General features: G+C 67.1%; 64 protein-coding genes and 4 pseudogenes (2 of these 68 cut by a window edge). 25 read left to right on the top strand and 43 right to left on the bottom strand.

Features of this window, described 5'->3' with window-relative positions:
• Positions 1-226: the end of a bifunctional lysylphosphatidylglycerol flippase/synthetase MprF gene (locus H0B43_RS01950; protein WP_185729533.1), read on the top strand. The gene continues 2,351 nt to the left of window position 1, outside the view; 226 of the gene's 2,577 nt are visible here — the last part of the coding sequence; its start codon lies beyond the left edge, outside the window; the stop codon is at positions 224-226.
• Between the two features lie 4 nt (positions 227-230).
• Here the strand turns inward: H0B43_RS01950 and H0B43_RS01945 are convergent, their stop codons facing one another.
• From H0B43_RS01945 to H0B43_RS01935, 3 genes are read right to left on the bottom strand one after another with little or no spacing between them, the layout of a single operon-like run.
• Positions 231-1,064 (bottom strand): ABC transporter ATP-binding protein, encoded by an 834-nt coding sequence (locus H0B43_RS01945; RefSeq protein ID WP_185729534.1) that lies wholly within the window; start codon positions 1,062-1,064, stop codon positions 231-233.
• Positions 1,061-2,167 (bottom strand): iron chelate uptake ABC transporter family permease subunit, encoded by a 1,107-nt coding sequence (locus tag H0B43_RS01940; protein WP_185729535.1) that lies wholly within the window; start codon positions 2,165-2,167, stop codon positions 1,061-1,063. Before H0B43_RS01940 ends, H0B43_RS01945 begins: the two co-directional genes overlap by 4 nt.
• A complete protein-coding gene (locus H0B43_RS01935) occupies positions 2,164-3,633 on the bottom strand; it encodes an iron ABC transporter permease (protein ID WP_185729536.1) in 1,470 nt (489 codons plus the stop codon). Before H0B43_RS01935 ends, H0B43_RS01940 begins: the two co-directional genes overlap by 4 nt.
• A 182-nt stretch (positions 3,634-3,815) precedes the next feature.
• On the opposite strand from H0B43_RS01935, the gene H0B43_RS01930 reads away from it, so the two are divergent.
• Together H0B43_RS01930 and H0B43_RS01925 are read left to right on the top strand one after the other, a co-directional pair.
• The gene (locus H0B43_RS01930) at positions 3,816-4,589 is read left to right on the top strand and encodes a hypothetical protein (RefSeq protein WP_185729537.1); all 774 of its coding nucleotides are present in this window, start codon (positions 3,816-3,818) and stop codon (positions 4,587-4,589) included.
• A gap of 245 nt (positions 4,590-4,834) precedes the next feature.
• Positions 4,835-5,296 carry a PaaI family thioesterase gene (locus H0B43_RS01925; RefSeq protein ID WP_185729538.1) on the top strand — a complete coding sequence of 154 codons (462 nt, stop codon included), beginning with the start codon at positions 4,835-4,837 and terminating at the stop codon, positions 5,294-5,296.
• A gap of 69 nt (positions 5,297-5,365) precedes the next feature.
• On the opposite strand, the gene H0B43_RS01920 is transcribed toward H0B43_RS01925, so the two are convergent.
• From H0B43_RS01920 to H0B43_RS01900, 5 genes are all read right to left on the bottom strand, one after another.
• Positions 5,366-6,760, bottom strand: a complete 1,395-nt coding sequence (locus H0B43_RS01920) for an NAD(P)/FAD-dependent oxidoreductase (protein ID WP_185729539.1) — start codon at positions 6,758-6,760, stop codon at positions 5,366-5,368.
• 184 nt (positions 6,761-6,944) lie between these two features.
• Positions 6,945-7,118 (bottom strand): adenylate cyclase, encoded by a 174-nt coding sequence (locus H0B43_RS01915; protein ID WP_185729540.1) that lies wholly within the window; start codon positions 7,116-7,118, stop codon positions 6,945-6,947.
• Between the two features lie 103 nt (positions 7,119-7,221).
• Entirely contained in the window at positions 7,222-8,046 is an 825-nt protein-coding gene (locus H0B43_RS01910; protein WP_185729541.1) for an MBL fold metallo-hydrolase, read from the bottom strand.
• A gap of 17 nt (positions 8,047-8,063) precedes the next feature.
• Positions 8,064-8,387, bottom strand: a complete 324-nt coding sequence (locus H0B43_RS01905) for an AzlD domain-containing protein (RefSeq protein ID WP_185729542.1) — start codon at positions 8,385-8,387, stop codon at positions 8,064-8,066.
• Positions 8,384-9,058, bottom strand: a complete 675-nt coding sequence (locus H0B43_RS01900; protein WP_185729543.1) for an AzlC family ABC transporter permease — start codon at positions 9,056-9,058, stop codon at positions 8,384-8,386. The genes H0B43_RS01905 and H0B43_RS01900 overlap by 4 nt, the downstream gene beginning before the upstream one ends.
• Before the next feature lie 85 nt (positions 9,059-9,143).
• Between H0B43_RS01900 and H0B43_RS01895 the strand changes: the two genes are divergently transcribed.
• From H0B43_RS01895 to H0B43_RS01885, 3 genes are all read left to right on the top strand, one after another.
• Positions 9,144-9,698, top strand: a complete 555-nt coding sequence (locus H0B43_RS01895) for a helix-turn-helix domain-containing protein (RefSeq protein ID WP_185729544.1) — start codon at positions 9,144-9,146, stop codon at positions 9,696-9,698.
• A 125-nt stretch (positions 9,699-9,823) separates the two neighbouring features.
• On the top strand, positions 9,824-10,183 hold the full coding sequence (locus H0B43_RS01890; RefSeq protein WP_185729545.1) for a YciI family protein: 360 nt from the start codon (positions 9,824-9,826) through the stop codon (positions 10,181-10,183).
• A gap of 1 nt (position 10,184) precedes the next feature.
• On the top strand, positions 10,185-11,396 hold the full coding sequence (locus H0B43_RS01885) for an RNA polymerase sigma factor (RefSeq protein ID WP_185729546.1): 1,212 nt from the start codon (positions 10,185-10,187) through the stop codon (positions 11,394-11,396).
• Between the two features lie 12 nt (positions 11,397-11,408).
• Here H0B43_RS01885 and H0B43_RS01880 read toward each other — a convergent pair whose 3' ends face one another.
• From H0B43_RS01880 to H0B43_RS01855, 6 genes are all read right to left on the bottom strand, one after another.
• Positions 11,409-11,897, bottom strand: coding sequence for a hypothetical protein (locus tag H0B43_RS01880; protein WP_185729547.1), 489 nt, complete (start codon positions 11,895-11,897; stop codon positions 11,409-11,411).
• Positions 11,898-11,982: 85 nt separating this feature from the next.
• The gene (locus tag H0B43_RS01875) at positions 11,983-13,044 is read right to left on the bottom strand and encodes a low specificity L-threonine aldolase (RefSeq protein ID WP_185729548.1); all 1,062 of its coding nucleotides are present in this window, start codon (positions 13,042-13,044) and stop codon (positions 11,983-11,985) included.
• Positions 13,045-13,053: 9 nt separating this feature from the next.
• Positions 13,054-13,623, bottom strand: a complete 570-nt coding sequence (locus H0B43_RS01870; RefSeq protein ID WP_213015030.1) for an XRE family transcriptional regulator — start codon at positions 13,621-13,623, stop codon at positions 13,054-13,056.
• 276 nt (positions 13,624-13,899) lie between these two features.
• The gene (locus H0B43_RS01865; RefSeq protein WP_185729549.1) at positions 13,900-14,598 is read right to left on the bottom strand and encodes a DNA alkylation repair protein; all 699 of its coding nucleotides are present in this window, start codon (positions 14,596-14,598) and stop codon (positions 13,900-13,902) included.
• A 66-nt stretch (positions 14,599-14,664) separates the two neighbouring features.
• Entirely contained in the window at positions 14,665-15,834 is a 1,170-nt protein-coding gene (locus H0B43_RS01860; RefSeq protein ID WP_185729550.1) for a serine hydrolase, read from the bottom strand.
• Between the two features lie 120 nt (positions 15,835-15,954).
• Positions 15,955-16,116, bottom strand: a complete 162-nt coding sequence (locus H0B43_RS01855; protein ID WP_213015029.1) for a hypothetical protein — start codon at positions 16,114-16,116, stop codon at positions 15,955-15,957.
• Positions 16,117-16,169: 53 nt separating this feature from the next.
• On the opposite strand from H0B43_RS01855, the gene H0B43_RS01850 reads away from it, so the two are divergent.
• The 5 genes from H0B43_RS01850 to H0B43_RS01830 all read left to right on the top strand — a co-directional run bounded on the left by H0B43_RS01850 (position 16,170) and on the right by H0B43_RS01830 (position 20,343).
• A complete protein-coding gene (locus H0B43_RS01850) occupies positions 16,170-16,505 on the top strand; it encodes a YciI family protein (protein WP_185729551.1) in 336 nt (111 codons plus the stop codon).
• The gene (locus tag H0B43_RS01845; RefSeq protein WP_185729552.1) at positions 16,502-17,716 is read left to right on the top strand and encodes an RNA polymerase sigma factor; all 1,215 of its coding nucleotides are present in this window, start codon (positions 16,502-16,504) and stop codon (positions 17,714-17,716) included. The genes H0B43_RS01850 and H0B43_RS01845 overlap by 4 nt, the downstream gene beginning before the upstream one ends.
• A gap of 93 nt (positions 17,717-17,809) precedes the next feature.
• Positions 17,810-18,556 (top strand): DUF899 family protein, encoded by a 747-nt coding sequence (locus H0B43_RS01840; protein WP_185729553.1) that lies wholly within the window; start codon positions 17,810-17,812, stop codon positions 18,554-18,556.
• Positions 18,557-18,634: 78 nt separating this feature from the next.
• Entirely contained in the window at positions 18,635-19,300 is a 666-nt protein-coding gene (locus H0B43_RS01835; protein ID WP_185729554.1) for a HEAT repeat domain-containing protein, read from the top strand.
• A gap of 14 nt (positions 19,301-19,314) precedes the next feature.
• A complete protein-coding gene (locus H0B43_RS01830) occupies positions 19,315-20,343 on the top strand; it encodes a HEAT repeat domain-containing protein (RefSeq protein WP_185729555.1) in 1,029 nt (342 codons plus the stop codon).
• Between the two features lie 33 nt (positions 20,344-20,376).
• On the opposite strand, the gene H0B43_RS01825 is transcribed toward H0B43_RS01830, so the two are convergent.
• The 6 genes from H0B43_RS01825 to H0B43_RS01805 form a co-directional block, all read right to left on the bottom strand.
• A complete protein-coding gene (locus tag H0B43_RS01825; protein ID WP_185730144.1) occupies positions 20,377-21,282 on the bottom strand; it encodes an amidohydrolase in 906 nt (301 codons plus the stop codon).
• A gap of 45 nt (positions 21,283-21,327) precedes the next feature.
• Complete coding sequence (locus H0B43_RS01820; protein WP_397517525.1) at positions 21,328-22,764, bottom strand: purine-cytosine permease family protein; 1,437 nt, start codon at positions 22,762-22,764, stop codon at positions 21,328-21,330.
• A 217-nt stretch (positions 22,765-22,981) separates the two neighbouring features.
• Entirely contained in the window at positions 22,982-23,938 is a 957-nt protein-coding gene (speB, locus tag H0B43_RS01815; RefSeq protein WP_185729557.1) for an agmatinase, read from the bottom strand.
• A 176-nt stretch (positions 23,939-24,114) separates the two neighbouring features.
• Positions 24,115-24,303: a hypothetical protein gene (locus H0B43_RS41285; protein ID WP_252190864.1), complete on the bottom strand. Its 189-nt coding sequence runs from the start codon at positions 24,301-24,303 to the stop codon at positions 24,115-24,117.
• The gene (locus H0B43_RS42435) at positions 24,300-24,941 is read right to left on the bottom strand and encodes a Fic family protein (RefSeq protein WP_282555449.1); all 642 of its coding nucleotides are present in this window, start codon (positions 24,939-24,941) and stop codon (positions 24,300-24,302) included. Before H0B43_RS42435 ends, H0B43_RS41285 begins: the two co-directional genes overlap by 4 nt.
• Before the next feature lie 457 nt (positions 24,942-25,398).
• Complete coding sequence (locus tag H0B43_RS01805; protein WP_141475301.1) at positions 25,399-25,635, bottom strand: hypothetical protein; 237 nt, start codon at positions 25,633-25,635, stop codon at positions 25,399-25,401.
• Positions 25,636-25,790: 155 nt separating this feature from the next.
• On the opposite strand from H0B43_RS01805, the gene H0B43_RS42430 reads away from it, so the two are divergent.
• The 3 genes from H0B43_RS42430 to H0B43_RS01790 all read left to right on the top strand — a co-directional run bounded on the left by H0B43_RS42430 (position 25,791) and on the right by H0B43_RS01790 (position 27,368).
• Positions 25,791-25,919 (top strand): hypothetical protein, encoded by a 129-nt coding sequence (locus H0B43_RS42430; RefSeq protein ID WP_282555450.1) that lies wholly within the window; start codon positions 25,791-25,793, stop codon positions 25,917-25,919.
• A 115-nt stretch (positions 25,920-26,034) separates the two neighbouring features.
• Positions 26,035-26,892: an SGNH/GDSL hydrolase family protein gene (locus H0B43_RS01795; RefSeq protein ID WP_185729558.1), complete on the top strand. Its 858-nt coding sequence runs from the start codon at positions 26,035-26,037 to the stop codon at positions 26,890-26,892.
• A 158-nt stretch (positions 26,893-27,050) separates the two neighbouring features.
• Positions 27,051-27,368, top strand: coding sequence for a hypothetical protein (locus tag H0B43_RS01790; RefSeq protein WP_185729559.1), 318 nt, complete (start codon positions 27,051-27,053; stop codon positions 27,366-27,368).
• Between the two features lie 578 nt (positions 27,369-27,946).
• Here the strand turns inward: H0B43_RS01790 and H0B43_RS01785 are convergent.
• Complete coding sequence (locus tag H0B43_RS01785; RefSeq protein WP_185729560.1) at positions 27,947-28,153, bottom strand: hypothetical protein; 207 nt, start codon at positions 28,151-28,153, stop codon at positions 27,947-27,949.
• A gap of 348 nt (positions 28,154-28,501) precedes the next feature.
• On the opposite strand from H0B43_RS01785, the gene H0B43_RS41275 reads away from it, so the two are divergent.
• The 5 genes and pseudogenes from H0B43_RS41275 to H0B43_RS41260 all read left to right on the top strand — a co-directional run bounded on the left by H0B43_RS41275 (position 28,502) and on the right by H0B43_RS41260 (position 30,222).
• On the top strand, positions 28,502-28,801 hold the full coding sequence (locus tag H0B43_RS41275) for a hypothetical protein (protein WP_252190863.1): 300 nt from the start codon (positions 28,502-28,504) through the stop codon (positions 28,799-28,801).
• The gene (locus H0B43_RS41270; RefSeq protein ID WP_252189875.1) at positions 28,777-29,088 is read left to right on the top strand and encodes a hypothetical protein; all 312 of its coding nucleotides are present in this window, start codon (positions 28,777-28,779) and stop codon (positions 29,086-29,088) included. Before H0B43_RS41275 ends, H0B43_RS41270 begins: the two co-directional genes overlap by 25 nt.
• A 48-nt stretch (positions 29,089-29,136) precedes the next feature.
• Complete coding sequence (locus H0B43_RS01775) at positions 29,137-29,586, top strand: hypothetical protein (protein WP_185729561.1); 450 nt, start codon at positions 29,137-29,139, stop codon at positions 29,584-29,586.
• Positions 29,502-29,821: pseudogene (locus tag H0B43_RS43060) on the top strand (histone-like nucleoid-structuring protein Lsr2). The gene H0B43_RS01775 and the pseudogene H0B43_RS43060 overlap by 85 nt, the downstream one beginning before the upstream one ends.
• A gap of 239 nt (positions 29,822-30,060) precedes the next feature.
• On the top strand, positions 30,061-30,222 hold the full coding sequence (locus H0B43_RS41260) for an SOS response-associated peptidase family protein (RefSeq protein WP_312037637.1): 162 nt from the start codon (positions 30,061-30,063) through the stop codon (positions 30,220-30,222).
• Positions 30,223-31,044: 822 nt separating this feature from the next.
• Here the strand turns inward: H0B43_RS41260 and H0B43_RS01765 are convergent.
• A pseudogene (locus tag H0B43_RS01765) lies at positions 31,045-31,412 on the bottom strand (transposase); the annotation flags it as partial.
• A gap of 93 nt (positions 31,413-31,505) precedes the next feature.
• Positions 31,506-31,748 (bottom strand): hypothetical protein, encoded by a 243-nt coding sequence (locus H0B43_RS41255; RefSeq protein ID WP_252189876.1) that lies wholly within the window; start codon positions 31,746-31,748, stop codon positions 31,506-31,508.
• 196 nt (positions 31,749-31,944) lie between these two features.
• Here H0B43_RS41255 and H0B43_RS41250 point away from each other — a divergent pair, with 196 nt between their 5' ends.
• On the top strand, positions 31,945-32,352 hold the full coding sequence (locus tag H0B43_RS41250) for a hypothetical protein (RefSeq protein ID WP_312037611.1): 408 nt from the start codon (positions 31,945-31,947) through the stop codon (positions 32,350-32,352).
• Between the two features lie 62 nt (positions 32,353-32,414).
• On the opposite strand, the gene H0B43_RS01755 is transcribed toward H0B43_RS41250, so the two are convergent.
• From H0B43_RS01755 to H0B43_RS01735, 5 genes are all read right to left on the bottom strand, one after another.
• Complete coding sequence (locus tag H0B43_RS01755) at positions 32,415-33,752, bottom strand: CdaR family transcriptional regulator (RefSeq protein WP_185729562.1); 1,338 nt, start codon at positions 33,750-33,752, stop codon at positions 32,415-32,417.
• A 222-nt stretch (positions 33,753-33,974) separates the two neighbouring features.
• Positions 33,975-34,838 carry a dioxygenase gene (locus H0B43_RS01750; protein WP_185729563.1) on the bottom strand — a complete coding sequence of 288 codons (864 nt, stop codon included), beginning with the start codon at positions 34,836-34,838 and terminating at the stop codon, positions 33,975-33,977.
• Between the two features lie 21 nt (positions 34,839-34,859).
• On the bottom strand, positions 34,860-35,696 hold the full coding sequence (locus H0B43_RS01745; protein WP_185729564.1) for a citryl-CoA lyase: 837 nt from the start codon (positions 35,694-35,696) through the stop codon (positions 34,860-34,862).
• On the bottom strand, positions 35,693-36,889 hold the full coding sequence (locus tag H0B43_RS01740; protein ID WP_185729565.1) for a CaiB/BaiF CoA-transferase family protein: 1,197 nt from the start codon (positions 36,887-36,889) through the stop codon (positions 35,693-35,695). The genes H0B43_RS01745 and H0B43_RS01740 overlap by 4 nt, the downstream gene beginning before the upstream one ends.
• 50 nt (positions 36,890-36,939) lie before the next feature.
• Positions 36,940-38,154, bottom strand: coding sequence for an acyl-CoA dehydrogenase family protein (locus H0B43_RS01735; RefSeq protein ID WP_185729566.1), 1,215 nt, complete (start codon positions 38,152-38,154; stop codon positions 36,940-36,942).
• A gap of 250 nt (positions 38,155-38,404) precedes the next feature.
• On the opposite strand from H0B43_RS01735, the gene H0B43_RS01730 reads away from it, so the two are divergent.
• Genes H0B43_RS01730 through H0B43_RS01720 form a run of 3 tightly spaced genes read left to right on the top strand, consistent with a single transcriptional unit; the run spans position 38,405 to position 41,034 of the window.
• The gene (locus tag H0B43_RS01730; protein ID WP_185729567.1) at positions 38,405-38,950 is read left to right on the top strand and encodes a flavin reductase family protein; all 546 of its coding nucleotides are present in this window, start codon (positions 38,405-38,407) and stop codon (positions 38,948-38,950) included.
• Positions 38,947-39,372 carry a nuclear transport factor 2 family protein gene (locus tag H0B43_RS01725; RefSeq protein WP_185729568.1) on the top strand — a complete coding sequence of 142 codons (426 nt, stop codon included), beginning with the start codon at positions 38,947-38,949 and terminating at the stop codon, positions 39,370-39,372. The genes H0B43_RS01730 and H0B43_RS01725 overlap by 4 nt, the downstream gene beginning before the upstream one ends.
• A 15-nt stretch (positions 39,373-39,387) precedes the next feature.
• Positions 39,388-41,034: a CocE/NonD family hydrolase gene (locus H0B43_RS01720; RefSeq protein WP_185729569.1), complete on the top strand. Its 1,647-nt coding sequence runs from the start codon at positions 39,388-39,390 to the stop codon at positions 41,032-41,034.
• An 871-nt stretch (positions 41,035-41,905) separates the two neighbouring features.
• Here H0B43_RS01720 and H0B43_RS01715 read toward each other — a convergent pair.
• The 7 genes and pseudogenes from H0B43_RS01715 to H0B43_RS01685 all read right to left on the bottom strand — a co-directional run.
• A pseudogene (locus H0B43_RS01715) lies at positions 41,906-42,085 on the bottom strand (toxin-antitoxin system HicB family antitoxin); the annotation flags it as partial.
• A gap of 384 nt (positions 42,086-42,469) precedes the next feature.
• On the bottom strand, positions 42,470-43,084 hold the full coding sequence (locus tag H0B43_RS01710) for a hypothetical protein (protein WP_185729570.1): 615 nt from the start codon (positions 43,082-43,084) through the stop codon (positions 42,470-42,472).
• 149 nt (positions 43,085-43,233) lie between these two features.
• A complete protein-coding gene (locus tag H0B43_RS01705; protein WP_185729571.1) occupies positions 43,234-43,818 on the bottom strand; it encodes a hypothetical protein in 585 nt (194 codons plus the stop codon).
• A 61-nt stretch (positions 43,819-43,879) separates the two neighbouring features.
• Complete coding sequence (locus H0B43_RS01700; RefSeq protein WP_185729572.1) at positions 43,880-44,974, bottom strand: hypothetical protein; 1,095 nt, start codon at positions 44,972-44,974, stop codon at positions 43,880-43,882.
• 376 nt (positions 44,975-45,350) lie between these two features.
• Entirely contained in the window at positions 45,351-45,707 is a 357-nt protein-coding gene (locus H0B43_RS01695; protein WP_185729573.1) for a nuclear transport factor 2 family protein, read from the bottom strand.
• Between the two features lie 41 nt (positions 45,708-45,748).
• Positions 45,749-46,126, bottom strand: coding sequence for a cupin domain-containing protein (locus tag H0B43_RS01690; RefSeq protein WP_185729574.1), 378 nt, complete (start codon positions 46,124-46,126; stop codon positions 45,749-45,751).
• A 117-nt stretch (positions 46,127-46,243) separates the two neighbouring features.
• Positions 46,244-47,485: a LuxR family transcriptional regulator gene (locus tag H0B43_RS01685; protein ID WP_185729575.1), complete on the bottom strand. Its 1,242-nt coding sequence runs from the start codon at positions 47,483-47,485 to the stop codon at positions 46,244-46,246.
• Between the two features lie 29 nt (positions 47,486-47,514).
• Here H0B43_RS01685 and H0B43_RS01680 point away from each other — a divergent pair, with 29 nt between their 5' ends.
• A complete protein-coding gene (locus tag H0B43_RS01680; protein WP_185729576.1) occupies positions 47,515-47,883 on the top strand; it encodes a hypothetical protein in 369 nt (122 codons plus the stop codon).
• Here H0B43_RS01680 and H0B43_RS01675 read toward each other — a convergent pair.
• Complete coding sequence (locus H0B43_RS01675) at positions 47,862-48,089, bottom strand: hypothetical protein (protein WP_185729577.1); 228 nt, start codon at positions 48,087-48,089, stop codon at positions 47,862-47,864. The two genes, H0B43_RS01680 and H0B43_RS01675, sit on opposite strands and share 22 nt — an antisense overlap.
• A 473-nt stretch (positions 48,090-48,562) precedes the next feature.
• A complete protein-coding gene (locus H0B43_RS01670) occupies positions 48,563-49,144 on the bottom strand; it encodes a dihydrofolate reductase family protein (RefSeq protein ID WP_185729578.1) in 582 nt (193 codons plus the stop codon).
• 335 nt (positions 49,145-49,479) lie between these two features.
• Between H0B43_RS01670 and H0B43_RS01665 the strand changes: the two are divergent.
• Positions 49,480-50,792, top strand: a pseudogene (locus H0B43_RS01665) (cutinase family protein); the annotation flags it as partial.
• Positions 50,793-50,990: 198 nt separating this feature from the next.
• On the opposite strand, the gene H0B43_RS01660 reads toward H0B43_RS01665, so the two are convergent.
• The 6 genes from H0B43_RS01660 to H0B43_RS01635 all read right to left on the bottom strand — a co-directional run.
• The gene (locus tag H0B43_RS01660) at positions 50,991-51,158 is read right to left on the bottom strand and encodes a hypothetical protein (RefSeq protein WP_185729579.1); all 168 of its coding nucleotides are present in this window, start codon (positions 51,156-51,158) and stop codon (positions 50,991-50,993) included.
• 384 nt (positions 51,159-51,542) lie between these two features.
• Positions 51,543-52,487 (bottom strand): phospholipase D family protein, encoded by a 945-nt coding sequence (locus H0B43_RS01655; protein ID WP_185729580.1) that lies wholly within the window; start codon positions 52,485-52,487, stop codon positions 51,543-51,545.
• A gap of 362 nt (positions 52,488-52,849) precedes the next feature.
• A complete protein-coding gene (locus H0B43_RS01650; RefSeq protein WP_185729581.1) occupies positions 52,850-53,266 on the bottom strand; it encodes an ATP-binding protein in 417 nt (138 codons plus the stop codon).
• Positions 53,256-53,594: an STAS domain-containing protein gene (locus tag H0B43_RS01645; RefSeq protein ID WP_185729582.1), complete on the bottom strand. Its 339-nt coding sequence runs from the start codon at positions 53,592-53,594 to the stop codon at positions 53,256-53,258. The genes H0B43_RS01650 and H0B43_RS01645 overlap by 11 nt, the downstream gene beginning before the upstream one ends.
• Positions 53,591-55,543 (bottom strand): glycosyltransferase, encoded by a 1,953-nt coding sequence (locus H0B43_RS01640; protein WP_185729583.1) that lies wholly within the window; start codon positions 55,541-55,543, stop codon positions 53,591-53,593. Before H0B43_RS01640 ends, H0B43_RS01645 begins: the two co-directional genes overlap by 4 nt.
• 11 nt (positions 55,544-55,554) lie before the next feature.
• Positions 55,555-55,576, bottom strand: partial view of a PP2C family protein-serine/threonine phosphatase gene (locus H0B43_RS01635; protein ID WP_185729584.1) — the 3' portion only. It continues 1,202 nt past the right edge of the window; only the last 22 of its 1,224 coding nucleotides appear in the window; its start codon lies off the right edge, out of view; it ends in the stop codon at positions 55,555-55,557.

Genomic DNA, 55,576 nt, shown 5'->3' with positions numbered 1-55,576 from the left:
TGTGCTCGATCTGCTGGGCCGGACCCTGGAGCCGGTGTACGGGTTCCGGTCGCTGCTGGCGTTCAAGTCGAAGTTCCAGCCCCGGTACGTGGCGATGCACATGACGTTCGCCGACCCGGCCGCCCTGCCGAGCATCGGCAACGCCGTCGGCCGGGCGTACCTGCCGACGGTGTCGCTGGGGCAGAGCTTCCGGCTGGTGCGGACCATGATCGGCGGCCGCCGCTGATTCGCTATTTCGTCGCGGGCCCGCCCACGGCGCCGTACACGTGGCGGGTGCCGATCGGCACCACCAGCGGGCGATCGGACACCGGATCGGCGATGACCGCGGCCTCGAGCCCGAACACCTCGAGGAGGAGTTCGGCGGAGATGATCTCCTTCGGTGCCCCGGCCGCGACGATGGTGCCGTCCCGCATCACGATCAGCTGATCGCTGTAGCGGATCGCGAGGTTCAGGTCGTGCAGCACCATCACCACGGTGCGGCCCAGCTCCTCGTGCATCCGGTCCACCAAGTCGAGGACCTCGATCGAGTGCGCCAGGTCCAGGTAGGTGGTGGGCTCGTCGAGCAGCAGGATGTCGGTGCCCTGCGCGAGGGCCATCGAGATCCAGGCACGCTGACGCTGACCACCCGACAGCTGGTCGACGGGGCGGTCGGCGAGGTCGGACACCCCGGTGAGAGCGAGCGCCTCGGCGACCTCGCCTTCGTCGTCCGACGACCACTGCCGGATCCACGACTGGTGCGGGTGCCGTCCGCGGGCGACCAGGTCGGCCACCGTGAGCCCCTCGGGTGCCACGGGCGCCTGGGGCAGCATGCCCAGCGTGCGGGCCACGTCCTTGGTGCGCATCGAGCCGATCGCCTTGCCGTCCAGCAGCACCGAGCCGTGCCGCGGTTTCAGCAGACGCCCCAGTGCGCGCAGCAGGGTCGACTTGCCACAGCCGTTCGGGCCGATCACGGTGGTGATCACGCCGGTCTTCACCTCGAGGTCGAGGTTGTCGACGATGACCCGGTCGCCGTACCCGAGACTCAGGTTGTCGGCGATCAGCCGAGCGTCAGTCTGCACGGTCATGCCGAAACCTTCCGATTGTTGCGCACCAGCAGATACAGCAGGAATGGGCCGCCGAGCGCCGAGGTGACGATGCCGACGGGCAGTTCGACGGGCAGGATCGTGCGGGCGACGACGTCGCTGCCCTCCACCAGCACGGCGCCGGTCAGTGCGGACGCGATGAGCGGGGGACCGGCGGAGCGGACCAGGCGCAGCGCCACCTGCGGTGCGGCGAGCGCGACGAAGCCGACCGGTCCGGCGGCCGCGGTCGCGATGCCGGCGAGGGCGACGGCCATGAGCAGCAGCCGTGCCTGCGACCACTGCAGCCGCACACCCAGCGACACCGCGTTGTCGTCGCCGAGCCGCAGTGCGCCCATCGTGAACGAGGAGATCACCGCGTAGCCGCCGACGAGGACGACGGCGATCGTCACGGGCCACACCTGGCTCCAGGCGGCGCCGTTGAGTGAGCCGTTGAGCCACACCTGCGCGCGGGAGGCGTCGTTGATGTCGGCGGAGATGAGCAGCCAGCCGGTGACCGCGATCAGCATGGCGTTGACGCCGATGCCGATCAGGATCAGCCGGTATCCCTCCACCCCGCCGCGCCACGCGAGGAGGTAGATCACCAGCGCGGTGAGGAGCCCGCCGAACAGGGCGGCCAGGGGAATGCCCAGGGTGGCGAGGACCCCGACGAAGCTGCCGCCACCGCCGAGGACGATCAGCGCGACCGCGGCGGCGCTGGCACCCGAGGTGATGCCGAGGATGTCGGGGCTCGCCAGCGCGTTGCGGGCGATCGACTGGGTGATGGCGCCGGCCAGTCCGAGGGCCATGCCGATGAACACCCCGGTCAGCGACCGGGGCAGGCGCAGATCCAGGACGATGAAGTTCTGCGCCTTCGTGCCGCCGCCGAAAAGCACCCGCGTGACCTCGGGGATGGACAGCGGGTAGTCGCCCCGCCCGATGTTGAGGCACAGCACGAGGAACAGTGCCGCCAGCAGCGCCACGTTGACGGCGATGCCGAGCGGGCGCAGGACCAGGGAGATCGGCCCGAGCCGGAAAGCGGGGCGCGAGGGCACACGGGCCGGCGGCTTCGTCCGGGCGTCGGGGCGCACGTCGTCTCGAGTGCTCACAGGCTCGCCAACTTTCTGCGCCGGACCAGCGCGATGAAGAACGGTGCCCCGAACACGGCCAGCACGATTCCCACCTGCAGTTCACCGGGCCGGACGACGACGCGCCCGATCACGTCGGCGGTCACCAGCATGACGCCGCCGAGGAGCCCGGCGTAGGGGACCAGCCAGCGGTAGTCGGGGCCGGTGATCGCCCGCGCGACGTGCGGAACGACGAGGCCGATGAAGGCGATCGGACCGCAGGCCGCGGTGGCGGCGCCGGTGAGCAGGGTGATGGCGACGATGCCGAGGGCGCGGCTCGCGGCGATGTTGGTGCCGAGGGACCGCGCTACGTCCTCGCCGAGGCTGAGGACGTTCAGCCCGGGCGTGCTGACCAGGGCGAGGATCAGCCCGATGATCAGGAACGGCAGCACCTGCCACAGCACGTCGAAGCCGCGTCCGGCGACGGAGCCGACCACCCAGAACCGGTAGGAGTCGAGGCTCGACTGATCGACGATGATGATGGCGTTGGTCATCGCCTGCAGAAAGAAGGCGACGGCAGCCCCGGCCAGGGCCAGACTGAGCGGACTCGCGGCGCCGTTCCCGATCGAGGACAGCCCGAACACGATCACGCTCGCGGCGAACGACCCGGCGAACGCGAACCACAGGTACTCGCTGGGCGCGCTGAACCCGAACAGGTACATCGACAGCACCACGAGGAACGCGGCGCCGGCGTTGAGGCCGAGCAGTCCGGCGTCGGCGAGCGGGTTGCGGGTGTGCCCCTGGATGAGGGCGCCGGCGACACCGAGCGCCATCCCGACGACGAGGCCGAGCGCGGTGCGCGGACCGCGGAGTGTGCGGACGATGATGTCGGTCTGGGAGCCGGCCGGCTCGAACAGTGCGTGGAAGATCTCCGCGAAGGACAGTGGCCGGGCCCCGACCGCGACGCTGGCGAGCAGCACCAGGGCGAGCAGGATCACGAGGACACCCAGCCCGACGAGCCGGCGACGGCGGATCGCCGCGACGCTCACGTCCTTCTCGCGGACGGCGAATCCCTCGTCGTTGGCGGTGTTCTCGCGCACGACCTCGGTTCCGGACCGTCGGAACACCCGCCGCAGTGACCGTGCCGGTCCGATCGCGTCGTGCGTGTGGGTGTCGCGGGTGACCAGACCCACCCAGCCCTTGCCCGAACTCTGCCCGGTGTCGCCCTCGCGGAATCCGCGGTTCCACAGGGCGAGGCCCGCCGCGATCGCGACGGCGGCGCCGCCGAACACGACCCGGTCGGCCTGCCCGCCGCCGTTGTCGTCGCGGAGGGAGTCGACGATGTACCACCCGAGAACGAGTGGGATGGCCACGATCCCGAGGTCGAGCAGTCCCGCGAGTGCCCGCAGAAACCGCGGGGCGGGACCGCGCGGGACGTCGCGCTTTCCGTAGGGCTCGTCGGTCGGCAGGTGCGGGATGTCGCTGCCGAACTGTCTCGTCGTCGTCACTGGCGGGGAAAGCTCCTGACGTGTGCACGGGCACCGGATCTGCACTGATTCAACTACTTAGGTTACGGAACCCTATCTCTGATGCCACATCCGGCGGGGGATCCCCACCGCCGCAGTTGGGCGGGGTGCGTCACATCACATGATGCCAAGTCTTGATATTTGGTTAGGCTCACCTATGTTTGGTGGTGTTCCATCCCGACCGATTGGAGTGCACGGTGACCTCGACCCTGTCCGCCCCCGCGACCGCACTGGACGTGTCCTGCACACGACTTCGCGCACTGAACGCCGAATATCCGCGCATGTACGCGGTCGCGACGATGGCGGACGAGGGCAAACGCCGGTGGTGGTCGCTCGCCGACGATCTCGACGGCGACCGGGTGTCCCGGATGTGGGCGCGTTCGCTCGAGGACGTCCCCGATCCCGACGTCGCCGCGATGCAGGTGGCGACCGCGCTCATCCACGCGGTGGTCGGACGCGTCACCGCACTCGTCGTGCTGGAGGGACGCGCCTGGGATCCCGGGCTCGAGAATCTGTGGATCCACATGGACAGCGACGAGGGAATCGACTGGGCGGGCGTCGCCGACGACGCCATGCGGGTCCTGCCGGACGACCCCTACGCCGGCGCGCCCCGGACGGTCACCGTGCCGTGCGAGCGGGCCCTGTTGCTGTGGACGGTGCACCGCAGTCTCACCTCCCTGCACGCGGTGTTCGACGCGATCGCCCGGCTGACGCCGATCGACGCGACCCGCTTCTGGGGGCTCGTAGGGGAGGCCGTGCTGGGGGCCGCGACGTACGTGCCGATCCTCGCCGGCGGCGGGGAGGCCGCCGCGCAGCGCCGTGGTCAGGGGATCCTGGACGCCTTCGTGGCCGCCGGGGTGCCGGTCCGGTCGAAGGGCCGGGTGACACGCCCCCACTGCGGTCGGTTCGGGCAGGCACGGAAGCACTTGCTTAATTAGGAAAGCCTTGCCTATACTTCTAGCAGGCGGGTCGAGCAGGACCCACCGAGAACCGAACTACCGGACCGAGCCGGAGTCCTGAGGGCTGCAGAGACTCCGAGGTCCATCCCACGGCGGGCCTCACGCTGCACAGCGTGAGGCCCGCCGATCATTTTGCCCACCTGCCGTTCCCGCTGCCCGCCGGGTCGTGTAGGCAGGAGATCGGGTGCGCGGCGAGAGCGCACAGTGATCCGATGGAGAGTGTGATGGTGGGTTCCAGGGAACAGCAGGCATCGAACGGTGACGGTCACGTCGACACCGCCGGATTGGCCGAACAACTGGGCAAGGGATTCGACGCCCTCATCGGACTGGAATACACCGAACTGACTCCCGACCGCGTCCGGGCGCACTGGACGGTCACCCCCGACCTGCAGCAGCCCGCCGGAATCCAGCACGGCGGCGTGTACTGCTCCGTCATCGAATCGGTGGCCAGTACGGCGGGGACGGTGTGGCTCGGCGGGCGCGGGCACGTGGTCGGGGTCAACAACAACACCGACTTCCTCCGCGCCACCCGGGAGGGAACACTCACCGCCGAGGCCAGCCCCGTCCACCGCGGCCGCACCCAGCAACTGTGGGAGGTCCGGATCACCGACGAACAGGATCGCCTCGTGTCCAAGGGGCAGGTCCGGCTGGCGAACATCACCGACACCGGCCGCCTCGGGAACTGACGCGACGACGACGGAGGGGACGGACCACCGGTCCGTCCCCTCCGTCGCAAGGTCATGCGCGTCGCCGCGTCAGCCGGCGGCTTTCCGCTGCGCACTGCCGGACGGCTTCTCGGCGATCGCTTTCTCCCGCTCCTGCCGCTCCAACTGTTCCATCGCATTGCGGGCGAACACCCACTGCTCGGTCGACGCCATCTGCGCGCGTCCCCGGCCGAGGAAGGTGACCGTCCACGACAGCAGAGTCGACAGGCGGCTGCGGAACCCGACCAGGTACATGAGGTGGATCGCCAGCCAGGCCACCCACCCGATGAATCCGCTGATCTCGAGCTTGCCGACCTTCGCCACCGCGCTGAACCGCGAGATGGTGGCCATGCTGCCCTTGTCGAAATACTTGAACGGCGGCCGGTCCTCCGGCTTCCCGCCGCTCAGGCCGGCCTTGATCTGCTTGGCCGCGTACTTGCCGCCCTGCATCGCGACCTGCGCCAGACCCGGCAGCTTGTCGAGCGACATCATGTCGCCGATGACGAAGACGTCGGGGTGGCCGGGCACGGAGAGGTCCGGCCGGACCATCACCCGACCGGCCCGGTCGATCTCCGCGTCGGACTGGTCGGCGATCTGCTTGCCCAGCGGGCTGGCCTGCACACCGGCCGACCACACCTTGCATTGCGACTCGATCCGCCGGTGGGTGCCGTCCTTGTCCTTGACGACGAGCCCGTCCACGTCGACGTCGGTGACCATCGCCCCGAGCTGGATCTCGACTCCGAGTTTCTCCAGCTGCTCACGCGCCTTGCGGCTCAGCTTTCCGCCGTATACGGGCAGGACGTCGTCGGCGCCGTCGAGCAGGATCACCCGGGCCTCCCGCGGATCGATGTTGCGGAACGCCCCCGACAGGGTGCGGCGCGACAGTTCCGCGATCTGGCCGGCGAGTTCCACACCGGTCGGTCCCGCGCCGACGACCACGAACGTCAGGAGCCGGGCCCGCTCGGCGGGGTCGGCCGACAGCTCGGCCTGCTCGAATGCGCCGAGGATCCGGCCGCGGAGTTCGAGTGCGTCGTCGATCGTCTTCATGCCCGGCGCGAACTCGGAGAAGTGATCGTTGCCGAAGTACGACTGGCCGGCGCCGGCGGCGACGATCAGGCTGTCGTAGGGGGTGACCGTGGTCCGGTCCAGGAACCGGGAGGTGATCGTCTTCGCCTCGAGATCGATCTTCTCGACATCGCCGAGCAGCACCTGCGTGTTCTTCTGCTTCCGCAGCACCAGCCGGGTGGCGGGGGCGATGTCGCCGACTGAGAGGATGCCGGTCGCCACCTGGTACAGCAACGGCTGGAACAGATGGTGAGTGGTGCGCGCGATCATGGTGATGTCGACATCGGCGTTCTTCAGCGCCTGTGTGCCGAACAACCCACCGAAGCCGGATCCAATGACCACGACGCGATGGCGGCGTGACTCAACCGACTGGATACTCATTCCGTGCTCCTCGAAAAATAGGCGACTCCTGTCACGGTAGTCGCCTTGTTCCCGACCGTCTCGGTAAGCGTGGCTTCGCCACGTCCGCACAGCAGAATCGATCCAGAAACCGAGGGGTGCCCGCGACGCATGGAAGGCGGGTGGCTCCGCCGTGGGAACCACCCGCCTTCCGGTGCGTACGCGGCTATCTCGCCCTGCCGATCCGCTTTCTTCCCGGGGGAGTGCCAGTGGTGTCCGGCGGAAGGTAGTCCGACTTGATCGAGAACACGAACAGAGCCGACACCCCCACCACGACCACAAGAATGGTGAGGACTACGACCACGTAGCCGAAACCGACACCGATTGCTGTCAAGTCCATCCGACCTACCTCCTCAGTCGCTGCCCACGCTACTAGTGCGGAGGGTAGCCCTGTCACCGCGTCGGCGGGGAGAAACGATCGTCGCCGGCCTGTCACCGTGACGTCAGGTGAGGTGGTCGAACTCTCCGGTCACCCACGCGCAGTGCCGGCCGGCGGAGTAGGCGAGCGCTTCGCGGCCGTCGCTGTCGATCACGTTGTCGAAGTTGCCGATGATCCGGTCGAACTCGAGGTGGGACAACTGATCCGCGATGCGCCGCACCACCGCCGCGGACAGCGGCAACCGGTTCGGGTACGACCGCAGGAAGGACACGGTGCGGCGGTCCGGATTGGGGAACACGCCGTCCCCGGTCAGGAGGACGCCGCGGCCGTCGGCGCCGGCCCGCCAGTGCGCGACCGCGCTGCCGGGAAAGTGTCCGCCGATCTGGTGGAGGGTGAGTCCCGGCGCCACCTCGTGGGTGCCCGACCAGAACTCGACCGGCCCGTCCGCCCGCGCCAGCCAGGAGCGGTCCGCCTCGGCCACCAGGATGGGCACGTCGCCGAGCGCCCTCGACCACTGCGTCTGGACGCCGAACATGTGCGGGTGACTGCCGGCGACGGCGATCACCGGGCCGTGCGCGGCGACGGCCTCGACGGCCGCGGCGTCGACGAAACCGATCGGATCCCACAACAGCGACCCGGCGGGGGTGCGGACGACGAGCGACTGCTGACCGATCGCGGTCTTCGGCTCCACGTACAGGCCGAACAGTCCCGGCTCGACCTCGTGCTCGACCGCCCGGTGCCCCGCACCGGCCAGTGCCTCCACGGTGGTCCACTCCTGACCGCCCAACGGAATGTACTGGCGTTCGTCCGCGCAGATCGCGCATTCGTCGGGGAGTGGAGTGTTCGGGTCCTGTTCGACGCCGCACGTGGCACAGAGATGAAATAGCACCCCCCGATCATGCATGCTCACGGCACGCCCAGGAGCCGCAATCCGGAAGCCGTGGCGGCCGCCGACAGGACGATGACGACGAAAGGCGCCTTCCGCCAGGCGAGTAGGCCCGCGACGACGACGCCGGTGGGACGCGCCACTCCGGCGAATTCGTGCCCCTCCGTGAGCGCCGTCGTGCCAACCACCGCGGTGAGCAGGACCACCGCCGCGGTCGCCATGGTCCGTTCCATCCAGGGTCTCGTGGCGAGCCGGGTCCGCAGCATCGGACCGGCGAACCGGAAGGCGAACGTGCCCGCGGCGAGCGTCCCGACCGATCCGAGCAGGACGAGATTCCCACTCACCGCAGTATCTTCCGGCGAGCACCCGCGAGCAGCCCCACCAACGCCGCGAGCACCGGGAGGCCGGCAGGCAGGAGGGGAGCGGCCGCCAGGGCGACAGCGCCGCCGATCAGCGCGGGCACCCGCACGTCCCGATCGCGCAGCGCAGGCAGCACCAGCGCCAGCAGCACCGCCGGGAACATGGCGTCGAGCCCGAGGGCGGTGGGGTCGCCGAGCCCATTGCCCGCCGCCGCGCCGACCAGGGCGCCGAGTGGCCAGCACACCGCAATCCCCACCCCGCACGCCCAGTACGCGGCGCGGCGGCGGGCCGGGTCCGTCTGACCGAGCGCGAACACGACCGATTCGTCGTTCATCAGGTGGCTGCCCGCGACCCGGCGCAGCCCCCGACCCAGCGCGTCGCCGACCGCCAGACCGAACGGCAGGTGGCGCGCGTTCACCAGCAACCCGGCGATCGCCGCCGCGATCGGGCTTCCCCCTGCCGCGACGATGCCGACGAACAGGAACTCGGCCGATCCGGCCAGCACCAGCACCGACAGCGCCACGGGCAGCCACGGGTCCAGCCCGGAGCCGACCGCGATCGCGCCGTAGGCCATGCCGACGAGGCCGTCGGCCAGGCATACCAGCGCGATGTTCCGGAGGGCCGGCCTTCCGAGTGTTCGCTGTATCGAACGCATGACTTCTATACTGAACAGAACACACCCATTCGTCAAGGCGAACATGGTGACCGAAATAATGAACACGGCTTCGGGAAGGGTAATCATGGCGGCGACATCCCCCCTGGGATACATCGGACCCTCGCTGCGCCGCGAACGCGAACGGTCGGGCATGTCCCTGACCGAGGTCGCCCGCCGCGCCGGTGTCGCGAAATCCACTCTGTCCCAACTCGAGTCGGGCGGCGGCAACCCGAGCGTCGAAACTCTGTGGGCCCTGTGCGTCGCGCTGGACGTGCCGATATCGCAACTGCTGGACCCGCCGCGCCCGCGCGTCCAGGTCATCCGGGCGGACGAGGGACCGGAACTGGTGTCCGACCGGGCCGACTACCGCGCCACCCTGGTCGCGTCCTGCCCTCCGTCCGCCCGCCGGGACCTGTATCGCCTCGCCGTGGAACCGGGCCCCGGCCGGGAATCCGAACCGCACATGCCCGGTGTCGTCGAACACGTGATCCTGAGCGCCGGGCGCGCGCTCGTCGGCGTGGCCGACGATCCCGTCGAACTCGGGCCCGGCGACTACATCGCCTACCCCGGCGACGTGGCGCACGTGTTCGAGGCGCTGGAGCCGGGGACCCGCGCGGTGCTGGTGTCCGAGCACAACTGACGAGGTTCGGGAAATTTCTGCGTGCGGAGTGTCGATTCGGAAGGGTGGCGTTCGTATAGGAGGTGAGAGTCGGCCACAGCACGTCCCGGAAGAGCCGACGAACTCGATCCGAGGAGGAACCCGAGATGACCCAGTACCTGTTGAGCGTGTACCAGCCCGACGGCCCCGCCCCCGAACCCGACGTCCTCGCGAAGATCGGCGACGACCTCGCCGCCCTCGATCAGGAAATGGTGTCCTCCGGGGCGTGGGTGTTCAGCGGGGGGCTGTGCGCCCCCACCACCTCGACCGTTCTGCGGGTGCGGGGCGGTGACGTGCTCGTCACCGACGGCCCCTACACGGAGGGGAAGGAGCATCTCGGCGGATTCACCATCGTCGAGGCCCCCGACCTGGACGCGGCGCTGGAGTGGGGCCGCAAACTCACCCGGGCGACGACCCTGCCGATCGAGGTCCGCCCGTTCCATCATCACGCCGGAGGCGGCAGCTGACGTGACCGCGTCCGCCGACGTCGAACGCGTGTTCCGGGAGGAACACGGCCGGGCGGTGTCCGTCCTGGTCGGCGTGTTCGGCGACATCGACATCGCCGAAGAGGCCGTCCAGGACGCGTTCGCCGAGGCGGTGCAGCGCTGGCCGTCGTCCGGTCTGCCACCGAGCCCGGCCGGATGGATCATCACCACCGCCCGCCGGCGTGCGATCGATCGGCTCCGCCGCGACGCGTCCCAGCAGGACCGCCACGCGCAGGCCACCCTGCTGCATGCCGACGAAGAACCCGTGGAGGAGGGAGTCGTGCCCGACGACCGGCTACGCCTGATCTTCACGTGCTGCCACCCGTCGCTGGCGCCCGCCGCCCAGGTCGCCCTGACCCTCCGGCTGCTCGGCGGGCTCGGCACGGCGGAGATCGCGCGGGCGTTTCTCGTACCCGAGCCGACCATGGCGCAGCGCCTCGTCCGGGCCAAGGGCAAGATCCGAGACGCCCGCATCCCGTACCGGGTGCCGGACGAGGCCGAACTCCCGGACCGTCTCCGCGCCGTCCTGGCCGTCGTCTACCTCATTTTCAACGAGGGGTACACGGCCAGTTCGGGGGATGGGCTGACGCGGGCGGACCTGGGCGCCGAGGCCATCCGCCTCGGCCGGCTCCTGACCGCGCTGATGCCCGACGAACCCGAGGTCACGGGACTGCTGGCGTTGATGGTGCTGGTCGACTCGCGACGGGCCGCCCGCACCGACGGCGACGGGCGGCTCGTCCTCCTCGCCGATCAGGACCGCGGCCGGTGGGACCGCGATCTCGTCGCCGAGGGGCAGTCGCTGGTGCGGGAGTGCCTGCGACGGAACCGTCCCGGGCAGTATCAGATTCAGGCGGCGATCAATGCCGTCCACAGCGACGCCCCCACCGCGGCCGACACCGATTGGGCGCAGATCCTGCAACTCTACGACCAGTTGTTGTCGGTCGCGCCGACTCCGGTGGTCGCGTTGCACCGTGCGGTCGCGGTCGCAGAGGTCCGGGGACCCGCGGAGGGGCTGGCGCTCGTCGAACAGCTCGACCTCGACCGATACCACCCCTACCACGCGGTCCGGGCCGATCTGCTGCGCCGCCTCGGACGCCCTGGCGACGCGGCCCGTGCGTATGACGCGGCGATCGAACGCACCGACAACACCGCCGAGCGCGAATTCCTCCGAGAGCAGCGCGATGCGCTCGGGTGACCGGGCGGCCGATCAGAGGCCGAGACCCACACCGAGGCCGGGCGGCAGGCACACCGATCCGAAACAGGTCTCGGTGCGCACCGACACGGGAAGTGGTTGCGCGGTAGCGGTTTTCGCGTAGGCGGTCTCGGGCAGCGGGGACGAGCCCCACACCTCGTCGCCGGGTCCGGCGTTCTCGCCGCAGATCCAATGGATCAGGTAGTCGCCATCGGGCACCGCCTCGAACACGAACTCACGCGGTCCCGGGGCGATCACCACGTTGGAGGCGTGGAACACCGCGACGGACTCCGGGTCGACGATGTCGTCCGCCGCGTGCAGCCCGCCCAATCCGCACACGATGTCCTCTGAGGTGGCGTTGGTGATCGTCGCCGTCACAGTGCTGCCTGCCGCCGCCGCGGTCAGCGCCACATCGGCCGGGTCCGCGGCCGCGGGCGCGGCGAGGAGGAGGACGAGAGGGCCTGCGGCGATCAGCCCGCCCACGACCCGTCGCATGCGTGCCATCGTCGCCGAACCTCCGCTCTATGGGCTCTCCCCGAACTCGGAGTGGTGATACCCGCCGTGGGTGCGGATAAACGGCGCGGAACGGTCAGCTGTGCTGGCGTGTCACCTCTGTCACCGAGGCCAGGAGTGTGTCGATGTCCGATGCGTCGTGCGCGAAGGACGTCACGAACCGCACGACTCCTGCGCCCCAGCGGTCGTCGTAGAAGGCGTACCCCCGCGCTTTGAGCTCGACCGAAAGGTACTCGGGGAAGTGGCAGAACAGAATGTTGGCACCGCCCCTGCTCAGAATCGTCACGCCGGGCAGGGCGGCGAGGCCGTCGCGCAGCCGTGACGCCATGGCGTTCGCGTGACGCGCATTGTCCAGCCAGAGGTCGTCGTCGAGGTAGGCGCCCAGTTGCGCTGCCTGGAAGCGCATCTTGGACGTGAGCTGACCCGCGCGCTTGTGTCGGTAGCGCAATTCGGTGGCGAGCCGCCTGTCGAACGAGATCACGGCGTCGGCGGTCATCGCGCCGTTCTTCGTGGCGCCGAACGACAGAACGTCCACTCCGGCCTTCCAGCTCATCGCGGCCGGCGTCGCCCCGATCGCCGTCAGGGCGTTGGCGAACCGAGCACCGTCCATGTGAACCCGCAGACCCGCCTCGTGGGCGATCGAGGACAGTTCCGCGAGTTCGTCCAGGCTGTAGACGCTACCGGCCTCGGTTGCCTGCGTGAGGCTGACGACGGAGGGCTGCACGCTGTGGACGTCGCCCCTCCGCCGCCCCACCGCTGCGCGGAGCAGGTCCGGATCGATCTTGGAATCCGGGCCGTCCACCAGGATCGATCTCGCACCGTTGGTGAAGAATTCCGGCGCCCCGGCCTCGTCATTATTGATGTGCGAATCGGGGTGCGACAGGACGGCGCCCCACGGCGGCGTCAGGGCGGCCAACGCGAGTCCGTTGGCCGCCGACCCGGTACCGACTGGGAAGACATCGACGTGATGGTCGAAGACGTCGGCGAACTTCGCCCGCACCGACGCCGACAGCTCGTCGTTGCCGTACGGCGCGGCCATGCCCTCGGCCGCTGCCGTCATCGCGGCCAGGACCTGAGGGGACGCGCCCGCCGCGTTGTCGCTGAGGTAGCCCCGCAAGGGGGTGGCGGTCGTAATCATGAAGCCCTTTCAATTCGGAACTGGGACAATGAATGTCACCGTCAGGTCGACGGATTCGTCCGACGTGACATACACGTGCGGTGCGTCGCCGGCAAAGGCCAGGAGGTCGCCCGGCCCCAGCGTCGTGGGGTTGTCCACCGGTCCCGCGCGGAGGTGGCCGGACGAGACATAGAGCTGCTCGACGGTGCCGTCTGCGTGGGGCAGACCTGTACTGGAATGGTTCGCCGGCAGGCGCATCCGCCAAATTTCGACCGAATGCCCGCCGCTGATCCTGCGGAGCAGTTCCCGTTTCACCTCGCCCGACTCGACATCGGTCCCGGGCAGGTGGATCGGACCCGGATCCCGTTCGCCGGTGATGAGGTCGGTGAGCGGAATTCTCAGCGCCACCGCAAGCGAATCCAGGGTGGTGATCGTCGGGTTTCCGGTGCCCGATTCGAGCCCCGACAGGGTCGCTTTGCTGATCCCTGCACGGCGCGCGAGCTCCGCGGCGGTCATTCCCCGCTGGGTTCGGCGCATCACGAGCTGCTCGCCGATGGCAGCGCACCTGTCGTTCACCGACTGCCCCTCGGCTAAAGGCACACTCCACACCTCGATCCGAATAGCGGCGTTCGATAGATTGAACTATTCGTTCAGAATAGGGAACCGTGGGTGTGCGGGCAAGCGGGCGGTGGGGCCGGCGGGACATTCGCCGCGCACCGAGTCGAGGGTTCTGTTTAACCGCCGACGGGTGGGGTAACGCGGGGGGAGGCGCTCGAGTGATTCCGGAGCACCGAGAGCGCTCAGGTTGTGCTGGTTCAGACCTGAGAGCCAGCGCAGCCGGCGCTCTGCGTCAGGGTGACGCGGATCGTGACCTGTTTATTTGCCGTCCTGTTTGTCGTGCTGTCGGCGCACCATCTCGGTGATCCAGATGGGCGCGAACGGTGAAGTGCAATTCGGGGGTGTCGGGTAGTCCTCGAGCACCCCCAGCCGCTCACCGATGTCGATCGCGCGGGCGCGGTGCTCGGCGCGTTCGATTCCGATCTGGGCCAGGCAGTGGTTCATCGCCCACTGCAGGCGATCCGGGGCGTCCTTCATCTCTGCCTCGATGATGTCGAGCAGCCCCGCGAGGTCCAGACCATCGGGTTTCTTCGCCACGCGCTCGGTGGTCAGCGCCCAACCGGCGCTCGCCACCACGGGATCCGGATCGGCGGACCATGCCACGCGCAGCTCTTCGGCGTGCGGGTTCTTCTTCACGACGTAGTTGACGAGCCAGTCGTGCACCTTCGGGGTGCGCGCCTGGCGCAGCATCGTGTCCAACTCGTCACGCTCGAACGCCTTCGGCCGGCATATCAGGATCGCCAGAAGCTTCGCCGCGGTGTCGTCGGTCTCCCACAGCTCGCGGGCGAGGTCCTGCTGAGTCTTCAACCGCTTGGCGAGCGCACGCAGCTTGCTGAGGTTCACCCCGTGGTCGTCACCGTGCTTCTCGTTCACCGCGCGCGACTTCGGGTCTTCGAGTTCGCCCAGCTCACCCATCACGTCAGCGACCGTCGTTCCGGTCGGCGTCGTCTCGGCCACGTCGGCTCCTGCCTCTCGGTCCGACTCAGCGTACGCCGGCTCCAGAGGATGACGTTCCAGGACTGATCAGACTTTCGGGGGACGGTCGGGAACGAGCAGTGTGCCGATGTCGGTGCCGATGGGGACGGCGTTGTTGGTGTCGGCGTTGGCTTTCGGGCCCAGTGTGCAGTAGACGACGATTGTCGTGTCGGTCTTCGTGTCGTAGAAGGCGACGCCGTTGTAGCCACCGAATGCCGGGTTCATGTAGAGCCAGTCGTCGATGTGGACGACCCCGTACGCGAAGTACTTCTGCGGCGTCAGTGGTCCCAGACCGGCCGTCTTCGGCGCCATCATCTCGGTGAACTGCTCGGCCGAGAGCAGCTTGCCTGCGGCGAGGGCACGCACCCACACGGCGACGTCGGAGAGGGTGGAGTTCATGTTGCCGCTGTTGAGGAATGCGGTGGGGTTCCAGAACGTGGAGTCCTCGAAGACGCCACGTTCATTGGTGTAGCCGTGCAGTGTCGGCTGTGTCATCTGGGGCGTGAGCACGACGTCGGTGCTGTTCATGTCGAGCGGATCAAGGATGCGCTGCTCGATGAGGTCGCCGAGGGGCTGGCCGGTGGCCTTCTCCAGAACCACGCCGAGCAGGCACAGGTCGCTGTGGGCGTAGGCCCAACTGGTGCCGGGCTCGAACAGCGGCGGCCTCGAGTTGGCCAGGTCGAAGATCTGCTGCGCGGTGAAACCCGCCATCGGGTTGGCGTAGAACTGTTTCAGGAATTCGGGGTTGGTGACGTAGTCCGAGATGCCCGTGGTGCCGTTCGCAAGCATCCGCGGGGTGATCTTGTCGGCGCGGGGGAAGTCGGGGACCCATTCGGCGATCGGCTTGTCCAGGGGGACGACGCCGTCCTTGTCGAGTTGCAGCAGCACCGTCGACAGCATCGGTTCCATCGGCTGGCCCACCCGCAGCTGCATATCGGGCGTTGCGGAAACTCCGATCGGGGATCCGCCGAGTGCGCCCACGGCGATCTGCTCGTCGCCGCGCCACGCACCGAAGACGGCGGAGGTGAGGTCGAGCGCGGTCATCTTCTCGCGGACGATCTCTTCGATTTTCGCGGCGTCGGGGGATTGCGGGGTGGGCGACGCGGTTCCGCCGCTGCTGCTGTCCTCCGATCCGCAGGACAGGGTGGCGAATCCGATGGCGACGGCGAGCGCCGCAGAGGTGGCGCGGTGCACCCACCGACGAGAGGGCTTACTCATGACGGACGATCCCTTCGGCGAGCGGGAATCTTGCGGGAGCAGCGATACGAGAATCTACCGTCGGAGCCGCCGCGTGGGAGGCGAATGGCGACCGCCGGAGTCCTCGCGTCCTGCCCCGGTTCATCTCCCGACGTCACAGTCTGGAGGGCAGCTGCCGCCGAAGGCGCGGTGGGCCTTCTCGCGGACCAGCAGTGCATCCCGGGCGGTCTGCCAGGTGGTGAGGTCGACGATCGGCGGGCGAGCGGGCAGCGCGGTGGTCGGGTCGTTCGGCGTGGTCATCATGGCGTCCTCCGGTCCGGCGCCGTGATGACACCGGTTCGGGCAAAATCGTGTCCATGAAGTATGTGCTGTTGATCTGCGACGACGAGTCGGTATCGCCGACGAACGAGGAGCTCGCAGCCGATCCGGTGCACCAGGCGTGGTGGGCGGACGTGCAACGGCGTGGCGGTCTACTCGTCGGCCGGCGGTTGCGGCCGGTGGTGGATGCCACGACGGTCCGGGTCCGCGACGGTGAGACGCTGGTCTCGGATGGGCCGTTCGCCGAGACCAAGGACTTCGTCGGCGGTTTCGTGATGGTCGAGTGCGCGAATCTGGACGAGGCAATCGAGATCGCTGCCGGGCATCCCTACGCGCGGTGGGGCGGCGTCGAGGTCCGTCCCGTCTGGGAATGACGGCGTCCGGCGACCGAGTGCGTGCGGCGGTCGATGCGGCGTTCCGGGACGAGTGGGGTCAGGTGGTGGCGACCCTGATCGGGTCGACCGGGGATTGGGATCTGGCCGAGGACTGTGCGCAGGAAGCATTCGCTGCCGCGGTAACGAGCTGGGCGCGTGACGGAGTTCCGAGCCGGCCCGGTGCCTGGCTCACCACGACGGCGCGGAACCGCGCGATCGATCGGCTGCGCCGCGATGCCACGGGTGCGGGCAAGATGCGTCAGCTCGCGGTGCTGTCCCGCGAGCCGGACGAGCCACCGGAGGAAATCCCCGACGAGCGGTTGCGGCTGATCTTCACCTGCTGCCATCCGGCGCTGCCGTTTCCGGCCCGGGTGGCGCTCACGCTGCGGACGTTGGCCGGTTTGAGCACCGGCGAGATCGCTCGGGCCTTCCTGACCGCCGAGGCCACGATGGCGCAGCGACTGGTCCGCGCCAAACGCAAGATCCGGGAGGCCGGTATCCCGTATCGGGTACCGCCCGTCGAGCTGCTGTCCCCGCGACTGGCCGCCGTCCTGGCGGTGCTCTACCTGATCTTCAACCAGGGCTACGACGAGGAGGACGGCCGGGCCCTGACGTTCGAGGCCATCCGGCTTGCCCGGCTCCTGGTCCGGCTGATGCCCTCCGAACCCGAACCTCGCGGTCTACTGGCGCTGATGCTGCTGCACGAATCCCGTCGGGCGACACGCAAAGACGGCGGAGTATTGGTCACGCTGGAGGACCAGGACCGATCTCGGTGGGACCGGGCGCTCATCGCCGAGGGAGTGGCGACGCTCGACCAGGCGCTGGCTCTGGGACACACCGGCGGCTACCAGGTTCAGGCCGCGATCGCCGCCTGCCATGCCACCGCCGCCGACACGGCGAGCACCGACTGGCCGCAGATCGCGGCCCTGTACACCGAGTTGGCGCGGCTGGCGCCGTCACCGGTCGTGGATCTCAACCGCGCCGTGGCGGTCGCGATGGCCGACGGCATTCCGGCCGGCCTGGCCCTGGTCGACGAGATCACCGCATCCGGCCGACTCGACCGCTACTACCTGCTGCCCGCGACCCGGGCCGACCTGCTCCGCCGGGACGGCCGCGCCGCCGAGGCCGAGGCCGCGTACGAGCAAGCCCTGCAGCTGGCGCCGACCGAGGCCGAGCGCCGCTACCTGACCAGCCGCCTGCGCGAGCTCTGAAGAATCGGAGAATCTTCTTCGCGGTCGTTGTCGATCCCCGGAGGTGTCGTTCGTCGGTGAGGTGACAGGCAACCTGGATGAAAGGAAAATCTCGTGAACACCGACACGACCCCACCGGCACCGTCCGTCGTCGACCGCGCCGCCTACCAGGCCGAACTGGACGTGCTGCGGGTCCGGGAGAAGGCGCACACCCACGAAGGCGACGCGATCGCCGCGGCCCGCCGACGGCTGCCGATGGTCGAGGTGGACCCCACCGTCACCGTCGTCGGCCCGCACGGGCCGGTCCCGCTGCCGGACGTGTTCGAGGGCCGCAACCAGCTGATCGCGTATTTCCACATGTGGCACGCCGACCACCCCGCGGCCGAACAATGCGAGGGCTGCACGTTCTTCAACGGCCAGGTGCGCGAGCTGTCGTACCTGCACTCCCGCGACGTCACGTACGCCACGCTGTGCCAGGGCCCGTACGACGGGAGCCTGCGCTACCGCGACTTCATGGGCTGGGACGTGCCCTGGTACTCCGCGCAGAACGCCGCGGATGCCCTGCTCGGTGATCGCCCACGATCCCCGGCACCTCTCGTCTGCTATCTGCGACAGCAGGACAGGGTGTTCGAAACGTTCTGGACCAGCGGCCGCGGCCTGGAACCGATGGCGCCGACGTACGGGCTACTCGACATGACCGTGTACGGCCGTCAGGAAACGTGGGAAGACTCGCCGAGCGGTTGGCCGCGGCATTGGGAGCGCCGCACACGGGACATCATGCGCACCGACGGACGGCCCACCGCGCAGTGGTCCCGCCTGACCGCCGGGCGCTCCGACGACCTCGACCCCGCCGAGCGCTGACATCACCGACGGCCACCGTCCGCCGAGCGAGGCTTGACCCTGACACAGTGAGAAGGATTCGAATGGTCGGCGAAGGAGGTGGTTGTCGTGAACACAACCAACCACGGTGGGCCGAATGCTCACCTCGTCGACGTTCTGGCGGCGGCCGACCCGTCGAGTCGGCTACGGGCCGCGCTATCCGCGGGCACACGCGCCGATCCCCATCTCACGGACGCTCTCGTCGATCGGTGTGCCGTCGAACCGGACTTCTTCGTCCGCGACATGCTGACGTGGGCGTTGTGCCGGCTGCCGGCCGAGATCACGGTGCCGAGACTGGTCCGGGAACTCGGGTCCGACACGGCGCAGGCCCGCAGTCAGTCGCTGCACATCCTGTCCAAGATCGGGGATCGGCAGGCGTGGCCCGGGGTGTCGGCACTGCTCCACGACGAGCACGACGACGTCGCCCGCAGCGCGTGGCGGGCGGCCGTAGCGCTCGTGCCGCCCGGTGAGGAGGCTGCGCTCGCATCCGATTTGGCAGCCCAACTCGGACGAGGCGACCGGCACGTGCAGCTCAGTCTGAGTCGTGCGCTGGTGGAACTCGGCGACGTCGTCCTACCGGTCCTCGACGCCGCCGGCACGAGTCTCGACCCTCGCGTTCGTGTGCACTCGGAGGCGACGACGCAGCTGTACCACGACCCGGACAGCAGCTTCGCCGTCTCGCTCGAGATGGCCACACGCGTCGCGGTCGCCGGACCCGACACATAGCAGGAGGAGATGGGATGTTGATCGGTGAGGTCTCGCGGCGTTGCGGTGTCAGCACGCGGATGTTGCGCCACTACGACACGTTGGGGCTGGTCGAGCCCACGGGCCGCACCTCCGGCGGTTACCGCGAGTACTCCGCCGACGACATCCGGCGGCTCTTCCACGTCGAGAGCCTGCGGACTCTGGGACTGTCGTTGTCCGAGACCAAGCGCGCACTGGACGACCCCGATTTCGCACCGGCCGATCTGGTGGGAGACCTCATCCGACACACGCGCCGGCGGATCGCTGCCGAGGAGGAACTGCTCGGCAGACTCGAACGCGTCGACGCGGCCTCGCCGGCCGAATGGGAGGACGTCCTGGGCATCGTCACCCTGTTGTATGCGCTGGAGTCGGAGTCCGCGGCGCGTCGTCAACAAGCGGTCCTGGCTCAGAGCGGGACGACGTCGCTGCCCGTCGAAGCGCTGGTGAAAGCCATCCTGTCGGAGGACGACGCCAATGTGGCCGGAGCGCTGCAGTGGTCGTTGACGCGCGTCGCCGGCCGGGGGCTCGCGGATCTGGCCGTCGGTCTCGACGCCGACGAGATCGCCGTCCGGCGGCGGGCGGCGACCGCGATCGCGGAAATCCATACCCCGGAGGCAACGGAGCATCTGGGTCGAGCACTCGAGGATCCGGACGTCACGATCCGCGGGTTGGCCGCTCTCGCTCTCGGCTCGCGCGGACACCTCGATTCGATGCCCGCCCTCGTCGAGATGGTGGTCGAGGGACGGCGCGATGTCGAGGCTGCGGAGATGCTGGGCCGGCTGACGACCGTTTCGCCCTCGGCCGACGACGTCGCCTCGGCCCTGCAGGACCGGCTCGACAACACCGAGGACGTGCCCACGCGGTTGCGGATCACGCAGGCCCTGGCCGAGATTCCCGGAACCGCGGCGCGGCGGGCACTCGAACGGCTGACCCAGGACGGTGACCGGACGATCGCGTCCACTGCGGCAGCGATCGTGAACCTGCAGGACCGAACGAAGTCGGCGCCGAGAGGGGAGCGACGGTAGACGAAAGGCGTCCCGAGGGGTGTAGGCGTGCGATCAACTTGCGGCGGGCAGGCGGTACACCCGCCGGGCGGTGTCACCGAAGAACAGCACTCGGTCTGTCGGCGACAGATCACCGAGGGCCGCCTGGATGGTGGACACCATGGTTCGGCCGTCCCACAGCAGATGGTCGATCGGGTAATGGGAAGCGAACATGCACCGCCCGGCGCCGAAGATCCCGACCGCCGCCCGAATCCATCGGCCGACGGCATCGAGGGATGTTCCGAAGATGAGGGCGATTCCCTGCAGCTTGAGGACGACGTTCGGAAACCGGCTCACCGCACGGAGGCGTTCTTCCCAGCGGGCGAAGCCCTCGGCAGTGAGGTCGATCGGCCAACCCGCGGCCTCCAACACGAACGTGGTGTCGGGAAACGAGGCAATGAGATCGTGAGCGGCGGGTAACTGCTCGTCGTAGACGAGCAGATCCCATACGAGCCCCGCATCGGCGACCTGCTCGAACCCGCGCAGCCAATCGGGGTCCGACAGGTAGTCGCCGCGCGCACCCAGACGCTTGGTGGGGTCGGCCGCCCAGTACAGGGGCTGGCGAACCGCCCGGACCGTCGGCAGATCCCGATAACGCGCGAGAACATCGGACAGATCACCCGAATCGAGTTGCGCGGCCGCGATGAAGGCGTCCGGAACTCCGGAACGGTCGGCGCAGTGCTGCACCCACATGGCCTCCGCGACACCGTCTGCGGCACCGAACTCACACGCGACCGACGCGGTGACGGGGATGCCGTCGACCTCCGCCCGGTAGTCGCGCGGCAGGTACCGGTGCGCAGCGTCATAGTAATTCGGCAGCAGGGCGGTCAGTGCGGGCGGGCGGTTGTCGATCCACGGGTACGTAAGATCCCGAACGTTGATGAAATGATGATGAGCATCGACAATGTCCACCTCGCACAGCCTATTTCAGTTTTCCACCGGCGGCCCGAAAGTCGTCGTTCCACTTCATGCTTGTCGGGCCGGTACGTGGGTCAGAATCCCGTCCACGCCTGCCGACTCCACGACGGTGTGCTGGTCATCCGGCGCGGACTCGTCGCCGGGCAGGATCAGGCGATCGGGGACCATCGATCGATCCCGTCGTGCCCACACGTAATAGATGGCGCCGGGGACGATCAGGCCGACGATCCACGAGATGTCCGTGTGCCCGAGGACGGCCACCATCGGCCCCGAGTAGAAGGACGTGTAGAGGAACGGTAGCTGAGCAATCAGGCCGACTGCGTAGGTTGTGAGAGCCACGGTGTTCCAGCGCCCGTACCGTCCGTCCGGGTCGGTCAGCGCTGGTACGTCGTAGTCCTCTTTCGTCACGCAATAGAAGTCGACGAGGTTGATGGCACTCCACGGAGTGAAGAAGGCCAAGAGGAACAAGAGGAACGTCGAGAACGACGTGAGGAAGTTGTCACTCGCAAGGAGCGCAATCACCGTTGCGCACAGCATGATGACGGCGACACAGGCAACTCGCGCTCTCTGCGGTATCTCCCGGTGACCGAGAAATCCGGTCACCGTGGTAACCAGGGACATGAAGCCGCCATACGCATTCAGCACGTTGACCGTGAGTTTTCCCAGTGCGATCACGCAGTACAGCACGGTGGCAATTACACCTGCGCCGCCGAGGCTCACGATGAAGCCGACCTCGTTGTCCACGAACGCGGGTCCCGCGAGCGCAGCAGCGAAGACGCCGAACGTCATCGACCACTGTGACGCGATGACCGAACCGGAGAAGGTGGCACCGAAGGTTTTCCACGCCGCCGTCTCGGCGGGCAGATACCGAGAATAGTCGGCGACGTAGGGCCCGTAGGCAATTTGCCAGGATGCGGACAGCGACATCGCGAGAAGGAAACCGGCCAACGAGAACGAGGAGTGGCTGAAAAGCATGCCCAGGTCTGCGCCGGCCAGAAGCCGGTACGTCAGATAGGCAAACGCGAGAAATCCGATGATGCTGCTGAGGCGCCCCATCACGTGGATCAGGCGATACCCGATGATCGCAATGACTGCGGTGGCCGCGCCGAATATGACGATGCCCAGCCAGTGCGACGAGTGAATGATCCCCGCGACCGCCTGACCGGCGAGCACGGAGCCTCCCGCAGCAAAACCGGTGTACATGACAACGACCAGGACAAGCGGGATCATCGCCCCGTAGACACCGAACTGCGCCCGACTCGAGATCATCTGGGGAAGTCCGAGCCGCGGGCCCTGCACCGAGTGCAGCGCCATCACAACGCCCCCGAGAACCTGCCCCAGCAGGAGCCCGATGATCGACCACACGACGTCACCTCCGAGCACGACAGCCAGGGCCCCGGTGACCACCGCCGTAACCTGCAGGTTCGACCCGAACCACAGCGTGAACTGATTCAACGGCCGGCCGTATCGTTCGGTCGTCGGCACGAAGCCGATGGAACGGTGCTCGACGCCGAACTTCTTGGGAGGGCGTTCGGTTGCCGGCGGTTGGTCTGGTGTAGGGGTCTTCTTCACGGGTGTCTCCGTACTGTGAGGTCGAGTAAGAGAGCGGTGGTCTGCTGCACACGAGCGAGGTCGCCTGGTGCAGTGACGCTGAGAGTTTGAATATGCGGAGCCGGAACCTGGGACCGGGTCGGGGCTTACCTCAACGCGGCGTGCAGGCCATGACCGAGAGCAGCTCATAAGCCACGGAGGAAGCGGCGAGCGCGGTGATCTCGGCGTGGTCGTACGCCGGCGACACCTCGACGATGTCCGCAGAGACCAGGCGGGCCTGCGAGAAACTCCGGATCATTTCCAGCAGTTCACGACTCGTCAGACCACCGGGCTCCGGTGTTCCCGTTCCCGGGGCGTGCGCGGGATCCAACACGTCGATGTCGACGGACACGTACACGGGACGAGAACCGACCCGTTCCAGCACTCGATCGATAATGCGGTCGAGTGGAGTGCGCGTGAACTCTCGCGCATGAATCGGAATGAAGCCGAGTTCTCGGTCCATACTCAGGTCGACGGCGCTGTAGATCGGACCGCGGGTACCGATGTGGACGCTGGCTTGCCTGTCGATCAAGCCCTCTTCGGATGCGCGCCGGAACGGTGTCCCATGGGTGTAGGCCTCGCCGAAATAGGTGTCCCAGGTATCGAGGTGTGCGTCGAAGTGGACGACAGCCACCGGGCCGTATTGTTTGGCGATCGAACGAAGGACCGGCAGGGCGACCGTGTGGTCGCCGCCGAGAACGACCAGACGAGTGCCCACGCTGAGATGCGAATCGGCGGCCCGCTCGATCTGCCCCAGCGCCTCCCCGATTGCGAAGGGGTTACACCCGACATCACCACAGTCGGCCACCTGCATGGACCTGAAGGGGTCGACGCCCAGCTCCGGGTTGTACGGCCGGAGCACACGCGACGCCTGCCGGATGTGACCCGGGCCGAATCGCGCGCCGGGCCGGTAGGTGACGCCTGCGTCGAATGGGACTCCCAGGATGCCCACGCCGACATGGGAAACCTCATCAGCGCGAGGCAGGCGGGCGAACGTCGAATACCCGGCGTACCGGGGAAGGTCTTGGCCCGAGATGGGGCCGACGGGTTCGATGCGTGGACTTGTCATCGGTAGACTCCTGCCGAGTGAACGGGCAGGAATCCGATTCCTACAGCCCTACATTGGGGGAGCTGCTGCTCCTCCTCCAGAGAACGTGACGGTAATCACTATGAAGCACTGCGCCGGTTCCGCGACAGTTCCAGTTCCGGAGCGTTCGTAGGTACCAGATCGGCGTCGAGCTCGGCTCACCGTCGTGTCGCAGCGTGGTCCATCCTGCGCCTGCCGGCGGCGTTTGTCGCGGCGGCGAACTCGTCCAGCACACGGACGACGTCCGTGGCCTGCCAGATCCGGTTCCGTCGTCCGTCGGTGATCTGGGTGAGTATCCCCGCGTCCACCAACTTGTCGCTCGCGATCTGCGCGGTGGCGCCGGTCACCCCGAGGGCGGACGCGACGAGTCGGCCGTCCACCACCGGTTGGCGGAGCAGGAAGTCGACGAGCCGGTGCACCGCCGCGCCATCATGCGGGTGCGCCAGTCAGCGCGAATCGACTCGAGGTCCTGAACGAGGATGCGGCCGTTGGCTACCGCACCGAACGATGCTTCCGCGATGGAACGCACGATCGGCTCGACGTTCCCCGACCGGTACTCGCCGAGCGCCTCGAAATACTGTGCGGTGTCGTGCAGCAGTCCCGCGGACACCGGAACGGCAACGCTGCGCGTGAGTTGACCACCGCGCAGCATCGCCTGAATCAAGGCACGTCCGACGCGCCCGTTGCCGTCGGGGAACGGGTGGATGGTCTCGAATTGCGCATGAGCCACCGCGATCTGCGCGATCACCGGCACGTCGACCCGGTTCGCGAAAACGATCAAGTCGTCGATCAGTGCCGGAACCCGGCCATGGTGTGGGGGCACGAATTGCGCGGTGTGCGGCCCGAGATTTCCCCCGCCGATCCAGACGTGCTGCTGCCGCCACACACCGGCAATGTTCGGATCGTCACGCTCGAGCAGCGCACGGTGCATCCGCAGGATCGCCTCGGCGTCGATGGCGTCGGACAACTCCAACGCGGTCTGCATGCCCGGACGTTTCCGACGATCAATCGGGCATTGCGGGAGGCGTGCTCGCCGAGTTCGGCCAGCGCGATCTGCCGCGCCCCCGCTGGTGAAATTCTCGATCTCCGAACTCGACGCGCTCTCGATGCGCAGCAGGATCGAGGCGAAGGGAGCGGTGAGGTGACCGATCTCGACGTCGAAACGGGTGGGCTCGGTCGCCGCTTCTTCGGTCAGCGCCTGCAATTCGCTGCTGAGCGTGACGGTGTGGTCCGCGACGCACGGTAGGGGCCGACCGTGAGGCGTTTCTCGCGCCGAGATCCGAAATCGCCCGCGGTGCTGGTCCACGGGCGCTGCTCGTAGGCGACGGCAGGCCACAGCTATCCGCGTCAGCCGATGTCACGCAGGGTCCATACCATCGATTAGTAACTTATCCAATGGTATGGACCCTGCGTGCCCGCGGTCAGCCGGACGAAATGGCAGGTCAGTCCTCGGGAAGAGCGGCAAAAGCCTTCTTCGTCTTCAGATACCATCCCATGCCCGACACGGGACGCTTCCACCTGCCCTGCATGCTCTCCAAGGCGCTCCGGTGCGTTTCATCTCCCTGCGCGACCATCTCTTTCAGATGGCTGTCCTGCGCCTTGATCACCTCGTCCGCCTTGTCCCCGTGGAACGGGGCATCGCACGGCCCACCCATCTGCTTGCACGTCATCGTCTTCATCTTCGTCACGTCCTTCCGGTGGGATGTTCGGCGGCTCAACCTGGCAACTGGAACGCATCGCACCAGTTCAAGATCATGGTTGTCACTCTAACGACGGTTCGGCGACCGGCGCTTCTCGATTCCTGATCGATCGATACGCCCCCGAGGCAGGGTTGGTGGAGTTGACCGCGTGCGTCGCGGTGGCGAATCTCATGACGCGCATCAACACCGCGTTCGGCATCGAGTCGCTGGGCTCCGCCGCGGCGTGCGGCCTGAAGCCGCTCACCGCGCCCACAACACCCTGATCGACGACCGTCCGACCTGCAATGATCCGTTGTCGCGGATCCGGTGCGGGGGGAGTGGCCCCGCAATATGATGAGCAATGACGAAAAATGACCCGGCCCGGCACCGGACATTGTCGTGAACGCGATTCCGCGAGCGGTGCTGTTCGGGCTCGTGGTGGCCCTGACGCTTCTGTGGTCCCCGCATGCCGTGGTGCAAGCCGCGCCCGGTTCGGCCATCCGGTACGTCGCCCTGGGGGATTCGCGCGCCACCGGTTCGCTCAGCGACCCGCTCTCACTCCGCGACGGTTGCTTCCGTACCTCGGACAGCTACCCGCAGATCGTCGCCGACACCCTGCATGCGGTGACGTTCGCCAACCAGACGTGCGCCGGGGCGAAGACTGAAAATATTACGGACACTCCACAATTCACCTTGACAGGACCGCAGCCACCGCAGATCGATGCGCTCCGGCCGGACACGACACTCGTCACGGTCAGCATCGGCGGAAACGACATCGCGTGGTCGTCGCTGGTCGAGCCGTGCTACACGCTCGCGCCGGGACTCGACGCGCACTGCCGATCCGACGCCACCACAGCGAGGCGAGTGGACATCGCACTCGCCGCGCTCGGCCCGAAAGTGTCGGTCGCCCTGGCCGCGATCACCGCGAAGGCTCCCGCCGCGGCGGTGCTCCTGGTGGGGCACGGCGGCATCTTCGGTGACCACGGTTGCTGGCCGTACGCTCCCATGAGCGACGCCGACGCCGCCTGGGTCGTGCGGTTCTTCCTGAGGATGAACGCGGTTCTCGCCGATGCGGCGCGCACGAACGGGGCATACTTCGTCGACGTGGCCGGCGCCGCGCGGGGACACGACGCATGCGCGGGATCCGATCGACGGTGGTTCGAAGGTCTCGTTCCGCAATCGTCAGCGATGCCACTACACCCCAACCATTCCGGGCTGACGGCGATGGCGGCACTCGTCGTCGCCGCGTACGGGTAGGGGGACGAGCGCACCCGCTCCGACGCCGACTGGTGGACACGGTCCCCCTCCGATCGGGGGATATTGTCCGGTCGCATTCCGGACGATGATCGTGGCGAGAACGGAAATACGGAAATGGCGGGGGAGCCGGCCACACAGGAATCCCAGGGTGATATCAGATGAACAGACTCGCATTGCGGACCACCATCGCAGCGGTCGCGGCCGCACCACTTGTCGCACTCGGTGCCGGCGTCGCGGCGGCGGCGCCGACGCTTCACGGAGACCCGGATACTCCCGGCACCCAGTTGAACATCCATTCGAATAGCCCGCACAGTTTCACCTGCGGCGCCATCGGTGTCACGGGCGTGGGAATCGGATCGGCACCCGCAAACGGCAGCGGTCCGGTCAACGGCGCCTTCTTCGGCGACGGCCCGGCCCAGGGTGGCTGCGTCGGCGACGACGGGTCGATCTATTTTCCCGCGGGGCACGCTCACTGACGTGAGGACCGATCGATCGTCGACACGACGGAACTCGAACATGCATTCGATTGACGTACCCGGTGGGCCCGGCTGGTGAATGCCGGACATGGTGTCGAGCGGCCGCGACGGCGATCCGCACCGTGCGGTGTCACCGACCGGAGTGTGATGCGGTCGAGCGTCGAGGCGCGGGTGGCAAGCGGCGCGTCACGACGGCACCGGCGTACCCAGCCGATCGGGCGGCGGGGCCCGGGCGCAACGGGTCCGGGGTGCCCCTGCGGCGATAAATGCCTTGTTTGCCCGCAATCGACATTGTGAAGGTTGCGCGGGCCTAAGCAGCGATCGTTTCTGGCGTGCCTGTCTGGTCGTGCATACCCGGGCTTTGTTGTCGATGTTCGGAGTCGGATCGTCGAACGGCCGGTGGTCCGACTTCGATGCTGTTTCCTGGCTGCCGCCGAGCGAGGGCTGCCGCTCGCGTACGTCTCCCGGCGATGCGTCGTGGTCGTGATGCGATTGCCCGGGGGGTCGGTGTTCGTCGCTGTGTCGTTGATGATCGACTCCGGGATGATGTCGTGCTCGGGTGTCGGCGAGGACGCCGTTCACGCGTCTGTGTCGGGAGTGACCGTCGAACTGCCGGCGCGGTGGGGATCGAGTACCGGTTGCAGGGCCGCGTCACCGGTGAGCTGCCATTCGGCGAGACCGGGCGTGTGGTGGTCGGCAGGTCGGTCGAAGGAACTCGTGTACCAGGTAACGGCGGCAGCGACGTCGACGGCAGTGGCGACTGCGCTGACGCGGCGGGGTTTCATGGATGGTCATTCACCCGGTGGATCTGAGTAGTGGTCTCGACCATCGATTCAACGCCCGGTCGTTCGTGCCTGGTGCGCGGACAGCGAGATCGATGTGACGCTTCCCGTGGGTGCCGGGATGTTCGCGTGAAAGGGCGGTGATGCGCGATAGTGGCTGGGGTTCGGGCTCGGGCCGCGACATGAAGGAGGACTGTGCGGTGTCACTGTCGCTGGCCGCGGTGTCGGACCTGGCTGGGGAGGAGGGCCGGAGCGCCGTCGAGCTGCTTGTCGCCGCGGGTGCGGCTCCGGAGCGTGGGTGGCAGCGATGTCGGCGCGTGCCTGGTCTGGTTCGCGCAACTGATCATACCGGTGGATATCGACGACGCCGGCACTGTTGTCGTCGGCTCACTCGACTTCACGGTGATCGGCCTCGGCACCGCGGATCCGATCGTCCTGTGCCTGGACCGAGTCGGGGGCGATCACGAGATGCGGGCCGGGTTGTTCGACGGCAATCACCTCACCGAGCAGTACGGGACGCTGACCGTCCTCACCGAGGGGGTCCTGATCCGAACGTCGCGTTCGTCACCGAACCGCTGCGGGGCCACGATCGGGGGGTGTGGCTGGTGGCCGAGACGTTTCATCGGATGCTGCCCACCGGGATCGTGCTGATGTGGCCCTACCGGGTGCTCGCCTCCGGCTCCGCCATCGACGCGGGTCCTGACGCGGATTCTGCTCGGATTGCAGCGCTCGACGGTGCCCTCGGCGGGCTGTCGGACCACTGGGGGCGGTGTGGGCTGACACCGGTCGAGTCGGCGCCGTGGGCGCTGGGCATGTCGACCGCCCTCGAGGCGTGTGCGGTGGCACGGTCCCGACTCGATGCGGTCCGCGCCGCGGCGGTGTCGTTGTCGATCGATCAGCTTCGGCACGCTTCCCCGCCTCGGGCGCCGGACGAGTAACCGCACCGGCTCCATATCATCTGCTGCCTGACACTGAGGAGAATGCCGATGCGCAGCTTCATTCATCTGGTCCTGTTCGCGTGCGCCATCGCGGTCGCGATCGGTGCCTTCCTTCCCGTCGTCGGCGGCATTGCGCCGAGCGACGTCGCGGTGATCGATCTCCGCGACGGCTTCCCCACCGGAATCACCGTCGAGCAGATCGAAAATCAGGCCGTGACCTTCTACCAGTCGATGACGGCACTACTGCTGGGGGCTGCGGCCCTGCTGCTGGTCGCCGCGTTGGTGGGTTCCCGTGCGGCCGAGTGGCTGGCCGTGAGCGTAGGGATCGGCACGATTGCGGTGTTCGGGTGGCGGCTCAATGACAGTGTCGGCGACTACCTCCGAGACAACTACGACACCATGCTCACCGATCGCTGGGGGCTGTACCTCGCCGGCGGTGGCCTGATCGTCGCGCTTCTGGCGTTACTGGTGCCGACGGGACGACTGACGGCGGAGTGATTCGGGTGTCCGACTCGGTTCACAGGGACTGCACCTGGACCGACTACATCACCCACTCCACCCGAGTCGGCGGCCGCACACACCGCTCAGACCGGCCTGCCACTGCCGCTACTGAGAAGCGGTCGCGGGGCGAATTTAAGAAGATCCGCGCCTGGGCGACCGAGCGGGCTACGAGCTGTCCTCCCACGGCCGGATCCCCGCCGAGATCGAGCAGGGGTTCCACGACGCGCACTGACGCCGGCCTCGCCCTCCTCGTCGGTCGGTCGATCGGTCGTGGCACGGTATCGGTATGTGCGGTCGCTACGCATCGACGAAGAGTCGGAGCACGGTGTTCGAGACCGTCGGGATCGACCCCTGAACGGGCCGACCCGGAGATGGCGCCGGACTACAACGTGGCACCCACGAAGACCTCACCGGTCGTGATCGCCCGCGTACCGAAAGAGACCGACGAGGAGCGCCGGCGACAATTGCGCAATCTCGAAATGGGGCATTGTCCCGTTCTGGTCTAAGGACCCGAAGATCGGCTCACGCATGATCACCGCCCGCGCCGAGGTCGTGCATGAAAAACGTGTGTATCGGAAGTGGCACCCGAGCAGGCGCTCGCGAATACGCCGGTATCGATGGCCCAGATCATGAACACAGTGGGCATCGCGATCACGGGAATGCAGCTTGAGGCGCCCGAAATGTGTTGGACGCCCGAAGCAGCAGATTTCGGAGGAGGGAGAACCGGGGTAGTCGGCAGATTTGGGTGGGCATGGGGCGGTACAGATACCGGGGGCGGCCTTGCGACGCAGTCAGGTTGGTCCCGTAATTTGAACCGCCGCGCGTCCGGGCGGCCTTCTGGTCTATGCGACGGCGGTCAACACCGGTGTCGTTGTAAACTTCGGTGATGGCGATGCGATCCTCTGCCGAGGAGCGCTGTTGCCATTCACTCCGTACACCGACGTAGTCGATGCCAGTCCACTTGCGCCACCGAGTGGTATGCCGTCGCCGACTTGCGATCACTACATAGAAATGACATCGATTGGCCAGCCGAACGGCGATAGGTTCAACGTCTCGGCGACTTCGACGTAGATTGTGAACTGGACAGTTGTATATCCGGGAGCTTCAGCTGGGGGAGTTGTTCCCGTTCCGCTTACATCCACCCTACCAGCAGAGAATTGGTGAGTTGCAGGTCTTGGTCACCCCGAATTAACTCCGTCTCACCGGAGGGTGCTCAAATCGGTTGAGGAGCAAAGTCGTAGGTCAGTCGTGTGTGTGCAGAACGTGGTGAGGGCTGTGACCACGCGACGGGCAACCATAGTGGGGTCTTCCGAATCAGTGCACGAAACGATGGTCCCGGGGACGTGGGGGAGGGGGCGACGGTTGGGTGTCGTCTCGCGTATTCGAACGACCTTCCATCCTGCACTTTGCAGAGCTTCCGTCTTGCGTCGGTCGACATCAGATTGGGTCTGATGCCGTCGTCTCGATCCACCCGACGATCGCCAACCGTAGTCCTCACGGCTGCTCCAGCGGCGACGGTCGAGGACATTGCGTTGAAGCAACGCGAAGAACGATTCCATCGCCGCATTGTCACCACATGCCCCCACCCTTCCCATGGGGACTTGTAAACCATTGCGGGACAAGAATTCTACGAACATTCCTGAGCGAAATTGGCTGCCGCGATCGGAATACACGACGGTGCCGTCCGGGTTGCGGAGCGCGATAGCATTTCGCAGCGCCGAACACGCCAGGTCCACGGTCATCCGGTCCGCGATCGAGTAGCCGACGATCCGTGTGGAGAGGCAGTCCTTGATCGCGCAGAGGTAGAGCTTGCCCTCATCGGTCCCAGTGCTCGGTGGGGGCACCTCCCTGCACGGAGTGCTTGGGGGAATGTCGGTCCCCCGCCTCCGCGCCCGGCGCCTGGGTGTCGTGAGGCGTTAGCGTGTCGGCACGGACAGGGGGAGTTCATGTTTGCTTGGTTTCGTCGGCCCGGCCGACCCGTGCGATCGCACCCGTCCACCGAGCACGAGGAGCGGTTGATCGACGAGGCGCTGGTGGCGGCGCTGACCGGTGATCAACACCGAGAAGATTTGCTGCAGAGAACACAGCCGGGGGTCGTCGTCCTCGATCACGGCACCCCCTCGTTCGGTCTGCTCCAGCGCAGAATGGGGATCGTCCATGCGATGAAACCGCTGCAACGGCGAATCCCTGTGACGTTCTTACGTTTCGGCGTCCTGACGCGCGACGATCGGGATCTCACGAAGGTGTCGTATCTGGCCCGTCGGGCGGAGCTGGCAAGCTGGATTCGATCCTCCAGGACGTGGGCGGCCTGCCGATCACCGTCCCGCCGTTTGGGAGAATCAGAGTGGCAAGAGCATGCTGAATGCCGCGAAAAGCGCTGGGATGGAGGGCGTTTTGGCGAAGCGGTCGACATCGATCTACCTTCCCGGCCAGCGAAGCAGGGCCTGGATCAAGCATGCTCTGCGTACGACATCGAGCCTGCTGGTGATCGGGTTCGTCGGCTCGAGCCGGTCGGTCGCCGCGCTGATTCTCGGCGCGTACGACGCCGAGGGGCGGTTGGTTCCGGTGGGGTCGGTGAGCTCGGGGCTCACAGTCTCGATGCGCCGTCAGCTCCGGGAGGAGTTCCGACCGCTGGAGCGCCCGAACAGCCCTCTCACCGACCCGCTGCCGCCCGCACACGATCCTCCTGGGGTTCGGTGGCTGGACGCTCGCTGCACCATCGCTAGTCCACCACGGCACTGTGCCCGCGCTCGAGGATGCTGACTGACCCTGGCATTTCACAACCCTGACTGCATTCGCCTGGGGTTCTGAGCCTCGTGGTGTTGTCAGGATGGGTTGGTAGTTGTGTGGAGGACGGTGGTACCGAAGCGGTCGGCGAGGATCAGTGCGGTGTGGAGTTGGTACCGGCGGGTGGTGATGTCGTAGCCGAGGAGTTCGCTGGCGCGTTTCACGCGGTAGGCGACGGTGTTGCGGGAGACGTGGAGGCGGCGGGCGGCGGCGAAGGGGCTGCTTTCTTCGTCGAAGTAGCTGAGCAGGGTGCTGCGGAGGTCGGCGGCGTGAGTCGTTTCGGCGGCCAGGGGGCCGAGTTCTCGTTGGACGAAGTCGCGTGCGACGGCGAGGTCGGTGGTCAGCATCGCGGGGATGGCGAGGTCGGCATAGGTGGTGGCCCAGCCGTCTTTGTCGGGTGTGGAGGCGCGGGCGGTACGTTCGGTGGCGACAGCTTCGTGGTGGGATCGGCGGAAACCGTCGATGCCGAAGGCGGGGGTACCGGTGGCGATGCGGATGTCCTGTTGGGCAGGTCGGGCGTCGTCGAGGGAGATGGCGGGGTCGAATTCGCGGCGGCTGCCCCAGGCCCAGAGTCGGCCGGCGCCCACTGGGACAACGAGGCGGTGGGTGGCACCGAGCCGGGTGAGGACGTCCTGGGCGGCGGTTTGGAGCTCGGAGGTGTCGGAGCGGTTGCGGGTGGGTTCGTACCAGAGGGTGGCGGCGATGTTGTGGCGGGTCAGGTCGTAGCCGAGGACGTGGTGCGCGGCGGTGGTGTCGGTGAGGTCGCCGTTGAGGATTTGGCGGACGGCCTCGTCGCGGGCGGCCGCTGCGCTGGCCATCCATCGGTCGCGTTCGCTGATGTATTCGCCGGCCATTTCGCCGGAGAAGTCGTCGATGTAGTCGAACAGGACGTCGGTGATGGTTTGCATTTGATCGGTGCGCTCGGCGGCGGGGACGAGTTCTCGGCAGGCGGCCATGAACGCTTTGGCCATCTGGGCGTGTCCGAGCCGGATGCCGCGCAGGACTCGGTCGAGGGAGACGCCGCGGCGGACGAATTCGCGCACGCCGACGAGGGCTTCGTCGGTGATGGCGGGGGACGATTCGGCGGTTCCGCTGATCCAGATCAGGGACCGCAGGGTCGATGATTCGGTGCCCATGCGCAGCGTGTCGAACTGCTCGGTGCCGCCGCCGAGTTCGGGGATTTCGACGATGATGCGAGTTGCCATGGCATGGCCGACCTCGCAGGCCCATTCGACGGGGCCGAGCCCGACGCGGTCGATGGCGTCGGCGACGGTGGCGGCGGTGCTGGCAGGTTTCGGTGCGGTGGCGTGTGCGCGCAGGTTCCGCAGCCACGGCCGGGTCCAGGTGCCGGGGGCCGGTGGCGTGGGATCAGGCATGCCGGACTCCGTGCCGGGTATGGCTGCCGGTGGGTGTCAATGTCAGGCCTGACTACTCGGACGGTGCGTTCGGTGCGTGGTGGTTCCTGGTGTCGATGATGCCGCGACCAGGGATGGGACGTTGTGGAATATCGAACTCCCGGCTGGGGGGCGTCACGCCGATGTCGGCCGCGGTCACCCACTTGCGGTAGTGGCCGGGCCGGCACGGGTGGTGCGGTGATGTCAGTGGTCTGGTTGGAGGATGAAGTCGAAGTGCCCCACCAGGAACGGTTGTTCCATGGTCCCGCCGTCCGGGCTGGGCCCGGCGGGGTGTTCGACGAACGCGGTGATCAGCGGGTCCTTGACGCCGAAGACCACGTCGGTGTCGAGGTAGTCGGTGTCCTGCTGAAACAGGTGGGTGATCAGCTTCTTGTATCCGGGTTGGTCGAACATGAAGTGCACGTGCGCGGGCCGGTACTCGCTGATCTCGGTGCTCGTCATCAGTTTCCCGACCGGGCCGTCCATCGGGATGGTGTAGCCGAGCGGGGCGATGGTGCGGACACAGTAGGTGCCGTCCTCGCGGGCCTGGTACTTCGCCCGCAGCCGCGCTTCGTCGATCTCGGGCATCTGCGCTTCGTAGGTGCCCTCGGCGTCGGCCTGCCACACATCGAGGACGGCTCCGGGGATCGGGGCGCCGGCGGTGTCGGTGACGGTGCCGGTGATGAACAGCGGGGTGCCCGCGATGCCCTCGGACATGTCGAATCCGAACGGGGCCGGCGGTGAGCCGTCGATGTGGAAGGGGCCCAGGACGGTGGCCGGGGTGGCCTTGTCGTCGAAGCGGTTGTTCATCTGCACCACCAGCATGCTCAGACCGACGACGTCGGAGGCGAGGATGAACTCCTGCCGTTTGTCGTTGCTGATCTGCCCGACTTCGGTGAGCCAGTCGATGGCGGACATCCACTCCTGATCGGTCAGTTCCACTTCGCGGGCGTAGTCGTGGATGTGCCGGACGAGAGCGGTCATCAACTCGGCCACTCGCGGCGAGTGGGCGGTGGACCAGCGTTTGATGGCGAGGTCGGTGATGTTGTCCTCGTTGACGAAGGCCATCGTCGTCTCCTTGGTTGTTTCTCAATGAGGGTTGTGGTCAGTGGCCGGGTCGGCGGCGGTGTCGGGATCGACGTAGACGGCGCCCCGGTCGACGCTCATATAGATCTGGCTGGCGATCGGGTTGCGGCGTTCCTCGGCGATCTGCCCCAGCAGCCCGGCGCAGCGGGCCAGCAGCGCGAACCCGCGGAGCAGCTCGACCGGTAGGCCCAGGTCGGCCAACGCTGCGCCGCAGACGCCGGCGCCGTTGAGCGGGAGCTTGCGGCCGACGCCGCGTTCACTCATCCGGCCGATCGCTTCGAACAGTTGCAGGTGCGGGCCACGCAGCCCTTCCTCGGCGGCGATGCCGATCAGCACCGGGGTGCGGGGGTCGCCGTCCTTGTGGTTCGGATGCCCCAGGCCGGGAACGTGTTTGCCGAGCTTGTGTTGGCGGGCGATGGCGTCGAGGGCCATCTGGTCCCACTCGTCGTCGGTGCCCGGAAGCTCACCCTGATGCGCCTCGATCGCGGCGTGCAGGAACTGGCCGCAGTCCTCGGTGACACCGAGGAAACGGGACCCGCCACCGAGCAGGCCGGCAGCGATCGCCCCCTGCAGCGAATCGGGGGCACTGAGGTAGGTGACTCGGGCGGCGATGGCGGTGGGGGTGAAGCCGTGGTCGGCGAGGGCGACGAGGACCGATTCGAAGACCCGCAGCTCGCCGGGGCCGGGTCGGCGCATCGCGACCAGCCAGAAGGCGAGTTCCCCGAAACTGACCTTGCCCATCAGGTCGCCGGCCAGGTCGTGACCGAGGAGGTTGATCTCGGTGGCGGTGGAGGTGCTCAGTGACGTCGGGTATTGAGGTGTCGTGTGGTCGGTGGTCATGTCGCTCCGTTCGCGGCGGTTGCCGTGGCGGACAGCCAGGCTCGGATCTCGTCGGTGTCTTGGCCGAGTGCGGGCGGCGCCAGGTCGTAGCGGGGTTCGATTCCCGAGAACGAGATCGGGTTGCGGACCCCGGGCACGGTCGCACCTGGGGGTCCCACCTGCACGATCGGTGCCAGGCCGAGTTTCTCGGCGTACTGCACTCCCTGGGCGATGGTGTTGATCGGCCCGTTCGGCACACCGACGTCGTTGAGTTTGGCGAACCAGTGCTCCACCGGCTGGGTCTTCAATCGCTCGACGAGCAACGGCCGCAGTTCCTCCCGGCGCTCGGTGCGGTCGGCGTTGCGGGCGAAGCGGGGGTCGTCGGCGAGTTCGGGAACACCGAGGACCTCGACGAGTTTGCGGAACTGGCCGTCGTTGCCGGCGGCGATGATCAGGTCGTTGTCGGCGGTGGGCAGCGGCTCGTAGGGGAACAGGCTCGGGTGGGCGTTGCCCATCCGGTGCGGGGTGACCCCGCCCGCGACGTAGGCGGAGGTCTGGTTGACCAGCCCGCTCATCGCCGACGCGAGCAGGCTCGTTTCGATGTTCTGGCCCGTCCCGGTCTGCGACCGGTGCCGCAGGGCGGCGAGGATCCCGATCGTCGAGTGCAGTCCGGCCATCACGTCGAAGACGCTGATCCCGGCCCGGTAGGCGGGCCCGTCCGGGTGTCCGGTCAGGCTCATCAGCCCGGACATCGCCTGCACGATCAGGTCGTAGCCGGGCAGGGTGGCGCCCTCGGCGGAACCGAATCCGCTGATCGAGCAATAGATCACCGTCTCGTTGCGATCGCGGACCGAGTCGTAGTCGAGACCGAACCGGGTCAGTCCGCCCGGTTTGAAATTCTCGATGACGACGTCGGCGCGGGCGGAGAGGGCGTGCGCGACGGCGAGGTCGTCGGGGTCCTTGAAGTCCATGACGATCGACTTCTTGTTGCGGTTGATGGCCGCGTAGTAGGTGGAGACGCCGTCGGGGCGGACCGGGGGCACCCAGGAGCGGGTGTCGTCCCCGCCCGGACCTTCGACCTTGATCACCTCGGCGCCCAGATCGGCGAGCAGCATGGTGGCGTAGGGGCCGGCGAGGACCCGGGAGAAGTCGGCAATCACGATGCCGTCGAGGGGGCGGGACGGCGCCGGGCCGCCGCCGTGGGGAGTGCTCACGTCGTATCAGTCCTTGAAGTTCGTCGCCCGTGCGGGCAGGGAGGGAGGCGTCAGATCAGGGGGGTGATCTGCTCGCTGACTCCGATCAGGGCGCGGCCGTAGGCCTCGGCGGCGATCGCCGGGTTGACCACGGCATGCCGGGATCCGGTCTCGAGGTCACGCCACTTGAGCTGCAACGGACTGACCTCGGCGAAGCTGCCGGCGCCCTGAACGCTCAGGAGCAGATCCATGGCCTCGCGGGCCCGGGTGGCTACCACCCCGACGTCCATCCGCGCACGGGCCCGGGTAGCGAAGTCGAGGTAGTCGGTGGTCCGGGTGGCCGCGTCGATATCGGCGGCGGCCCGGAAGCAGTGCAGCGCAGCGGTATCGATCAGCGACGCCGCGTGGGCCATGTTGAGCTGGGTGGATCCGGAGTCGGTGGACTTGTCGTAGAAGGTGTACGAGATGCCGCGGCCCTTGGCGAGTGATTCCTTGACCAGCTCGAGGGCGCCCTGCGCGAGACCGAGCTGCGGTCCGACGAGAACCAGTGAGAGCACCGGCACGAACGCGGCCCGGTAGAGTTCCTCGTCCTTGTGCTCGGTCGGATACACCCCCTCGATGGCCTGGGTCACCGACAGGATGCGGTGGGTGGGGACGAACACCTCGTCGGCGACGAGGGTGTTGCTGCCGGTGCCGCGCATCCCGGCGACGTACCAGGTGTCCTCGACGGTCAGCTCGCTCATCGGGATCAACGCCATGCCCTGGTCGATCTGGGTGCCGTTCTCGTCGACGACCGGAACGCCGAGCATCGCCCACTGTGAATGCAGGCAACCGGAGGCGAAGCCCCACTTGCCGGTCACCACCAGGCCCCCGTCGACGGCCTTGGTGGTGGAGTTCGGTGCGACGACACCGCAGATCCGGGCCTCCGGGTCGGCGTCGAACACCTCCCGCTGCGCCTGGTCCGGGTAGAGGCCGATCAGCCAGCCGCACACGTTGATCAACGTCGCCGTCCATGCGGTCGACCCGCAGGCCTGACCCAGCGTGGAGGTGACCTTCAAGAAGGTGGTGAAGTCCACCTGGTGGCCACCGAACCGGCGCGGCACCGACAACTTGAACAATCCGGCGGCCGCGAGCGCGTCGATGTTCTCCTCCGGGACCCGGCGTTCGGCATCGGCACGGAAGGCATTCGAGCGCAGCAGGTCCGTCAGCGCGGCGGCGCGGCGGGGCAGCTCGGCGGACAGATCCACGTCCTCGGTGGTGGCGGGGAGGTCGGTCGCAAGAGTCATGGGGAGTTCCTTCGTCATCGGGCAGGAAATGCGGTGCGAATCACATACTTCGGCCCCGGCCGCCCTCCCGGCTTGTGCTCACCCACCAAAGATCGGAGCCGGGGTAGGGTTCCTCGCCCAGGAGCGGCACCGTTTTGAGCTCAGAGCACAAAGCGATCCGCCCCGCTGTGCTGCTGCGCACAAGCGTCCGTGGGGTGTGGCGCGCTTCACTATCGGTATTCGTACGATGTCCCCGAGCAGGAGAAGGCAGATGTCGCTCACAGCCAGTCACCCGCACCAGGTCGACCCGTCCACACTGCGCCGCACGCTCGGCCGGATACCCACCTCGGTGGCCGTGGTGACCGCCGCCGGCGCGGAGGGTCCGATTGGAATGACCATCGGATCATTGGCCTCGGTGTCCTCGGACCCGCCGCTGGTCACGTTCTTTGCGCTCGCCACTTCCGACACGTTCACCCAGCTGCGTTCGGTCGATCAGTTCTGCTTCAACGTCCTCGCCGAGGGGCAGGGCGACGTGTGCTTCGGATTCGCCTCCCGGACCGGAGCGAAGTTCGACCTCGGGCAGTGGGAACGCTGCTGTTCAGATGCCCCCCGCTTGCACGGGGCATCCGCGTGGATCGAATGCACCCGCGAATCGGTCTTCGAGGCCGGCGACCACCTGGGCATGATGGGCCGCGTCCACCATGTCGACTACAGCGACCACCGGCCGCTGGTCTTTCACCGGGGCAAACTGTCCCGCCTGCATCCGGGTGCCGCCCGCGACGTCTGCTCCACCCGGCTGGATTGGTGGACGATGTGACCGATATCGATCTCGGCGCACTCGGCCACCACGTGCACAACCTGTTCGGTACCTACGCCGAGCACGCCGACGACCGCGACGCAAACGCTGTCGCCGCACTGTTCGCCCACGCCACAGTGGAATTCGCCGGCACCACCCTGCGCAGCCGCGACGACATCAGCGTCCACTACACCGCACTGTTCGCCGACGCAGCACCGAGCCGACACCTGCTGACCAACACCATCATCGACGTCGCCGGACCCGACCAGGCTGCCGCACGCTGCCGCTATTCCCGCTGGTCCCTCGACACCGACGCGACCCTCCTCGCGATCGGCGACTACCGCGCCACCTTCATCCACGACCACAACGAGTGGCGCTTCGCCTCGTTCGCGGTCGCCCGCGCCTGGCAGCTCCCGACCCCCACTTACTCCACCACCAACTGACCGGAGGAACTTCCGATGACCACCCACACCGACAACGCCGTCGTCTTCGTCCCCGGAAACCCGCCGGAAGAGGCGGGCTGGCCCGGACCCGACTACAGCCGCGAGATCGACGGCGACATGCTGATCGAACGCAACGTCGCAGTCCCGATGCGTGACGGCCTCACCCTGCTGGTCGACCTGTACCGCCCGAAGGACGTCACCACCGGCCTGCCCGCCCTGGTCGCCTGGGCGCCCTATGGCAAGCACGGTGCCCTGAACTATGCCGGCTGGCCCGGCCACGACGTCGACCTCGATCAGTTGTCGAAGTACACCGCCTTCGAAACCCCCGACCCCGCATTCTGGGTCGGTCACGGGTACGCCGTCATCCTCGCCGACGCCCGCGGTTCCTGGGGCTCGGAAGGCAACGTCACCATGTTCGGCCCCGAAGAAGTCGACGCGTGCTGCGACCTCGTCGACTGGGCGGGCGAACAGGACTGGAGCAGCGGCAAGGTCGGCATGGCCGGGGTGTCCTGGTACTCGGTCATCCAGTGGGCGGTGGCGGCTCGCAGGCCCGCGCACCTGGCCGCGATCAACCCGTGGGAGGGATTCTCTGACCAGTACAAGGAGGTCGGCACCCACGGCGGTATCCCCGAAACCCAGTTCACCACCGCGCTTGCCCCGCTGATCGCGAATTCCCACGGCCAGGTCGAAGACGTCCTCGCCAACGCGATGAATCACCCGTTCTACGACGAGTATTGGCAGTCCAAGGCCCCCGACCTGACGGCGATCGAGGTCCCCGCTTACATCGTCGCCAGCTGGTCCGACCACGGCCTGCACACCCGCGGCACCCTCGAAGGGTTCCGCAAGGCCTCCTCACCGAGGAAATGGCTCGAAGTCCACGGCCGCAAGAAGTGGGCCTACTACTACGACCGGGCAAGCCAGGCCCGCCAGGTCGCCTTTTTCGACCACGTCCTCAAGGGTGAAGACACCGAGGTCACCGACTGGCCTCCGGTGCGGCTGGAAATCCGCGACCGCGCCTACACCGGCACCTGGCGCGACGAGACCGAATGGCCCCTCGCCCGCACCGACTACACCCCGCTGTACCTCGACGCCGGCACGCGCACCCTGGATGCCGCCCAGGCCTCCGCCGCCGCGACCGCCCGCTACGACGCCCGCGAGGGCAGCACCAGTTTCGAGCACACCTTCACCACCGACACCGAGCTGACCGGGTACGCGAAGCTGCGGCTGTGGGTCGAGGCAGAGGGGGCGAACGATCTGGATGTGTTCGTGGCCCTGCAGAAGATCGACCGTGACCGCAACATCGTGCACTTCCCGTTCTTCTCCACCTTCGACGACGGCAACGTCGCCCTCGGGTGGCTGCGCGTGAGCCGCCGCGAACTCGACCTCGACTCCACGCCCGAGCAACCCCGCTACACCCACCAGAGCGACCAGCCCCTCACGCCCGGGGAGATCGTGCCCGTCGACATCGAGATCTGGCCGGCCGGAACCGTTTTTCACGCCGGTGAGTCGCTGCGCCTGCTCATCCAGGGCCACGATGTCAACACCTACGCCCAGGGTCTGTTCGCCCAATCGCATGCCTTCACCGTCAATGCCGGCACCCACATCATCCACACGGGCGGCGATTTCGACTCGCACCTGCTGCTGCCCGTAATCGCGAACTGACCGCCACTCGGGCCAAGTCCGGCCGGACCGCCGGGGCGCAAACCCACCAGCACTGCCGTCATTGCGAACCCGGGCAACCAGCGTTCGACGTTGCGTGCAGTGTCTGCGTCGATGGGCCGATTCTCGCCGACCACTTCGCAGTACTGGCCGAGAACTGTGAGCTGGCCGGCCCGGTTCGACGATGGCTCGCAAGCACCAGATGGACCACCACGCCCGGTCTCCTCTGCCCGGACCACGGATGAGATGTCATGGGTCCGAACGCGATGACCGGATCCGAAGTTGGATTGGCGGTGAACCCGTCCTCGGGGTGGCCTGACCGATGATTTCTTTCGCGCGGTGCTGGTCTGTACACCGAGCACCGACTCATGGGAGGCCGACATCCCGACATCGGTGCGGGAAGAATCGGACACCGACCGGTAGCATCCGCCGGGGCGCCCACACCGGGACCACCCACACCACCGCAGTGGGAGGAAACCCAGCGGGCCCACCGAACCAACCCTCGCGCAGCCCCGGCACCCGCGGGCTCGGATCCGCTGGTGGCGCCGGACATCGATCGTGGTGATCGCCGGGCTCCTGGCCCGTCTGGCGGCGGGGTAGACGTGTGTACTTGCGAGCAACCTGGTTCTGTGGGTGTTTCGACGGGCCTACCGGCTCAGAACCGTTGGGCCCCTGAGTCCTGGATGTTGCGCCGGATACCGCGAACGAACGACTATGGGCAGGTTCCCTGGACTGTGCGCGCCGCCACGCGAAGCGTGACCTCCCCGCGCGCCAATTCGTTGGACACAAAGCACATGCAGCCTATGACGCAAACGGTGAAAGTACTTGCAGCGTCAAGTTGTTAACGTTCTCCAACTTTGCCGGAGGCGGCCCGTCAGGCGGCGCCGGCCGCTGTCGACCGAGGCGCAGTAGGAGCCGTGATCTTCTGGTTGACCAGCATGTTGAGCGAGACGCCCTGCTCCTCTGCTTCGATCGCCAGGCTCCGGCGCACCTGCGGGGAAGTGCGCACCATGAACTTCCGCATTCTCGCGGGAGCCTCCGGTTGTTCGCTAGTTCCGTATCAGTCGAGGGGATTCTCGTTCGACTTCCCGGAGCCCCTGCCGCGTCTTCTCTGCCTGATTTCAACTTCAGGGTGTGGGGCCGGCGGCATGAACATCGGTCGCTCGAACGAGACGCGGGCCATCCGGTCTCGATCGGATCGGTGGATCTCGGCGATGGTCGGGTAGCTGACCCACTCGCATAACTTGCGATCGAGCCAGGGTCGCGTGGTTTCTGTCAGATTCCATGCGGACTCGGAGGATCTCGCAGAAAGATCGCGTCTAGGTCGTCTTCCGGAGCTACGAGGCTCGTGCCATCGACGCGCCATTGCACGACCACGCGGGAACCCTCGAGTACGAGTCGGATGGGGGCCCGGGCGTCATAGTCTGCATTCATGTCGTCAGCTCGGGCGCTCGGGCCGCAGGCTTGGATGATGGATGGGGACTGTCTCGCCGCTGGCAAGGGTTACGGCGAGGTGCAGTTTCTCTCTCCACCGCGCACGGAGCACCGCAAAGACGACTCCGTCGGCTCCGACATCTCCGGTGTCTGTATCGAGCGACGACCTCACTTCGAACTGAGACACGCCGTCGGCAGCGATTCCGGCCAGTGCCATCCACCCGAACTCTGGTGGTACCTTCGCGACGGACGGATCGCCGGATTGATGGACGGTCAACCGCGCCAAGTACGAAGCTCGAAACGAGCGACCGAATCCAACGCGGGGATTGGGCACCCCGAGGATGAGGGATGCCTTCGGTGAATCGCCGCCTGGCTGAACAAGAACCGCCCAAGGGGTGGTATCTGCGGCGAATACGACGGCGACATCGGAGTCGCGCTCGATGAGCCGGACTGGGCCGAATCGCTCTCCAGCCGTGGTGCGGTGCATCAATGGGACTGCTTCGCGCGCAAGCCTTACCGCTGGGTGGGTGCGTAGGTCTTCGTCGATTCTGTCGCGAACCGGCAACAACCTGTTCCCCGGTTCGTCGTCCGCTGGGTTCGACGATATTCGGATGCTCATGAACCCTCCCGACCGTGCGCTGAGAACCGAAGGATAGTCAGCAGGCCATACCTCGTAGAAGAACAGCTGGCGTGGAATCCGGCGATGTAAGCGATCGGTGCGGACTTCATCCATAAGATGATCCCGCGACGGGGGCGGCTCGCGGCGGTTCATCCGTCGCACATCAAGTCGACAACGAGAAGCTCCTCGCGGTAATCCCCGTCATCGCCTTCAGCGGTCGGATAGGTGTACACGCCTGCTGGGCTGCGACGGAGTTCGTACTCGCGCACCGTTCCCGGTAGATACTGGCTCGCGACCCAACCGTCGGGAGCGTCGGCGGGAACCCCGACCGCGACGCACAACATCCGGATGCGGCCCACCCTGCCGGTGGTGGGAAGCACGCGAGACCGGATCCGCCGTCCATCGGTCCGGTCAGCAGGCTTCGACACATTGAGCGCGCCGGAGACCTCGATACGACGCGAAGCAGGGAGCGGCAGAGCAACATGCGTCGCAACACGGACTCCGGCCAGTTCCGCCACCACCTCGACGGCAACGGGTGTCCCGCCCTGCGTGATGTACGTGTCGCGCGTGCCGGCGACGACTTCTGAGTGCAGCCGGATCGGCATGGTGGTGTGCCACCCCTCCGCAAGAATGCGCCACCACCGCCCCAGTGTGGGTGTCCAGGACAGATGGACCCCAATTCGGCTATCCAGGTGGAAGGGGGCGGTGTAGGGCAGCACGTCGGACTTGATCACAATCGGCACGGTCAGCAGACGTTGTGTCATGACTCCATCACCCGATGGGGCACGGGTCTGATCATGGACCAGCGGTCGTGTCGGTGGTCCGCGCACCCGGCATCGGCACCGAGATTCTTGCCACGATGTCCGCGTTCGCGGGATCGGCAAAGGGATCCGGCTGAATCCACTGCACCGTGCCCCGAGTACGGGCATCGAGGTCGACTCGCCGGCGTGTGCCGTCCGGAGATGTCGCGGTGAGTTCGACGACGGCGACCCATTCGGTGTCGTCGGCGCCGCGCGCCTTGTCGGCACGTCGCGGCTGAGCGGTCACCCGGGCCACGGTTGCCGGATCATCGACCGGGACCAGTCGCCGCTCGTCGTCGAGCATCCGCACCGGGTGAGCATCGGGATCGACGCGCACCACCCCGTACCGGCGGTCTCGACGCAGCATCGGATACGTGGTGCCGACAAGGAACAGTCGCCCGTCGACGACGACGCTGCTACCGCCTTCGGCACAGACGCGTTCAATGGTCAACGTTCCGTCCCCGGCACGGTCGCACCGGAACACCTCGTGCCGGGAGGTGATCCAGCACCCGCCGCGGTCGGCGTGGACCTTGCGGGTCCACTGGTCCGTCGGCGGCTCGATCGTCAGCGGCAACAGATACTCGACGATTCGCGGTGGTGTCGACCCCGTGTCAATGTGCAGCAGGACAGGATTCGACCGATCCATCACCCACACGTCGGGTCCGTCGATGGAGACCGCGCCGGCGACGAACTCCGCCTCGGTGACCGGTACGTTGTCGACGTCCAGGTCGATCAGCACTCCAGTCCCCTGGAAGTGGTCCTCGGTCGAGAGCGTCTCCCAGTTCGACCAGTAGCGGTGCGGGGTGGACTCGACCTCGGTCAGTCGCTCGGTGCCGTCCAAGGCACGCAGTCCATTGCCGGTGTGTTCGATGCGCTGTTCGACAAGCTGGACCCGTCGAACCCTGCCGCGAACCCGTACGGGATTGTCGGACCCCGTCCAGGCAATATCGACGACGAATCTTCCGGTGAGTTCGACTCGTCCCGTCAGGGGCCCGTCGGACAACCACTCGGCGGACCATCCGTCACCGATTGCCTCGAGCGGCCACCGCAGTCCACCCTCCGGGTGGCTGTAGGGGATGTGCCCGAACATCGGCCGGACGGTTGCCAGCACGGTTTGCCCACATGGTGAGGGTGTTTGGCCGGTGGGGTGGAAGGTCAGCACGACTTCGACGACATCACCGCGAGCGGGTGGTGCGAGCGAGCGGTCATCGAGAACCCATCCAGGGGCGAACACAGCAAGAGTGCGATTAGCCGTTTCGGCGAGCATCGTCACACCCCACGCACTCGACGAACCGATGGACGACGCCATCGGGCGCGGGGCTACCTTGCGCTGAAGAATACCGCGACGGTCAGAGCCCGCGATAGCTGTCCGTAGAGGATCGCTGACCGCACGAACCCAAGAATCGTCGAGCGTGACGCCGTGACACCGAGACGGCCAGGAGACGACGTCGACGAGGACGGTGGAGTCAGTTCCAGAACGAGGTGAGTTCGGGTCTCCCGGCGCAGATCATCCACATCTCCGCGATCCGGCCTTGGTCGAAGCGGTAGATGAAGGCGTTCTTGACTTCGACGGAGCGACCGTTTCGCGTGAACACCGCGTGTTCCCACTCGGCGGCGTAGGTGTCGTCGGCAAGGCAGGAAAGCTGCTGCAGATCTACTTGGCCATCGGTGAGTTCGAAAATCAGCCCGATGGCGCCGAGCAGGCCGTCAACACCGGCGTGGTCGCCGAGGCTCGGCAGCGGCCCGCTCACGTGGAGCACGAGGTCATCTGAGAACAGGGTCGTCAACGTGTCTCGGTCGCCTTCGACGATCGCGGCGGTCATTCGATCGATGGTGGCGACATTGGGGTGGGTGCTCATCGTCATCACCGAACCTCGACGCCGAGGTTTGCCATGGCCACGCCGAGGGCCTGGCCGAGCTGATCGGTCGGGCTGAATTCGACGAGCTCGGTTCCGGCGTAGTGGATCGGGGTGTGGCCAGGTGGGACGTAATAGGCCTCGCCGGTGGAGTAGGTCTCCTCGTGGCTGGCGAATCGGAAGCCGACCCGGCCTCGAACGACGTAGCCCCAGCGGGAGAACTGGCAGCGGTCATCGGGCAGTCCCCGGAAGGCCGGAGCCAGGTCGGTGTCGGCGTGGTGGGACTCGAAGCAGACGGTGTACCCGCCCTCGAAATTCTCCATTCCCACGTCGAGACCTTCGATGCTTACCTGCTCGGATGCGGATGTCTTGGTAACGCTTGGCATCGGATGCCTCCTTCAGTGGTGGTTTCTATGCCTCCGACGTTAGGGATGGCGGGGATCCGCGGCATCCGAGCGAGCACCCATCTTCAGCGGGTCCGAGATTTGGGTGCTGGCACCCAGTTACACCAGATCGTGCTCGTAGGCATAGGCGGTCGCAGCCGCACGACTTGTGATGTCGAGTTTGGCAAAGATGTTGCTCACGTGGCGTTCCACGGTTCGCTCGCTGATCACAAGCGCTTCGGCGATCTGCCTGTTGGAATCGCCTGCTGCGATCCGCCTGATCACCTCGGATTCCCTCCTGCTCAGGACGGTGGCCTGGTGGGAAACGTCAAGTCGGGCCAGGTCGCCGGCGGCGCCCAACCGCTCGAGGGCGGCGCGGGCGGCTCGAGCCTCCATCGTCTGGCTCTCATGGTCCCCCAGAGCACCGCAGCCCTCTGCGATGAGGAGACGAACGCGCGCGAGTTCGTACGGCGCCTCCAGATCTGTCCACAGCTTCTCTGCTGCCCGCAATCGGCCCAGCGCCGCCGGTGCGTCGTCGCGTGCAAGCAATACCCGGCCGTCCGCCGTCGCCGACATGGCTCTGAGCAACGGGGCACGCAACGCCGCTGCGGTGTCCGCCAGCTCTGCCGCCGCGGTGCTTGCTGCATCGCGATCTCCGGCGCAGAGGCTGATCTCCACGTAGGCGGGAAGCAGACGCGCGCGGACGAGGTGGTCCCGCGTTTCGGTGAGAACCCGCTGGATGGTGGTGCGGGCCGAGTCGACCTTGCCTTGCGCGAGGCGTAGTAGGGCGAGTCCGGGCTGCGGATCATGACCGGCCGCGCTGGCCCTGCGGTAGGCGGCCTCGGCGGCAGTGAGCTCCCCGCCCAGTCTGTGCAGCTCACCCACCTGGTAGTGCGCCGCGCCGATGGGAGGGTGGGGCTTGGGGGTACTGAGGTGCTCGCACGCTCGCCGGGCCTCCGCGAGAGCGTCGACCCATTCGCCGCTCAACTGAAGCACCTCGCAGCGATCGACCAGACACTGGCCGCGGAAAGCGACGAGTTCAGGCTGTGCGTGGCACCACGCGACCAATCCGGATGTCCAGACCTGGACCCGGCGCAGGTCGAACAGCTCCCTGCAGCCCTCAATCACCGTGCAGTAGGTGTCGGCGGTGAGAATCGGCGAGACGTCACCCGCGGTCACGGCCATCATGGCCTCGTCGAGCAGGGCCAGGCCGGCGTCGACCTCGTCCAGATAGATGAGGCACCGGCCCTGGCCCGTGCGAGCGATCGTGGTCAACTCGACGTTCGCGTACTGATCACCGATCCTCGCGGCTTCGGCGTACGTCTCCGCGGCTGCCCTGACGTCGCCCCTGAAGAACAGCACCTGCGTCGCCCGCAGATAGCTGCGTAACCGTGCTCAACGCACTGGTCGCACCCTTCCAACAACCGACCGATCCGGGAAATCCACCCGCCGCTGCGGGGTTCGTCGTAGGCGTTCACCAAACGGAAGGCCACCCAGAAGGCGCACCGCACTGCGCGCTGCCGATCGCCGCCGCGCTCGTGGACCTGGAAGGCACGGCTCCAGGCTCGGTCGCTCTCATCGTTCATTCCCGCCAGGTATGCAGCCCCGGCGAGTTTCTCCAACACGTCGACCGGGAGCGGATCGCGTTGGTCAGCCGTTGCCAGCGCTTGGTGCGCCCTCGCCCAAGCCTGCTGCGCGAACAGCTGCAGGCCGAGACGGACGTCATCGCGGTCGGACATCAAGGCTCATTCAACCGGTAATCGCGTCCTTGCGCACTCACGAGTTCAACAACGACCGATGGGGTGTGGGCGGCCAGCACGTTCGCCGGTGCGACCTCGGCTGGTGCCTTGGCGACCACAGTGAAGAACACCCGCAGGTCGTACGCGGCCAGCACCGTGTTCGAGCGACACCGCCCCTCCAGGAACTCCAGATAGTCATCGACCAACCGCACCCCGAGCCGGACCACCGGCTCACCGGACGGCCCCGAGAACGGTCAGACACACGGATCGGACAGGGACATCTCAAGGCCTCCAACTCCATCGACAGGCAGCCACAACGGCTCGTCGAGATGTCCCGAAAGATCACCGCAAGCCGAACCCCGGGGGCGCTAACCGGCCACTCGCGAGTAGGTAACTGGGCGGACGCGGACGCCCCGAAGTCCTAGAAACACTGTCGAGAAGGATCCACCTCCGATTCTCGGTGGTGGAGGGCCCATGCATGCAAGGTGGTGGGCGGTTGACCACAGCGGGATTCCATTGTGGTTCGGGGATGCCACGCGGGCATGAAAAGCCCGAGCCGGCGGGGTCGGGCTTGAGTCGCGCTATGGGTGCAGCGGGGACTCAGTATCGGCTTGTTTGAGGCGCCTCAAGTCGCGAGGATCTGCGGAGATCTGCACGCTTCTGTTCGCAGTGGACTTCGTTGCGTGCCCGCTCAGATCGGTCAACGGCGCACCCGATAGCGCAGGTGAAGCACCCGGTTGCCCTGAATAACCACGTCAGGATCCTCCAACAGGTGCTGCGCGTGGGCCGACCCGAAGTAGCGCTTGCCGGACCCGAACACGACGGGCACGACGTCCATGCGCACCTCGTCGATCAGGCCCGCGGCAAGCACCTGGCCACCGACGTCGCCAGCGGCGACCTCGACCATGCGGTCACCCGCAAGCTCCTGCGCCTTGGCCACGGCTGCCTCGACGCCGTCGACGAAGTGAAACGGCGCCTCGGGGTCCCAGCCCTCGGGCTCCGGCCGGTGGGTCACGACGACCACGTGATCGATCCCGCCCGGAGGATTCCCGCCCCAGCCGTCCGTAATGTCGAAGACGTGGCGGCCGACGAGTGTCGCCCCGATCTGGTCCCAGTACGGCCGGATGTAGTCGTAGGACGTCTGCGACACGTTCAACTCGCCGCTCTCGTCCAACGGGACGTCACCGCTGGACAACCAGTCGAACAGCGGTCCGGGCTGGTCATTCTCGTCCGCGACGAAGCCGTCCACCGACACCGAGCTGTACATGACCACCTTGCCCACGGGGCTCTCCTCTTCTTCGGGGTGCCCCCAAATTAGCGTGTCGTGAGCTGTCGCACTTGTAAGAAATCAATCGGTCGGCAGTCGGCCATCTTCGTGCCCATGACACCCTCGTCGTGGGACGCCCAGATATACCCGGCTGCCCATACGGTTCCACGTCGCCGTTGGACCGGTGGCAAGTCATTCGGCGGCCGTCAACTCCGTCGGCACGGTCCACCGAGGTCACCTGGTGGCGGGCCTGAATGGCATTAGGGGTGTTGAGAATCCAGTACCTTGCCAGTCCCATCTTCGGTGTCGGACTAGTGAGGGTGGTGGTCTGAGCGGTCGCTACCATGCTCAGCGCCGTGCTGAAGAACTACACCGACAAATGCCAGGGCGCGAAGATCACGATCACCGGCTACTCCCAAGGTTCGGACGCTGCAGGCGATCTCGCCTCGGCGATCGGAAACGATCAGGGGCCGGTCGATGCGGACCGGGTCCTCGGTGTGGCACTGCTCGCCGATCCCGGTGCCGGCACGAAGGGCGCGGCGACGGTGGGACCGAATACCTCCGGGGAGGGGATCGCCGGTCCCCGAGTGCAGGGCATGGGCAAGTTGTCCGGGCGGGTGGCCTCGATCTGCGATCCGAACGACCTGTACTGCTCGATCCAGAAGGGTGCGAACCCGTTCCTCGGATCGCTCGGATCGATCCTGTCGAAGACCCCCGGCACCACCGGCACCGAAGGAGGTAACACTGCTATTGCCACCGCGCTGACCTCCGATTTCACCGACGTCGACCTGCCCGGTCTCGGATCGAATGTCGACGTGCTTGCAAAACAACTGAGCGGCAGCGACACCGGTGGTTCGGTTGATGTGAACCGGATAGGCGACACCGCAACCTCGTGAGTAAGACACTCAGCCCACTCGCCGAGCTGCTGCAGTCCGGGGCCGCGAACACTGCCGCCACCGCAGGCCTGGCCGCAGCCCCAGTGGGCACACCGGAACATGCGGCCGCGCAGGTCCTTACCACCGCGAGCCACGCGGACCTGACCGGTGCACTCGACGCGGTGACCACCATCGCGAACACCGCAGCCACACTCTCGAACAGTGGCACCACCACACTGCCCGCCACCGCCCCCGAAATCTCTCAGCTCTCGCACACAGCGCTGGTCACCAGCATTCTCGGCAACGTCGACGTGATCAAGCTGGCCAACATCGCCGGCCAGGCCCAGGAAATTGCGTGGACCGCCGCGGCCAAGCTCTTCCCTCCACCCGGAGTGCTTCCCGACCCGGTGGGTGATGCGGCGCAGACCGCAGCGTTGATCCCACTCGGCCTCGAGCTCGCCTCGGTGGGCGCAAACATGCTCACCGGCAAAGCCGGCAATACCGACCCCGCGCTGCTGGGCACGCAGGCCAACCCGGTCGGGAACGCGATCACCACGCAGGCCCAGACCCTCGACCTCGCAGCACTCGCCGTGTCGGTGTCCACGATGGCGCGCTCGCAGGGGGCCGGGGAACTCGCCGCGGTCGTCGGGGAGGGACTGAACGCGGCCAGCTTCTTCGCCTCCGGTGCACACCAGAGCAACCAGAACTTGGTCGTCGACAACGCCGGCCGCAACGCCGTCCAGTGGATCGCGGATTGGCTGAATCTGCAGATCACCCGCGCCGTCTGACGAGCCGACGGCGCCCAAAATCGAATGGAGCACCGAAAAATGGCCCCTCGAACCCACCGCCCGACATCCTGCTGGGTGACCTGCCCGCACTGCGACAAACACACCTATTTCACACGCAGGGACGCCCGCGCAAGCGGATCTGGCCGCCGGGATCGAATGCGAGCGGGGTGGTCGATGCGCCCTTGGCGTTCATCAGGGTCACCACGCCTTCCCCGCGAGCCGACCATCTGCGAGCGTTCCCCGCTGATTTTCTCCGAGCGTGTCGCGGTCGATGTCCTCGGGATCGAACCCCGTCGCCCGGACACCGTCCGCGCACTCTCGGAGCACTTCGTCGTCTGCACCCGCCAACGCGACTTCACCACCCACGGCCAGTTCGCCTACACGGTCATCGACTGGCGAAACGGAATACGCGAACCGGTCAACGTGATCGGGCAGAACGCGGAAGTAGGCACCGATGAGCAGTGCCGCGCCCTACTTTCGCGACCTTGAATCCGGTCGATGCGAAATCAGCCACCGCAACCGAGTCCATCTCGACATTCTCGCCAGGGACGAGCCATGAGAGAGCGCATACCCTCAGGGCGCCTTCTCCGCTCACCGCCGCTGTGGGGATCCTGCTGTGGTCGAAGGTAACACCGTCGTTGCTCGACCACCCGCCGCTGCCGGTTCCACCCCCATGGTGTGCGGATCGCCTTCCCTGACAAGGTCCGCCTGATGCTTAAGAAGGCCACTGCGCCGCTCGGTGATTGAGGTCTAGAGGTCCCACAAACTCAACAGGGCTGTCCGCATGGTGGGGGAGCGGACGAAGTGGTCGGTCCGCAGCCGTGAGCCCGGATGCCCGAGAGCGGTCAACTCTTCCTCTGCGGCTGGGAGGGGGAGCGGGGACAGGTCGGTGCGGAGGCGGAGGAAGTACAGAACCGCCCCACCGGACCGCGGGACCTTCATGGGGTCGGAGACCACGACCGCCGGCGCGTAAATCCACTGGTCGTCGGTGGAGACGAAGACGATGACGTCGCCACGCTTCACCCCGCTGGGCCTATCGAGGCGCAGCGATTCGAGCTGGTACTTCGCCGCCGGGCCGCCCCGGCTGCGATGTCGGCCCCGCTGCTCGTCGAGCACGCGGCTCTCGGTTCGGGTGGGTTCGTAGTCGACGGCGTGTTTGACGAACATCCGAGTTACCGGGGCGGGGAGGAAGTCTGTCTCGGTGCGGACACGTCCGGTGACCCCGGGCAGTGGCACGGCACGGCCGATCTCCCACTCCCGGATCGCGTCGTCGAGGAACACCTGATCGACCTCGGTGATCTCGTCGAGGCTGTCGATGAACTTCCAGACACCTGCGATGATCTCGGGGTCGTCGGTGATGACCACGGCGTCGTCGGCGAGGATGGAGTTCTCGGACGCGTTCGCCGACCCGATCACGGCCCGGGTGTTGGTCGCGATCACCTTGGCGTGCAGGGTTGGCGTGGACAGCACCCGCACCCCCTTGTTCACGTAGAACGCGAGGGCTGCGGGGGAGGTGGCGTGCGCCCGGATCGCGGCCCTGGAGGCGTTGACGACCAGGACGTCGCCGGCACGCAGCGGGAGTAGGTCGGGTGCATCCGGGCCGAGGTAGGCGATCGCCGCATGGCGGGCGCCGCGTGTGCGGATCGCGCGGGTGATGTGCGGCCACGGGCTCGGCCCGTGGAAGGTGGTCCCCATACCGACAGACGGTAACGGGCCACGCGCGTCGGCGTGCCGATCGCGGCAGAGGGGACCGGCTGACCACGAGCCGTACAGCCTCGACACCGTCCCCGATGACCTGAAGCTGCCGTTGGCCCGCTGCACCAGTGGCGGGTGCGAGGGGTGACATTTGGCCAGCGACGTTCTCATCCAGAGGACGAGATGCCGGGTCCGCACGTGCAGCACTGGTCCGCCCGCCCGGATCGCAGGTTCTGGGCAGAAGCCGCCGGCGCTGGTGTCCGAACGCCAAGGGCGTTCTCACCGTAGGCGGAACCGCTTCGACCGTCGAGGATCGTGGCCGCCGACGCAACACTCACCGGAGGAGGAGTCCTCCGGTGAGATCAACCCGCCCGGTTGCGGCTCAGCGTCCAGATATTGACGGTGCCGTCCCTGTGGTAGTCGAGCCGGTCGAGAACTGTGGCAGCGATCGCGAGGCCGCGGCCGCGTTCGGCGAGTTCGTCCGGTAGTTCGACGGTCGTGAGATCCACCGACACCGGATCGCCGTCGTCCTCGAAACGGGCCTCGACCCGGTCCGGCAGCGCCCGGACGTCGAGTGTCATAGTCACGACGTCACCGGAAGTGTGCTCGATGATGTTCGCTGCGATCTCGGCGACTGCTGACTCGAACTCGAGGCGCCGGCGCCCGTCCAGCGAGTCGTGCACCCACAGTTCCGCGAGAAGTTCGTGGACCTCGTTCAGGCTTTCCGGGCGGGCAGTCGTACGTATCCGTCGGGAGAAGGAGCCGAGTTCAGCGGCCATCGAATGCGGCATCGACCGAGTCGTGTGTTCGGAGTACACGATTGAGGTTGGTCAGCGCGAGCACGGTCTCGACCTGCTCGGTGGGCTTGGCGATGCGGAGGTCGCCACCGGCCTGCCGGGCGGCCTTGAGACCGGAGATGAGTGCCCCGAGCCCCGAGGAGTCGATGAAGTCGGTAACGCTCAGATCGACCACCACCCGGTTCGTTCCGCCGTCGACGAAATCGCGCAACAGGTCTCGCAGGCGTGGTGCTGCAACCATATTCAACCTGCCGACCGGACGCACCACAGCCACACCCTCTTCCGTGGTACGGCTCTCGAACTCGATCATGCAGCTTCCTCCTGTCGGAATCCGCGATATCGGACCGCGGGGATGACGACACTCAAGATGACCAGGTCGAACGCAACCCAGAACAGGTTCACACCGACGCCGAACATGGAGATGTTCCCGAGCATCAGACGAATCACGCCGATCACCGACGCGAGGACGAGTGCCGCCATCGCGATCAGCTGGTACCGCACCAGATACCACTGGGTCGCACCGTGTTCCTGCCGGGTCTTGGGCGTCACCGCGAAACCCAGCGACCGCCCCGCGTACACGTTGAGGACAGCCGTCCAGCACGCTGTGATCCACACCGGGAAGAGAGCGAGGCTGTACTGCTGGCCGCGCCAGGTGGGAGTGCCGCGGCTGACGACGAAGAACACCAACTGGTTGAGGGCGAGGAACGGGACGAGACGGCCGAAGAACTCCCAGCTGTAGGCCTGCACGGGCATGACGCCGACGACGAGGTACACCACTGGCGCGGCGATGTAGACGACGGCAGCGAAGCCGGAGAGGTAACTCCACATCGTCGCCCAGTACATCAGCCGCTGCGCCAGTGTGAGACCGCGCTGCAGCAGCGGGTTGTCCCGGAACATCACCTGGATGGTGCCCTGTGCCCACCGCAGTCGCTGGGTCAGCATCGTGCCTGCGTCTTCCGGTGCCAGACCGTGGGCGAGGATCTCGTGGTGGTAGGCGGTGTGCCAACCCAATTCGTGCAGTTTCATGCACGTCGCCATGTCTTCGGTGACCGAGATGGTGGCCATCGGCAACACCGGCTGCGCCTCGTCGTCACGGCCGACGTCGACCGCCCGGATCAGCGTGCGGACGGACTCGATGGCGCCGAGCGGTGACCATTCGCGCTCGGCCAGCCGCGTCAACGCAGCGTCGTCGAGTATCGCGACGGGGGCATCGGTGTCGTGCAGGTCCGCTTCCAGCGCGGCGATGACCGCCAGGTCCTCGCGCATCGACTCGACGTCTGTGTCGACGATCCTGCGTGCGGCGGCGTCGACCCGTTGCTGGAAGTCGTAGGTGACGTCGGCGAGTGATCGGTTGCCGCGGAGCTCTTCCCGTGCCGAGTGCACGGCCTCGGTAACCTCCTCGAGGACGTCGGCGATCTTCTCCTGGTCACTGTTCAACTCGGCCCGGGCCTTCGTGACAACCTTTGCGGCCGTCCGCAGCGCCCGCTGCACGTCGCGTTCGACGGCTTCGACGTATCCGGCGATGCCGAGCTGCATCAGGGCGTCGCGGCGCAGCACAGCGTTGGACCCGCAGAAGAACGCCGCGTTCCAGCCGTCTTTGCCCTGCTGAATGGGACCGTAGAACAACGGGGCCTGACTGCCGAGAGGGTCGCTCGCGGGCACGTTCACGAAGTACTGCGGTGTCTGGACGAGTGCCATCTTCTCGTCGCCGAAATATCCGAGCGTGCGATCGAGGATTTCCGGATCGGGCACCTGGTCGGCGTCGAGGATGAGGATGAACTCGCCCTCGGTGAGCATCAGTGCGTTGTTCAGGTTGCCGGCCTTGGCGTGCCGGGGTTTGTTCGTCCAGGATGCCGCGCGAGTCATGTAGCGCACACCGAGCTCGTCTGCGGCGGCGGCCAGTTCGGGGCGATCCCCGTCGTCGAGAATCCACGTGGTGTGTGGGTACCGGATCCGGTGTGCCGCGGTTGCGGTCGCGAGCACCAGATCGTCGGGTTCGTTGTAGGTGGTGATGAAGACGTCGACGGTGAGGTCGTGGGGCGGCGGCGCTGGCGTGGGCCGCGTCCGCAGGCGCCACATCGTCAGCCCGAACAGCAACGAGTCGATCAGACTGTAGGTTTCGGCGACCACCAGCGGAAGGGCGATCCACCACGCCGGCCAGTTCACCGAGAACAGCCATCGCCACACGATGTAATTGAGACCGAGCAGGGCGGTGAGGAAGATCAGTATCCGGAGGCCGGCAAGCCGCAGGGGTGACACGTGTCTCCTCCTCAGCAGTCGTGACGTCGAAGG

Source organism: Rhodococcus sp. 4CII (assembly GCF_014256275.1).
Classification (GTDB): Bacteria; Actinomycetota; Actinomycetes; order Mycobacteriales; family Mycobacteriaceae; genus Rhodococcus_F; species Rhodococcus_F wratislaviensis_A.
Note: the sequence above shows the minus strand (reverse complement) of the source record. Positions and strands in the feature narration are given on the sequence as shown.

Coding starts and splice junctions, on each gene's coding strand:
- H0B43_RS01830 (WP_185729555.1), top strand. CDS start 19,315: ATGTTGATCGGTGAGGTCTCGCGGCGTTGCGGTGTCAGCACGCGGATG.
- H0B43_RS01915 (WP_185729540.1), bottom strand. CDS start 7,118: ATGGACTTGACAGCAATCGGTGTCGGTTTCGGCTACGTGGTCGTAGTC.
- H0B43_RS01655 (WP_185729580.1), bottom strand. CDS start 52,487: ATGGGGACCACCTTCCACGGGCCGAGCCCGTGGCCGCACATCACCCGC.
- H0B43_RS01805 (WP_141475301.1), bottom strand. CDS start 25,635: ATGAAGACGATGACGTGCAAGCAGATGGGTGGGCCGTGCGATGCCCCG.
- H0B43_RS01895 (WP_185729544.1), top strand. CDS start 9,144: ATGGCGGCGACATCCCCCCTGGGATACATCGGACCCTCGCTGCGCCGC.
- H0B43_RS01860 (WP_185729550.1), bottom strand. CDS start 15,834: ATGAGTAAGCCCTCTCGTCGGTGGGTGCACCGCGCCACCTCTGCGGCG.
- H0B43_RS01845 (WP_185729552.1), top strand. CDS start 16,502: ATGACGGCGTCCGGCGACCGAGTGCGTGCGGCGGTCGATGCGGCGTTC.
- H0B43_RS01710 (WP_185729570.1), bottom strand. CDS start 43,084: ATGAGCATCCGAATATCGTCGAACCCAGCGGACGACGAACCGGGGAAC.
- H0B43_RS01650 (WP_185729581.1), bottom strand. CDS start 53,266: ATGGCCGCTGAACTCGGCTCCTTCTCCCGACGGATACGTACGACTGCC.
- H0B43_RS01745 (WP_185729564.1), bottom strand. CDS start 35,696: ATGACCACCGACCACACGACACCTCAATACCCGACGTCACTGAGCACC.
- H0B43_RS01695 (WP_185729573.1), bottom strand. CDS start 45,707: ATGACCGCCGCGATCGTCGAAGGCGACCGAGACACGTTGACGACCCTG.
- speB (WP_185729557.1), bottom strand. CDS start 23,938: ATGACAAGTCCACGCATCGAACCCGTCGGCCCCATCTCGGGCCAAGAC.
- H0B43_RS01900 (WP_185729543.1), bottom strand. CDS start 9,058: ATGCGTTCGATACAGCGAACACTCGGAAGGCCGGCCCTCCGGAACATC.
- H0B43_RS01750 (WP_185729563.1), bottom strand. CDS start 34,838: ATGGCCTTCGTCAACGAGGACAACATCACCGACCTCGCCATCAAACGC.
- H0B43_RS41255 (WP_252189876.1), bottom strand. CDS start 31,748: ATGGACGATCCCCATTCTGCGCTGGAGCAGACCGAACGAGGGGGTGCC.
- H0B43_RS01690 (WP_185729574.1), bottom strand. CDS start 46,126: ATGCCAAGCGTTACCAAGACATCCGCATCCGAGCAGGTAAGCATCGAA.
- H0B43_RS01645 (WP_185729582.1), bottom strand. CDS start 53,594: ATGATCGAGTTCGAGAGCCGTACCACGGAAGAGGGTGTGGCTGTGGTG.
- H0B43_RS01735 (WP_185729566.1), bottom strand. CDS start 38,154: ATGACTCTTGCGACCGACCTCCCCGCCACCACCGAGGACGTGGATCTG.
- H0B43_RS01945 (WP_185729534.1), bottom strand. CDS start 1,064: ATGACCGTGCAGACTGACGCTCGGCTGATCGCCGACAACCTGAGTCTC.
- H0B43_RS01880 (WP_185729547.1), bottom strand. CDS start 11,897: ATGGCACGCATGCGACGGGTCGTGGGCGGGCTGATCGCCGCAGGCCCT.
- H0B43_RS01925 (WP_185729538.1), top strand. CDS start 4,835: ATGGTGGGTTCCAGGGAACAGCAGGCATCGAACGGTGACGGTCACGTC.
- H0B43_RS01850 (WP_185729551.1), top strand. CDS start 16,170: ATGAAGTATGTGCTGTTGATCTGCGACGACGAGTCGGTATCGCCGACG.
- H0B43_RS01875 (WP_185729548.1), bottom strand. CDS start 13,044: ATGATTACGACCGCCACCCCCTTGCGGGGCTACCTCAGCGACAACGCG.
- H0B43_RS01775 (WP_185729561.1), top strand. CDS start 29,137: ATGCGCAGCTTCATTCATCTGGTCCTGTTCGCGTGCGCCATCGCGGTC.
- H0B43_RS41270 (WP_252189875.1), top strand. CDS start 28,777: ATGCTGCCCACCGGGATCGTGCTGATGTGGCCCTACCGGGTGCTCGCC.
- H0B43_RS01855 (WP_213015029.1), bottom strand. CDS start 16,116: ATGATGACCACGCCGAACGACCCGACCACCGCGCTGCCCGCTCGCCCG.
- H0B43_RS01700 (WP_185729572.1), bottom strand. CDS start 44,974: ATGTTCGGGCACATCCCCTACAGCCACCCGGAGGGTGGACTGCGGTGG.
- H0B43_RS01755 (WP_185729562.1), bottom strand. CDS start 33,752: ATGCCTGATCCCACGCCACCGGCCCCCGGCACCTGGACCCGGCCGTGG.
- H0B43_RS01720 (WP_185729569.1), top strand. CDS start 39,388: ATGACCACCCACACCGACAACGCCGTCGTCTTCGTCCCCGGAAACCCG.
- H0B43_RS01890 (WP_185729545.1), top strand. CDS start 9,824: ATGACCCAGTACCTGTTGAGCGTGTACCAGCCCGACGGCCCCGCCCCC.
- H0B43_RS41250 (WP_312037611.1), top strand. CDS start 31,945: ATGCTGAATGCCGCGAAAAGCGCTGGGATGGAGGGCGTTTTGGCGAAG.
- H0B43_RS01790 (WP_185729559.1), top strand. CDS start 27,051: ATGAACAGACTCGCATTGCGGACCACCATCGCAGCGGTCGCGGCCGCA.
- H0B43_RS01920 (WP_185729539.1), bottom strand. CDS start 6,760: ATGAGTATCCAGTCGGTTGAGTCACGCCGCCATCGCGTCGTGGTCATT.
- H0B43_RS01785 (WP_185729560.1), bottom strand. CDS start 28,153: ATGAAACCCCGCCGCGTCAGCGCAGTCGCCACTGCCGTCGACGTCGCT.
- H0B43_RS42435 (WP_282555449.1), bottom strand. CDS start 24,941: ATGCAGACCGCGTTGGAGTTGTCCGACGCCATCGACGCCGAGGCGATC.
- H0B43_RS01730 (WP_185729567.1), top strand. CDS start 38,405: ATGTCGCTCACAGCCAGTCACCCGCACCAGGTCGACCCGTCCACACTG.